This window comes from Streptomyces sp. MAR4 CNX-425, assembly GCF_048656465.1.
In the GTDB taxonomy this organism is placed as follows: Bacteria; Actinomycetota; Actinomycetes; order Streptomycetales; family Streptomycetaceae; genus Streptomyces.
The window spans coordinates 286,855-343,210 of sequence record NZ_JBMDLF010000009.1 but is presented as its reverse complement, the minus strand read 5'-3'; the positions used below and the strand labels follow the sequence as shown (position 1 = coordinate 343,210).

Annotated in this window: 49 protein-coding genes, 3 pseudogenes and 1 riboswitch (2 of these 53 running past the window's edge); of the genes and pseudogenes, 12 read left to right on the top strand and 40 right to left on the bottom strand. The window is 75.2% G+C overall.

Features of this window, described 5'->3' with window-relative positions; genetic code table 11:
* On the top strand, positions 1-23 hold the 3' portion of the coding sequence (locus tag ACHZ99_RS25120; protein WP_420306991.1) for a BTAD domain-containing putative transcriptional regulator. It extends 3,652 nt beyond the left edge of the window; 23 of the gene's 3,675 nt are visible here — the last part of the coding sequence; the start codon falls outside the window, past its left edge; the stop codon is at positions 21-23.
* A 38-nt stretch (positions 24-61) separates the two neighbouring features.
* On the top strand, positions 62-565 hold the full coding sequence (locus ACHZ99_RS25115) for an SUKH-3 domain-containing protein (RefSeq protein ID WP_420306990.1): 504 nt from the start codon (positions 62-64) through the stop codon (positions 563-565).
* Positions 566-611: 46 nt separating this feature from the next.
* Here the strand turns inward: ACHZ99_RS25115 and ACHZ99_RS25110 are convergent, their stop codons facing one another.
* Positions 612-1,556 (bottom strand): hypothetical protein, encoded by a 945-nt coding sequence (locus tag ACHZ99_RS25110; RefSeq protein WP_420306989.1) that lies wholly within the window; start codon positions 1,554-1,556, stop codon positions 612-614.
* Between the two features lie 342 nt (positions 1,557-1,898).
* Positions 1,899-3,329, bottom strand: coding sequence for a gamma-aminobutyraldehyde dehydrogenase (locus ACHZ99_RS25105; protein ID WP_420306988.1), 1,431 nt, complete (start codon positions 3,327-3,329; stop codon positions 1,899-1,901).
* 301 nt (positions 3,330-3,630) lie between these two features.
* Between ACHZ99_RS25105 and ACHZ99_RS25100 the strand changes: the two are divergent.
* From ACHZ99_RS25100 to ACHZ99_RS25085, 4 genes and pseudogenes are all read left to right on the top strand, one after another.
* Positions 3,631-4,365 (top strand): annotated as a pseudogene (locus ACHZ99_RS25100) (ABC transporter ATP-binding protein); the annotation flags it as partial.
* Positions 4,366-4,526: 161 nt separating this feature from the next.
* Positions 4,527-5,762, top strand: a complete 1,236-nt coding sequence (locus tag ACHZ99_RS25095; RefSeq protein WP_420306987.1) for a hypothetical protein — start codon at positions 4,527-4,529, stop codon at positions 5,760-5,762.
* Positions 5,763-5,904: 142 nt separating this feature from the next.
* On the top strand, positions 5,905-7,098 hold the full coding sequence (locus tag ACHZ99_RS25090) for a serine hydrolase domain-containing protein (protein ID WP_420306986.1): 1,194 nt from the start codon (positions 5,905-5,907) through the stop codon (positions 7,096-7,098).
* A gap of 9 nt (positions 7,099-7,107) precedes the next feature.
* On the top strand, positions 7,108-8,241 hold the full coding sequence (locus ACHZ99_RS25085; protein WP_420306985.1) for an LOG family protein: 1,134 nt from the start codon (positions 7,108-7,110) through the stop codon (positions 8,239-8,241).
* Positions 8,242-8,323: 82 nt separating this feature from the next.
* On the opposite strand, the gene ACHZ99_RS25080 is transcribed toward ACHZ99_RS25085, so the two are convergent.
* Both ACHZ99_RS25080 and ACHZ99_RS25075 read right to left on the bottom strand, forming a co-directional pair.
* Positions 8,324-9,535, bottom strand: a complete 1,212-nt coding sequence (locus ACHZ99_RS25080) for a sensor histidine kinase (protein ID WP_420306984.1) — start codon at positions 9,533-9,535, stop codon at positions 8,324-8,326.
* Complete coding sequence (locus tag ACHZ99_RS25075) at positions 9,532-10,188, bottom strand: response regulator transcription factor (protein WP_420306983.1); 657 nt, start codon at positions 10,186-10,188, stop codon at positions 9,532-9,534. Before ACHZ99_RS25075 ends, ACHZ99_RS25080 begins: the two co-directional genes overlap by 4 nt.
* A 188-nt stretch (positions 10,189-10,376) precedes the next feature.
* Between ACHZ99_RS25075 and ACHZ99_RS25070 the strand changes: the two genes are divergently transcribed.
* The 4 genes from ACHZ99_RS25070 (at position 10,377) to ACHZ99_RS25055 (ending at position 14,102) form a co-directional block, all read left to right on the top strand.
* Entirely contained in the window at positions 10,377-10,925 is a 549-nt protein-coding gene (locus ACHZ99_RS25070; RefSeq protein ID WP_420306982.1) for a hypothetical protein, read from the top strand.
* Positions 10,925-12,148 carry a peptidoglycan-binding protein gene (locus tag ACHZ99_RS25065; RefSeq protein WP_420306981.1) on the top strand — a complete coding sequence of 408 codons (1,224 nt, stop codon included), beginning with the start codon at positions 10,925-10,927 and terminating at the stop codon, positions 12,146-12,148. Before ACHZ99_RS25070 ends, ACHZ99_RS25065 begins: the two co-directional genes overlap by 1 nt.
* A complete protein-coding gene (locus tag ACHZ99_RS25060; RefSeq protein ID WP_420306980.1) occupies positions 12,145-12,834 on the top strand; it encodes an ABC transporter ATP-binding protein in 690 nt (229 codons plus the stop codon). Before ACHZ99_RS25065 ends, ACHZ99_RS25060 begins: the two co-directional genes overlap by 4 nt.
* Positions 12,835-12,911: 77 nt before the next feature.
* Positions 12,912-14,102 (top strand): ABC transporter permease, encoded by a 1,191-nt coding sequence (locus ACHZ99_RS25055; RefSeq protein WP_420307012.1) that lies wholly within the window; start codon positions 12,912-12,914, stop codon positions 14,100-14,102.
* A gap of 206 nt (positions 14,103-14,308) precedes the next feature.
* On the opposite strand, the gene ACHZ99_RS25050 is transcribed toward ACHZ99_RS25055, so the two are convergent.
* The 10 genes from ACHZ99_RS25050 to rpsB form a co-directional block, all read right to left on the bottom strand.
* A complete protein-coding gene (locus tag ACHZ99_RS25050; RefSeq protein WP_420306979.1) occupies positions 14,309-15,328 on the bottom strand; it encodes an ABC transporter ATP-binding protein in 1,020 nt (339 codons plus the stop codon).
* Positions 15,328-16,932, bottom strand: a complete 1,605-nt coding sequence (locus tag ACHZ99_RS25045) for an ABC transporter permease (protein WP_420307011.1) — start codon at positions 16,930-16,932, stop codon at positions 15,328-15,330. The genes ACHZ99_RS25050 and ACHZ99_RS25045 overlap by 1 nt, the downstream gene beginning before the upstream one ends.
* Positions 16,933-17,018: 86 nt before the next feature.
* A complete protein-coding gene (locus ACHZ99_RS25040) occupies positions 17,019-18,077 on the bottom strand; it encodes a thiamine ABC transporter substrate-binding protein (protein WP_420306978.1) in 1,059 nt (352 codons plus the stop codon).
* A 38-nt stretch (positions 18,078-18,115) separates the two neighbouring features.
* Positions 18,116-18,226: riboswitch (TPP riboswitch) on the bottom strand.
* 14 nt (positions 18,227-18,240) lie between these two features.
* On the bottom strand, positions 18,241-19,365 hold the full coding sequence (rlmN, locus tag ACHZ99_RS25035; protein WP_420306977.1) for a 23S rRNA (adenine(2503)-C(2))-methyltransferase RlmN: 1,125 nt from the start codon (positions 19,363-19,365) through the stop codon (positions 18,241-18,243).
* 82 nt (positions 19,366-19,447) lie between these two features.
* Positions 19,448-19,786, bottom strand: coding sequence for a hypothetical protein (locus tag ACHZ99_RS25030; protein WP_420306976.1), 339 nt, complete (start codon positions 19,784-19,786; stop codon positions 19,448-19,450).
* Positions 19,787-19,891: 105 nt separating this feature from the next.
* Entirely contained in the window at positions 19,892-20,833 is a 942-nt protein-coding gene (locus ACHZ99_RS25025; RefSeq protein ID WP_420306975.1) for a phosphatidate cytidylyltransferase, read from the bottom strand.
* A 71-nt stretch (positions 20,834-20,904) separates the two neighbouring features.
* Positions 20,905-21,462 carry a ribosome recycling factor gene (gene frr, locus ACHZ99_RS25020; RefSeq protein ID WP_420306974.1) on the bottom strand — a complete coding sequence of 186 codons (558 nt, stop codon included), beginning with the start codon at positions 21,460-21,462 and terminating at the stop codon, positions 20,905-20,907.
* A 98-nt stretch (positions 21,463-21,560) separates the two neighbouring features.
* Complete coding sequence (gene pyrH, locus ACHZ99_RS25015) at positions 21,561-22,328, bottom strand: UMP kinase (RefSeq protein WP_420306973.1); 768 nt, start codon at positions 22,326-22,328, stop codon at positions 21,561-21,563.
* Between the two features lie 252 nt (positions 22,329-22,580).
* Entirely contained in the window at positions 22,581-23,414 is an 834-nt protein-coding gene (tsf, locus tag ACHZ99_RS25010; RefSeq protein ID WP_420306972.1) for a translation elongation factor Ts, read from the bottom strand.
* A 46-nt stretch (positions 23,415-23,460) separates the two neighbouring features.
* Positions 23,461-24,480: a 30S ribosomal protein S2 gene (gene rpsB / locus ACHZ99_RS25005; RefSeq protein WP_420306971.1), complete on the bottom strand. Its 1,020-nt coding sequence runs from the start codon at positions 24,478-24,480 to the stop codon at positions 23,461-23,463.
* Between the two features lie 362 nt (positions 24,481-24,842).
* Here rpsB and ACHZ99_RS25000 point away from each other — a divergent pair, with 362 nt between their 5' ends.
* Positions 24,843-25,589: a murein hydrolase activator EnvC family protein gene (locus ACHZ99_RS25000; protein WP_420306970.1), complete on the top strand. Its 747-nt coding sequence runs from the start codon at positions 24,843-24,845 to the stop codon at positions 25,587-25,589.
* A 24-nt stretch (positions 25,590-25,613) separates the two neighbouring features.
* Here the strand turns inward: ACHZ99_RS25000 and ACHZ99_RS24995 are convergent, their stop codons facing one another.
* The 22 genes and pseudogenes from ACHZ99_RS24995 to ACHZ99_RS24890 all read right to left on the bottom strand — a co-directional run bounded on the left by ACHZ99_RS24995 (position 25,614) and on the right by ACHZ99_RS24890 (position 49,454).
* On the bottom strand, positions 25,614-26,168 hold the full coding sequence (locus tag ACHZ99_RS24995; RefSeq protein WP_420307010.1) for a TetR/AcrR family transcriptional regulator: 555 nt from the start codon (positions 26,166-26,168) through the stop codon (positions 25,614-25,616).
* 51 nt (positions 26,169-26,219) lie between these two features.
* Positions 26,220-27,029: an RNA polymerase sigma factor WhiG gene (whiG, locus tag ACHZ99_RS24990; protein WP_420306969.1), complete on the bottom strand. Its 810-nt coding sequence runs from the start codon at positions 27,027-27,029 to the stop codon at positions 26,220-26,222.
* 319 nt (positions 27,030-27,348) lie between these two features.
* Complete coding sequence (dprA, locus tag ACHZ99_RS24985; protein WP_420306968.1) at positions 27,349-28,761, bottom strand: DNA-processing protein DprA; 1,413 nt, start codon at positions 28,759-28,761, stop codon at positions 27,349-27,351.
* Positions 28,758-30,380 carry a YifB family Mg chelatase-like AAA ATPase gene (locus ACHZ99_RS24980; protein WP_420306967.1) on the bottom strand — a complete coding sequence of 541 codons (1,623 nt, stop codon included), beginning with the start codon at positions 30,378-30,380 and terminating at the stop codon, positions 28,758-28,760. The genes dprA and ACHZ99_RS24980 overlap by 4 nt, the downstream gene beginning before the upstream one ends.
* Positions 30,380-30,742 carry a YraN family protein gene (locus ACHZ99_RS24975; RefSeq protein ID WP_420306966.1) on the bottom strand — a complete coding sequence of 121 codons (363 nt, stop codon included), beginning with the start codon at positions 30,740-30,742 and terminating at the stop codon, positions 30,380-30,382. Before ACHZ99_RS24975 ends, ACHZ99_RS24980 begins: the two co-directional genes overlap by 1 nt.
* A 116-nt stretch (positions 30,743-30,858) precedes the next feature.
* Positions 30,859-31,176 (bottom strand): DUF2469 domain-containing protein, encoded by a 318-nt coding sequence (locus ACHZ99_RS24970; RefSeq protein WP_018839619.1) that lies wholly within the window; start codon positions 31,174-31,176, stop codon positions 30,859-30,861.
* On the bottom strand, positions 31,173-31,931 hold the full coding sequence (gene lepB / locus ACHZ99_RS24965; protein WP_420306965.1) for a signal peptidase I: 759 nt from the start codon (positions 31,929-31,931) through the stop codon (positions 31,173-31,175). Before lepB (ACHZ99_RS24965) ends, ACHZ99_RS24970 begins: the two co-directional genes overlap by 4 nt.
* Before the next feature lie 307 nt (positions 31,932-32,238).
* Entirely contained in the window at positions 32,239-33,372 is a 1,134-nt protein-coding gene (gene lepB / locus ACHZ99_RS24960; protein ID WP_420306964.1) for a signal peptidase I, read from the bottom strand.
* 263 nt (positions 33,373-33,635) lie between these two features.
* Positions 33,636-34,607: pseudogene (lepB, locus tag ACHZ99_RS24955) on the bottom strand (signal peptidase I); the annotation flags it as partial.
* On the bottom strand, positions 34,597-35,319 hold the full coding sequence (gene lepB, locus ACHZ99_RS24950) for a signal peptidase I (protein ID WP_420306963.1): 723 nt from the start codon (positions 35,317-35,319) through the stop codon (positions 34,597-34,599). The pseudogene lepB (ACHZ99_RS24955) and the gene lepB (ACHZ99_RS24950), both read right to left, overlap by 11 nt.
* Positions 35,320-35,365: 46 nt before the next feature.
* Positions 35,366-35,713 carry a 50S ribosomal protein L19 gene (gene rplS / locus ACHZ99_RS24945; protein ID WP_420306962.1) on the bottom strand — a complete coding sequence of 116 codons (348 nt, stop codon included), beginning with the start codon at positions 35,711-35,713 and terminating at the stop codon, positions 35,366-35,368.
* A gap of 135 nt (positions 35,714-35,848) precedes the next feature.
* Positions 35,849-36,658 carry a tRNA (guanosine(37)-N1)-methyltransferase TrmD gene (gene trmD, locus ACHZ99_RS24940; protein ID WP_420306961.1) on the bottom strand — a complete coding sequence of 270 codons (810 nt, stop codon included), beginning with the start codon at positions 36,656-36,658 and terminating at the stop codon, positions 35,849-35,851.
* On the bottom strand, positions 36,655-37,185 hold the full coding sequence (rimM, locus tag ACHZ99_RS24935) for a ribosome maturation factor RimM (RefSeq protein WP_420306960.1): 531 nt from the start codon (positions 37,183-37,185) through the stop codon (positions 36,655-36,657). Before rimM ends, trmD begins: the two co-directional genes overlap by 4 nt.
* Positions 37,186-37,366: 181 nt before the next feature.
* Positions 37,367-37,606, bottom strand: a complete 240-nt coding sequence (locus tag ACHZ99_RS24930; RefSeq protein WP_027771538.1) for an RNA-binding protein — start codon at positions 37,604-37,606, stop codon at positions 37,367-37,369.
* A 2-nt stretch (positions 37,607-37,608) separates the two neighbouring features.
* Complete coding sequence (rpsP, locus tag ACHZ99_RS24925; protein ID WP_420306959.1) at positions 37,609-38,103, bottom strand: 30S ribosomal protein S16; 495 nt, start codon at positions 38,101-38,103, stop codon at positions 37,609-37,611.
* Between the two features lie 344 nt (positions 38,104-38,447).
* Positions 38,448-39,038, bottom strand: coding sequence for a hypothetical protein (locus tag ACHZ99_RS24920; RefSeq protein ID WP_420306958.1), 591 nt, complete (start codon positions 39,036-39,038; stop codon positions 38,448-38,450).
* Positions 39,039-39,305: 267 nt separating this feature from the next.
* On the bottom strand, positions 39,306-40,733 hold the full coding sequence (proS, locus tag ACHZ99_RS24915) for a proline--tRNA ligase (protein ID WP_420306957.1): 1,428 nt from the start codon (positions 40,731-40,733) through the stop codon (positions 39,306-39,308).
* 76 nt (positions 40,734-40,809) lie between these two features.
* Complete coding sequence (ffh, locus tag ACHZ99_RS24910) at positions 40,810-42,366, bottom strand: signal recognition particle protein (protein WP_420306956.1); 1,557 nt, start codon at positions 42,364-42,366, stop codon at positions 40,810-40,812.
* 124 nt (positions 42,367-42,490) lie between these two features.
* Positions 42,491-45,730: a [protein-PII] uridylyltransferase gene (locus ACHZ99_RS24905; RefSeq protein WP_420306955.1), complete on the bottom strand. Its 3,240-nt coding sequence runs from the start codon at positions 45,728-45,730 to the stop codon at positions 42,491-42,493.
* A 304-nt stretch (positions 45,731-46,034) separates the two neighbouring features.
* Positions 46,035-46,373 carry a P-II family nitrogen regulator gene (locus ACHZ99_RS24900; protein WP_027771544.1) on the bottom strand — a complete coding sequence of 113 codons (339 nt, stop codon included), beginning with the start codon at positions 46,371-46,373 and terminating at the stop codon, positions 46,035-46,037.
* The gene (locus ACHZ99_RS24895; RefSeq protein WP_420306954.1) at positions 46,370-47,686 is read right to left on the bottom strand and encodes an ammonium transporter; all 1,317 of its coding nucleotides are present in this window, start codon (positions 47,684-47,686) and stop codon (positions 46,370-46,372) included. Before ACHZ99_RS24895 ends, ACHZ99_RS24900 begins: the two co-directional genes overlap by 4 nt.
* Positions 47,687-47,945: 259 nt before the next feature.
* Positions 47,946-49,454, bottom strand: a complete 1,509-nt coding sequence (locus ACHZ99_RS24890; protein WP_420306953.1) for a hypothetical protein — start codon at positions 49,452-49,454, stop codon at positions 47,946-47,948.
* A 400-nt stretch (positions 49,455-49,854) separates the two neighbouring features.
* Between ACHZ99_RS24890 and ACHZ99_RS24885 the strand changes: the two genes are divergently transcribed.
* Positions 49,855-50,544, top strand: coding sequence for a bifunctional DNA primase/polymerase (locus ACHZ99_RS24885; protein WP_420306952.1), 690 nt, complete (start codon positions 49,855-49,857; stop codon positions 50,542-50,544).
* A gap of 106 nt (positions 50,545-50,650) precedes the next feature.
* On the opposite strand, the gene ftsY is transcribed toward ACHZ99_RS24885, so the two are convergent.
* From ftsY to ACHZ99_RS24865, 4 genes and pseudogenes are all read right to left on the bottom strand, one after another.
* Positions 50,651-51,871 carry a signal recognition particle-docking protein FtsY gene (gene ftsY / locus ACHZ99_RS24880; protein ID WP_420306951.1) on the bottom strand — a complete coding sequence of 407 codons (1,221 nt, stop codon included), beginning with the start codon at positions 51,869-51,871 and terminating at the stop codon, positions 50,651-50,653.
* A gap of 82 nt (positions 51,872-51,953) precedes the next feature.
* The gene (gene smc, locus ACHZ99_RS24875) at positions 51,954-55,526 is read right to left on the bottom strand and encodes a chromosome segregation protein SMC (protein ID WP_420306950.1); all 3,573 of its coding nucleotides are present in this window, start codon (positions 55,524-55,526) and stop codon (positions 51,954-51,956) included.
* 244 nt (positions 55,527-55,770) lie between these two features.
* Positions 55,771-55,971 carry a hypothetical protein gene (locus ACHZ99_RS24870; RefSeq protein ID WP_420306949.1) on the bottom strand — a complete coding sequence of 67 codons (201 nt, stop codon included), beginning with the start codon at positions 55,969-55,971 and terminating at the stop codon, positions 55,771-55,773.
* Between the two features lie 290 nt (positions 55,972-56,261).
* Positions 56,262-56,356: pseudogene (locus tag ACHZ99_RS24865) on the bottom strand (acylphosphatase) (its annotated part continues 184 nt past the right edge of the window); the annotation flags it as partial.

Below are 56,356 nucleotides of genomic sequence, written 5' to 3'. Positions count from 1 at the left end.
ACCTGCTGCCCGACGACGGGTGACGGGGGACAATGGCCGTACCCGCCCCGAACCGAGGATCATGGCCGACGACCACGCGGAGCGCGGCGCCGCCGGCCGGCGCCGCCGGCTCACCCCCGCGGCCCGCGCGTCGCTGCGCGCGGCGGGCTGGTACCCCGGGCGGCGGGTGGAGATCGGCGACGTCGTCGCCCGGCTGGAGTCGCTGGCGGTGCCGGTGCCCTCCGCGGCCCGCGCCTTCCTCGCCGAGTACGGCGACCTCCGCCTCGTCCACGAGCCGTCCGCGGAGATCAACGGCCGTCTCGTGCGCAGCTTCACCGATACCGGTCACGCCCGGAGGACCACCGGGCACGGCGCGCTCTTCCGCGCCGCCGTCGCCGAGGCGGCGGGCGCGGCGGTGTGCCCGGTGGCGCGCACGAGCTTCCACGTCACGATCCACGTGGCGGAGGACGGCCGCTTCTACGGCGACCGGGACGCGGCCGTCTACTTCTTCGGCGCGGACGCCGCGGCGTTCCTCAACCTGGCGGTGACGGGGCGGAAGCCGCCGCTGTTCGCGGGGTTCGAGTAGCTCCACCGGACACCGGACACCGGCCGCCGGGCGGCGGTCGGCGGTGTCAGCCGCCCATCGTCCAGTCCAGGCACCGGCGCTGGAAGGCCGCCTCCTCGCCGAGCCGTACGAGCTGCTCCATCCCGTACGCGCGCACCGGCCGCGCCATCCGCACCGGCGGGTGCGCCGCGCCGGCCTCTGCCGCGGCGCCGGCGCTCCCGTCCCGTACGGCGAGGACCCCGTGGCGCAGCAGCGCGCGGAAGAGCGCGGGCAGGGCGTCGGCGGGCAGCCGCTCGTCGGCGCAGACCTCCGTCGCGTCCGGGAGGCGAAACGTTCCTGGAAAGACGCTGCACCGGGCCCAGAGCAGCTGCTCCGGGGGCGTGAGCAGGCGGTGCGTCCAGCGCAGCGAGGCCCGCAGGGAGCGCTGCCGGGCCGGCCAGCGGGGTTCCTCGACGGCCAGGTCGAGGCAGCCGCCGGGGCGGGAGAACCGTTCCAGCAGCCGGTCGGGGCGGAGCCGGGCGAGGTGGGCGGCGGCGATCCTGGCGGCCAGCGGCAGGCCCTCCAGCAGGGCGCAGACGGCGTGCAGCGCCTCGCGGTCGGCGGCGTCGGCGAGGGCGTCCGCGGGGGCCAGGCTCTCCAGCAGCGCCGCGCAGTCGGCGGGCGCCAGCGGCGCCAGCCGCAGGGTCGCCCCCCGCGGTCCCGCCGCCCACGGCCCGGGCCCCGGCCGCCGCCGCGGCCCGCCGGCCGCGCCCGGCGAGGGCGCGCCCGCACCACCCGCACCGCCCCCACCGCCCGCACCGCCGCCCGGCGGCACCCGGCTCGTCGCCACCACCCGCAGCCCGGTCCGCTGCCGCAGCAGGTCCTCCAGCCCGTCCGCCACCGCGCCGGCGACGTGCTCGCAGGTGTCCACCAGCAGCACCGCCGCGCGCCGCCCGCCGTCGGGCAGCCGGCGTGCCGCCTCCGCCAGCCGCCGGTGCACCGCCGCCGCCTCCCGCACCGGCGCCATGTCCACGCGCAGCACCTCCGGCGCGGAGCGCCGCGGCCAGGCGGCCGATCGCCTCGGCCGCGAGCGCGCTCTTGCCGACCCCGCCGGGGCCGGTCACCGTCACCAGCCGCGTGTCACGTAACAGTTCGCCGAGGCGTGCGGTGTCCGCCCGGCGTCCGATCAGCGTCATGTGGCCGTGTCCATCGTCCAGGCTGTCCGTAGCGGAAACGCGTGTGCGCCAGTTCTTCTGTGCGAGATCAGCCTGCCCCGGCCGGGCGGCCGCGGACATCGGTAGCCCGCGCGGATGGGTATACGTATCCGCGCGGGCGGGCTCCCCGGACTACCTAGGTAGCGAGCGGGCGGCCGGGCTCAGAGCGCGGTCATCACGTGCTTGACGCGGGTGTAGTCGTCGAAGCCGTACGACGAGAGGTCCTTGCCGTAGCCGGACTTCTTGAAGCCGCCGTGCGGCATCTCGGCGACCAGCGGGATGTGGGTGTTGATCCACACGCAGCCGAAGTCCAGCGCCTTCGACAGCCGCATGGCGCGGCCGTGGTCCTTCGTCCACACCGAGGAGGCCAGCGCGTACTGCACGCCGTTGGCGAACGCGAGCGCCTGCTCCTCGTCGGTGAAGGACTGCACGGTGATGACCGGGCCGAAGACCTCGTTCTGGATGATCTCGTCGTCCTGCTTCAGCCCGGACACGACGGTCGCGGCGTAGTAGTAGCCCTTGTCGCCGACCCGCCGGCCGCCGGCCTCGACGCGCGCGTGCGCGGGGAGCCGGTCGACGAACCCGGCGACCCGCTCCAGCTGCGCGGCGTTGTTCAGCGGGCCGTAGAGCGCGTCCGCCTCGCCCGGCCCGGTCCTGGTGTCGGCCGCGGCCTTGGCGAGGGTGGCGACGAACTCGTCGTGCACGGACTCGTGGACGAGGACGCGGGTGGCGGCGGTGCAGTCCTGGCCGGCGTTGAAGTAGCCGGCGACGGAGATGTCCTCGACGGCCTTGGGGATGTCGGCGTCGTCGAAGACGATGACCGGCGCCTTGCCGCCCAGCTCCAGGTGCACCCGCTTGAGGTCCTTGGCCGCGCTGCCGGCGACCTCGGTGCCGGCCCGGACCGAGCCGGTGATGGAGGCCATGGCGGGGACCGGGTGCTCGACCATGAGCCGGCCGGTGTCGCGGTCGCCGCAGACGACGTTGAAGACGCCCTTGGGCAGGATGCCGCCCATGATCTCGGCGAGCAGCACGGTGGCGGCGGGGGTGGTGTCGGAGGGCTTGAGCACCACGGTGTTGCCCGCGGCGAGCGCGGGGGCGAACTTCCAGATCGCCATCATCACCGGGTAGTTCCAGGGCGTGACCTGGGCGCAGACGCCGATCGGCTCGCGCCGGACGTACGAGGTGAGGCCGTCCATGTACTCGCCGGCGGACTTGCCCTCCAGCATGCGGGCCGCGCCGGCGAAGAACCGGATCTGGTCCAGCATCATCGGCAGCTCTTCCTCGCGGGTGAGCTCCAGCGGCTTGCCGGTGTCCCTGCACTCGGTCTCCAGCAGCTCGTCCGCCCGGGCCTCCAGGGCGTCGGCGATCTTCAGCAGCGCCAGCTGCCGGGCCCCGGGGGTGGCGTCCCGCCAGCCGGGGAACGCGGCCTCCGCGGCCCGTACGGCGGCGTCGACGTCGGCGGCGCCGGACAGCGGCGCGGTCGCGTAGACCTCCTCGGTAGCCGGGTCGATCACGTCCATGGTCCGGCCATCGGCGGCGTCCCGGAACTCTCCGTTGATGTAGTTGCGCAGACGGCGCGGTTCGCTGGTCACTGCGACCCTCCAGTTGTCGGTCCGCTGATGTGGCCCACCCTAACGGCGGGAGATTTGCCCGTCACGGAGCACCTGGACAGGAAGACTTCCGTCACCGCGCCCCTACCCTCGTTCTGCTCACGGCAGCCTCCCCCCACGCGCGCCCGCCACGCCGATCATGCCACCGGGGACCCCGCGCGGCCCTGCCACGCCGGGGGCGCGCGTTGGCGCGCATGCGGGACGCCGAGCGCGCCTCCCCCGCCGGGCGCGGGCCCCACAGGTACGGTCGGTAGTGGACTGATCACACCTGTGAGGAGCGGTCGTGAGCGATGTGCTGGTTCTGGTGGCGCGTTCCCTGCACTACGCGCACGGGGGCACCCCCGCGCTCGCCGGCGTCTCCCTCGGCGTCGCCCCGGGCGAGATCCTCGCCGTCACCGGCCCGCGCGGCAGCGGCAAGACGACGCTGCTGAAGTGCCTCTCCGGGCAGCTGCTGCCGCACCAGGGCGAGGTGTGGTTCAACGGCGGCCCCGTCCACACCCTGTCCGCCGGCGCCCGCGAGCGGCTGCGCCGGGACCGCTTCGGCTGGATCGGCACCCGCCCGGAGCTGGTCCCGGAGCTGACCGCCTGGGAGAACGCGGCGCTGCCGCTGCTGCTGGCCGGCGAGACGCACCGCGCGGCGCGCCGCACGGCGCTGGAGTGGCTGGAGCGCCTCGACGCCGCCGCCGTCGCGCGCTGCCGCCCGGCGGCGCTGCCGCAGGAGCAGCGCCAGCGCGTCGCCATCGCCCGGGCGCTCGTGGCCGGCCCGGACGTGGTCTTCGCCGACGAGCCGGCGGCGCCGCTGCGGCGCGCGGAGGGCGCGCAGGCGCTGCGGACGCTGGTGGCGGCGGCCCGCTCGCACGGGATGAGCGTCGTGCTGACCGGGGCGGCGGAGGACGCGGCGGTCACGGGGTCGGCCGACCGGACGTTCGCGCTGGTCGACGGGCGCCGGGTGGGCGAGGAGCGGCCGGGCGCGGCGGAGGCGCGGGCGTACGGGGACGGGGGCGGGGGCGGAGGCGGCGCGGAGACCCCGGTTCCGGTGGGCGGGCCGCCCACGGAGGCGGCGCCGGGGACCGCGGAGAGCGGGGCCGGGGCGGCCGCCGGGGCCGGCGAGGCCACGGAACCGGCGGGACCTGCGGGACCTGCCGGGACGGCGGGGGACACGGAGGACTCGGAGGACTCGTGCTCAGTCTCCGCCTAGCCCGCGGCTCCCACCCCCTCGTCCTGCTGCGCCGGCTGCTCGTCGCCTGCGCCTCGGCCGGCGTCGGCTTCCTGCTGCTCGCCGCGCTGGGCCACGCCTCGCCGGAGCAGCTCGCGTGGTGCGCGGTGCCGCTGGCGGCCACCGTCCACTTCGCGGTCGCGGTGGCCCGTACGGACCCGCACGCCAGGCCGTCGCCGGGGCTGTCCTCGGCCGGGTTCGGGCCGGCCGCGGCGCCGGTGGTCGCGGCGGTGACCACCGCGGTGTCGTGCCTGCTGGGCAGCGCCGTGGCGCTGCTGTTCTTCCTGCACCTGCGCGGCGACCTGTCGGGGCTGCCGTTCGACGGCGCGGCCGCAGCGCTGCTGGGCGCCGGCGGCCCCTTCCCCGCGGTCGGCGCGCTCACGCTGCTGGCCTGCGTGCCGGTGCTGGCCGCGGCGGCGAGCGCGGCGAGCCTGCGCCCGCGGCGTACGCCGGCGCCGGGCGACGGGCGCGCAGCCGCGGCGGCGGCGCGGCTGCGGGCCCGCCGGGAGGCGGCCGCCGGGGACGGCCCGGCGGTGGCCGCCCCGGGGGTGCCGGGCGCCGCCGGGGAGGACCCGCCGGTCCCGGCCGACCTGCCGTGGGGCACCGCGCTGGCGACGACGGGCCTGGCCCTCGGCGCGTACGCGGGCGGCTTCGCCGACGCCGGTGACGGGGCGGCGCTGAAGCTGCCGCTGCCCGGCGGCTCCGGCGACGCGGCGCCCGCGGTCGTGGCGAGCTGGGCGCTGATCGCCGCCGGGCTGGTTCTCGCCGGCCCCGGCCTCGTGCACCTGTGCGGCCGGCTGCTGTGCGCGCTGCGCCCGGGTGCGCTGCGGCTGCTCGCCGGGCGGGTGCTCCAGCAGGAGGCCCGCCGCGTGGGCCGCCCGCTGGGCGCGCTGTGCGCGGTGGCCACGGGCGGGGTGCTGTGCACGCTGGTGTGGCCGGACGGCGACGACGCCCGGTCGCTGGGTCCGCTGACGGTGCTGGGCGCGGCGCTGGTGGTGGGCTGCGCGGTGGCGACGGTGTGGATGGCGGCGCTGGAGTCCCGGCGCGCCCGGGCCCGTACGACGACGGCGCTGTTGCGCCTGGGCGCGTCCCCCCGCCTGCTGCGCCGCGCGGCCCTGCTGCGTACGGCGGCCCTGCTGGCGGTCTTCGCCCCGCTGGCGGCGGCGCTAGGCGAACTGGCGTCGCTGCCGCTGCGGTAGGCGCGCGGCCGGGCCCGGCCATCGCCCGCCCCACCGCGCCTTACTCCCCCGGCCGGGGGAGAGCCCGTCCCCCGGGCGAGCGCCCCGCGGTTCGCTCACCGGCGTGACGACCCCGCCGGTGTCCGCTGCCTAGCCTCCCGGCATGACGACGTACGGAGACCTCCCCGCCCGGCGGATCCTCGCCGCCCTGCTCGGGCTGCTGGTGCTGGTGCCCGTGACCGCGTGCGGGACGAGCCAGGACGGCGACCGCGACCACGGCACCACCGGCGGCACCGCCACCGCAACCACCGCCGCCGCCGCGAAGGACCACCCCGCCGCCCGGTCCGTGGCGGCGTACCTCGACGACGTCTGGCCGGAGGGCGCCCCCGGCACCGTCGTCGCCGCCCGCGGCGACGCCCTCGTCACCTGCGCCGGCCGCGGCCTCGCCGACCGCGCGGCGGGCACCCGCGCCCGCTGCGGCACCGTCTACGACATCGCGTCGATGACCAAGCAGTTCACCGCCGCGGCGATCGTCAAGCTCCAGTCCGAGGGCCGGCTGCGCACCTCCGACCGCATCGGCCGGTACTTCGACCACGTCCCCGCCGACAAGCGCGGCATCACCCTGCACCACCTCCTCACCCACACCGCCGGTCTCCCCGAGGCCGTCGGCGACGACTACGACCCCCTCTCCCGCGACGAGCTGGCCGCCGCCGCCCTCGCCGCGCCCCTGCGGTCCCGCCCCGGCGACACGTACGCCTACTCCAACACCGGCTACAGCCTCCTCGCCGCCGTCGTGGAGAAGGCGTCGGGCACCGGCTACGAGGCGTACCTCGCCGGCCGCCTCTTCCGCCCCGCCGGCATGACCCGCACCGGCTACGTCCTGCCCGACTGGGACCCCCGCCGCATCGCCGTCGAGTACGACCGCCGGGGCCGCCCGCAGGGCACCCCGCTGGACCACCCCTGGGCCGCCGACGGCCCGTACTGGAACCTCCGGGGCAACGGCGGCATGCTCTCCACCGCCCGCGACCTGCTGCGCTGGCACCGCGCCCTGCTCTCCCACCGCGTCCTGGACGAGCGGGCGACGTCCCTGCTGTTCCGCCGCTACGTCCGCGAGGGCGCCGGGGCGCAGTCGTACTACGGCTACGGCTGGAGCCTGCTCGACCTCGGCGGCGCCCGCGTCGCCACCCACGACGGCGGCAACGGCTGGTCCGCCGGCCGCGTCACCCGCTTCCTGGACGACGGGACGCTGGTCTTCTGGGTCAGCAGCGCCGCCGCCCGCGCCGGCCGGTGGGACCTGGCGGCGATGGACCGGGAGTTGACGACGGGCGTCGCCGAACGGGTGCGCGCCCGCCCGTAGGGTGGGCGCATGCCGCACTCCCCGTTCGAGATCGAGTCCCTCGCCGAGTTCGACGCCCGCGTCGCCTCCGGCTCCATCAGCGGGTTCCGCGTGCAGTCCGTCGACCTGACGGACCGTACGCACCTGCTGCTCACCGCCGACGTGCACGGCGCGGTGTTCCTCGGCTGCCCGATGGCCGAGGACGCGGCGCGGCGCGTGCAGCGCGACGGCGCGCTGGTGTTCCCCGTGGTGCCGGACCTGCCGTTCGACCCGTACCGCGGCGCGCTGTACACCCCGGACGAGCTGTTCGCGGGCCTGGCGCGGGGGTACGGGGAGACGCCGGACGCCCGTTCGTACGACTGGTTCCGGCGCACCCGCGCCGAGCACGACATATTCGCCGCGGTGATACGGGGCATGCACGACGAGTCGATGTCCAACGCGCTGGACGAGCGGCTGCGCGCCGGCCGCCCGGTGGTCGGCGTCATGGGCGGGCACGCGCTGCGGCGCGGCGGCGAGGACTACGCGGGCGCGGCCCGGCTGGGCCGGGCGCTGGTGCGCGCCGGGTTCGACGTGGCCACCGGCGGCGGGCCGGGCGCGATGGAGGCGGCCAACCTGGGCGCGTACGGGGCGGAGTTCGACGACGCGACGCTCGACGAGGCGGTGCTGATGCTGGGCAAGGCGCCGTCGTTCACCCCTCCCCCAGAGCCTTCGGCCTGGGTGGTACCCCCAGTGACGGAGTGGGCGGAGGCGGCCTTCGCGGTACGGGAGCGGTGGCCGGGCGGCGGCGACTCGATCGGCATCCCCACCTGGTTCTACGGCCACGAGCCGCCGAACGCCTTCGCGGGGCACATCGCGAAGTACTTCGCGAACGCGCTGCGCGAGGACGGGCTGCTGGCGCGCAGCACCGCGGGCGTGGTGTTCCTGCCGGGCGCGGCGGGCACGGTGCAGGAGGTCTTCGACGCGGCGACGCCCAACTACTACGAGTCGCGCGGCGAGCCGCGGCCGATGGTGCTGGTGGGCCGGGACCACTGGTCGGCGAAGCTGCCGGCGTGGCCGCTGCTGTCGGCGCTGGCGGCGGGCCGGTCGATGGCGCCGCGGATCGCGCTGGTCGACTCGGTGGCCGAGGCGCCGGAGGCGCTGCTGCGGCTCGGGGCGGCGGGTTAGGACAGCCGGGCAGCGGGACCGGGCAGCAGGACCCGGGCGGCGGGCCGGGGCGTCGGGCCGGGCGGCGGTGCCGGGCGGGGGGTCAGGGCGCGGTCTCCGGCGGCAGCGTCACGGTCACCGTGAGCCCGCCGCCGGGGCGGGGCCGGGCGGCCGCGTCGCCGCCGTGGGCGCGGGCGACGGCCCGGACGATCGACAGCCCCAGCCCGGCGCCGCCGCCGGTGACGACGCGGTCGGCGCCGAGGCGGCGGAAGGGCTCGAAGAGGGCGGGGACCTCGTACGGGGGCACGGCGGGCCCGGTGTTGGCGACCGTGAGTTCCGCCCGGCCGCCGGGCCCGGTGGCGCAGCCGACCGTGACGTGCCCGCCGGTGCCGGAGTTGTGCCGGACGCCGTTCTCGACAAGGTTGTGCACGAGCCGTTCCAGCAGCAGCGCGTCCCCGGCGGTCCACGCCTCCGCCGTGGCCGCCGTCACCTCGATCCCGGCCCTGGCCGCCGCGGGCGCGGCCTGGGCGACGACGTGCGTGACGACGTCGGCGAGGTCGACGGGGTGCCGTTCGGTGACCTCGTTCTCGGAGGTGGCCAGGAGCAGCAGCCCGTTGATGAGCCGCTCGTGCCGGGAGTTGATCTGCAGCAGGTCCTCGCCCAGCCGGGTGACGTCGGCGGAGGCGGCGGGCCGGTGCATGGCGGTCTCGACGAGGGCGCGGCCGATGGTCAGCGGGGTGCGCAGTTCGTGGGAGGCGTTGGCGACGAAGCGGCGCTGGCCGTCGAAGGAGCGGTCGAGCCGTTCGACCATGGTGTCGAAGGTGTCGGCGAGTTCCTTGACCTCGTCGTCGGGGCCGGCTAGCGCGATGCGTTCGTGCAGTCCGCGGCCGGCGGCGGGGGCGTCGGCGATGCGGCGGGCGGTGTCGGTGACCCGGTGCAGCGGGGCGAGGACGCGGCCGGCGACGAGCCAGCCGGCGCCGGCCGCGACGGCGCCGACGGCGAGCAGGGCGACGCCGCCCTGGGTGAGGAGGGAGGTGCCGGCGGCGTCGCGCAGGACGTCCTCGCGGCTGTCGGTGAACCGTTCGTGGGCGGGGCCGGGCGTCCCGGCCGGGGCGCCGGTGGGCGCGGCGGACGGTTCGGGTTCGGCGGAGCTGCTGGTGAACGTGCCGCCGGTGCGGAGGCGGGCGTCGAAGAGGACGTAGGTGAGTCCGAGGAGCACCGCCCCGGCGGCCAGGAACACGGCCCCGTAGACGAGGGTGAGGCGGGCGCGCAGGGTGAAGCGCCGCGGGCGGCGGGCGGTGCGCGGGCGGCTCACGGGATCCGGTATCCGACGCCGGTGACGGTCTCGACGACGGGCGGTGCGCCGAGTTTGCGCCGCAGTTTGAGCACGGCCAGGCGGACGGCGCCGGTGAACGGGTCGGCGTGCTCGTCCCACGCCTTCTCCAGGAGGTGTTCGGCGGAGACCGGGGCGCCGTCGGCGCGGAGGAGTTCGGCGAGGACGGCGAACTCCTTGCGGGACAGGGGCACGTAGCGGCCGTCGCGGACGACCTCGTGCCGGGCCGGGTCCAGGGCGATACCGGCGCGGCGCAGCACGGGCGGCGCGGCGGGCCGGGCGCGGCGGCCGAGGGCCTGGACCCGGGCGGCGAGTTCGGGGAAGGCGAAGGGCTTGGTGAGGTAGTCGTCGGCGCCGAGCGTGAGGCCGGTGACGCGGTCGGCGACGTCGGCGGCGGCGGTGAGCATCAGCACGCGCGCGGGCGAGCCGGCGGCGACGAGCCGGCGGCAGACGTCGTCGCCGTGGACGGCGGGCAGGTCGCGGTCGAGGACGACGACGTCGTAGTCGTGGACGGCGGCGCGCTCCAGCGCGGCGGCCCCGTCGTACGCGACGTCGACGGCGTGCGCCTCGCCGCGCAGCCACGCGCCGGCGGCGGCGGCGAGCACCGGTTCGTCCTCGGCGACGAGCACCCTCATGTCACGGCCCCCTCCGGTCGGGTTCACCGGGCCCATGGTGCCGAACGGCGTGTTTCCTCCCCGTGAGTAAGTGCCGTGCGGCGGCGGGGGCGGGGACGGCGGAAACGGTGGGGAAACGCGCCGCCGGGTTGCCTGGGCCGTACGGCGCCCGCGTCCGGCCGGCGCCGCCGAGACGAGCGGAGACGACGATGCGACGACGTACGCGCACCGCGCTCGCGGCCCTGCCGCTGGCGCTCGCCCTGGCCCTGACCGGCTGCGGCTCCGGCGACGGCGACGACGGCGAGGTGGCGTCGGCGGGCGGCGGGAAGAAGGACGGCGGGGGCGGGGAACCGGTCGCGGAGGACCTCGACGAGCAGATGCTTCAGTTCGCGCGGTGCCTGCGGAAGAACGGTGTGGACGTCGAGGACCCGGAGCCCGGGCAGGGCGTGGCCCTGAACATGGACGGCGTCGACGAGGCGGTGGCGGAGCGGGCCATGGAGGCGTGCCGGAAGTACGACCCGGCGACGTCCTCGAAGGACGACCCGATCAGCAAGGAGCTGGAGGAGAAGCTGCGCAGGTATGCGCGGTGCATGCGGAACAACGGGGTGGCGGACTTCCCCGATCCGGTGCCGGGCGGCGGGTTGCAGGTCGACGGGGCGATCGAGCGGGACCCGGACTACGACGGGGCGGAGCGGGCGTGCGAGGAGCTGCTGCCGGCGGGCGAGGGCGAGAGCTCCACGAACGAGAGGGAGGGCTGATGACCGCGAGGCCCGCCCCCGCCCGGCAGGAGCCGGACCCCGCGGAGCCCCGCCCGGAGCCGGACCCCGGCGGCCCGCATCCGGGGCCGGTGCCCGCGGGCCCCGCGGCGGACCCCGCCGCCGGGGCCGCTGCCCCGCCGCGCCGCGGGCGGCACCGCCGCAGGCGGCGGCGGATCGCCGCCGGGGCGGTGTTCCTCGCCGCGACCGGCGGCGCCGCGGCGGCCGGCCTCGGGGTCGGCGGGGCCGGCGGCCCGGCGGACGAGGCGGGCGGCGAACTGCCCCCGGCGACCGCCGAGGTGACGCGCGACACGCTGGTCGACACCCGCAGCGCCGACGCCGAGCTGGGCCGCGGCCCGGCCACCGGCGCCGCGGCCCGCACCGGCGGCACGCTGACGCGGCTGCCGCGCTCGGGGGCGCGGGTCGGCCGCGGCGAGGCGCTGTACGAGGTGGACGCGGAGCCGGTGACGCTGCTGTACGGGGACGTGCCCGCGTACCGCGCGCTGGCGCCCGGCGCCGAGGGCGCGGACGTGGCGCAGCTGGAGGAGAACCTGAGCGCGCTCGGCTACGCCGGCTTCACCGTGGACGACACGTACTCCGACGCCACGGCCGCCGCCGTCCGCGACTGGCAGGGGGACCTGGAGGTCGGGGAGACGGGCCGGGTGGAGCCGGGGCGGGTGGTGTTCGCGCCGGGCGCGGCCGTCGTGGAGAGCGTGGCGGCACAGCGCGGCGACCTCGTCGCGCCGGGCACCGAGGTCCTCACGTACACCGGTACGTCCCCGGCCGTCACCGCCGAACTGGACGTCGCGGACCGGCGGCTGGCGCGCCGGGGCGCGGAGGTGGGCGTGGAGCTGCCGGACGGGCGGACGGTGCGCGGCACCGTCGCCGACGTGTCGGTGACGACGCGGGCGGGCGAGGGCGAGGAGGAGGCGGAGACCGTCGTGGAGGTCGTCGTCCGGCTGGCGGGCGCGCGGGCGCGGAAGGCGGCGGCCGCGTACGGCGAGGCGGGCGTGCACGTCCACTTCACCGCCGGGCGCCGCGAGGAGGTGCTGACGGTGCCGGTCGCGGCGCTGCTGGCGCTGGCGGAGGGCGGCTTCGGGGTGGAGGTCGTCGAGGACGGCGCGGCGCGGTACGTGCCGGTGGAGACGGGGCTGTTCGCGAACGGCCGGGTCGAGGTCTCGGGCCCGGGCCTCGCGGCGGGCACGAAGGTGGGCATGCCGCGGTGATCGAGCTGACGAACGTGACGAAGACCTACGCCGGCGGCGTCACCGCGCTGGCCGGGGTGTCCCTGCGGGTGGCGGCGGGCGAACTCGTCGCCGTCACCGGCCCGTCGGGGTCGGGGAAGTCGACGATGCTGCACGTGCTCGGCACCCTGGACCGGCCGACGTCGGGCGGGGTGCGGATCGCCGGGTACGACGCGGGGGCGCTGTCGGACGCCGGGCTGTCGGCGCTGCGCGCGCACCGGATCGGCTTCGTCTTCCAGCGCTTCCACCTCGCCGACGGCACGTCGGCGCTCGACAACGTCGCCGACGGCCTCCTCTACACGGGCCTGCGCCCGGCGGAGCGCCGGCGGCGGGCGGCGCGGGTGCTGCACCGGGTGGGTCTCGGCCACCGATTGGAGCACCGGCCGCACGAGCTGTCGGGCGGCGAGCGGCAGCGCGTCGCGGTGGCCCGTGCGGTGGCGGGGGACCCGCCGCTGCTGCTGGCGGACGAGCCGACGGGGGCGCTGGACACCGCGTCGGGGGCGCGGGTGGTGGAGCTGCTGCGGGAGCTGAACGAGGCGGGGACGACGGTGGTGGTGATCACGCACGAGCGGGAGCTGGCGGCGGCGCTGCCGCGGCAGGTACGGCTGCGGGACGGCCGGGTGGAGCGGGACGTACGGGTGGAGCGGGACGGGGTGGTGACGGCGTGAGGGCCGCGAAGGGCGCGCGGGGCGCGGAAGCCGCGGCGGGCGCGGGCGCGAAGGGCGCGGCGGCGGACGGGGGCGGGATGCCGCCGTCCCGGCTGTGGCCGGGGGATGTGGTGCGCGGCGGTGCGGTGGGGTTGCGTACGCGGCCGCTGCGGGCGGTGCTGTCGGCGCTGGGGATCGCGATCGGGATCGCGGCGATGGTGGCGGTGGTGGGGATCTCGTCGAGTTCGCGGGCGGATCTGGACCGTACGCTCGCGTCCCTGGGCACGAACCTGCTGACGGTGTCGCCGGGCCGGACGATGAGCGGCGCGGAGGCGACGCTGCCGGCGCGGGCGGAAGACATGGTGGCGAGGATCGGTCCGGTGTCGTCGGTGTCGGCGATCGGCGAGGTCGCGGACGCGGACGTCTACCGCACGGACCGGATCCCGGAGGCGGAGACGGGCGGGCTGGCCACGTACGCCGTACGCACCGACCTGCGCGCGGCGACGGGCGCGCGGCTGCGCGACGGCTCGTGGCTGAACGCGGCGACGGCGCGGTACCCGGCGGTGGTGCTGGGCGCGACGGCCGCGGAGCGGCTGGGCGTGGGGCGGGCGTCGCCCGAGGTGCGGGTGCTGGTGGGCGGCGAGTGGTTCACGGTGGTGGGGATCCTGGAGCCGGCGCCGCTGGCGCCGGAGCTGGACCTGGCGGCGCTGGTGGGCTGGCCGGCGGCGCAGGACCGGCTGGGCTTCGACGGCCGCGCGACGACGGTCTACACGCGGTCGCCGGACGCGGATGTGGCGGCGGTCCGCGCGGTGCTGGGCGCGACGGCGAACCCGGCGGCGCCGAACGAGGTGGAGGTCTCGCGCCCGTCGGACGCGCTGGCGGCGAAGCGGGCGGCGGGCGAGGCGTTCACGCGGCTGCTGCTGGGGGTGGGCGCGGTGGCGCTGCTGGTCGGCGGCGTTGGGGTGGCGAACACTATGGTCATCTCGGTGCTGGAGCGCCGCGCGGAGATCGGCCTGCGCCGCGCGCTGGGCGCCACGCGGGGGCACGTCCGCACGCAGTTCCTGACGGAGTCGCTGCTGCTGTCGGCGCTGGGCGGGGCGGCGGGCACGCTGCTGGGCGCGGCGGTGTCGGCGGCGTACGCGGCGGCGCAGGGCTGGCCGCCGGTGCTCCCGGCGTGGGCCCTGGCGGGCGCCCTGGTGGCCCCCCTGACGCTGGGCACCCTGGCCGGTCTCTACCCGGCCCACCACGCCAGCCGCCTGCCCCCGACGACGGCGCTGGCGGCGCCGTAGGGGCTGCCCGTGAAGGGCTCGGGCCGAGGGCGGAGGGATCCGAGGCGGATTCCCCGGGGGCGGGGGCGCAGCCTCGCCGAGGTCCAGGGGCGCAGCCCGGGGGAGGCCGGGGTGCAGCCCCGCGCAGGTCCGGGCACAGCCCCGCGGGGGGGCTCGGGGGCGGAGCCCCGAGTTTCGGGAAGGGGCGGGGTCGGGGAACACACCCCTCACCCGCCCAGCACCACCACCTCCGACGCCTCGAATCCCGCCCCCACCCGCTCGCCGACCTCCGGCGCCCCCCGCAGCGGCACCGCCGCCTCCAGCTCCGGCCCCCGCTCCGGGCGCAGCAGCAGCACCACGTCCTCCCCGCGGAACGTCCGCCCCACCACCTCGCAGCCCAGCCCCGACCCCGCCGGGCCCACCCGCACCCCCGCGGGCCGTACCAGCAGTGACCGCTCCCCCGAGGCCGCCGCGGCGGCGACGCCCACCTTCCCCCACGGCGTGTCCGCCACCGACCCGTGCACCGTCGCCGGCACCACGTTCGCGAACCCCAGGAACCGGGCCACGAACTCGTCCGCCGGCCGCTCCCACACCTCCACCGGCGTGCCGCTCTGCGCGACGCGCCCCTCCCGCATCACGACCACGCGGTCCGCCAGCGCGAACGCCTCCCCCTGGTCGTGCGTCACCGCCAGCACCGTCGTGCCCAGCCGCCCGAACAGCTGCCGCAGCTCCACCACCAGCCGTTCCCGCAGCGACCGGTCCAGCTGCCCCAGCGGCTCGTCCAGCATCAGCAGCTGCGGCGACGGGGCCAGCGCCCGCGCCAGCGCCACCCGCTGCTGCTCCCCGCCGGACAGCGCCCCCACCGCCCGCCGTTCCGCCCCGGGCAGCCCGACGAGCGTCAGCAGCGACGCGACGCGCTCTCGGGCCGCCGCCCGCGAGGTGCCGTGCATGCGCAGCCCGAACGCCACGTTGCCGCCGACGTCCCGGTGCGGGAAGAGCTGCTGGTCCTGGAACATCAGCCCCACGCCCCGCCGGTGCGCCGGCACCCCGGCCAGGTCGCGGCCGCCGAGCAGCACCCGCCCGGCCGCGACGGGTTGCAGCCCGGCCACGGCCCGCAGCAGCGTGGACTTGCCGCTGCCGCTGGGCCCGAGCACGCAGACGATTTCGTGTTCCGCGACGTCGAGGCGGATCGCGTCGACCGCCGCCCGGTCGCCGTAGCGCACGGTCACGTCGTCGAGTGCGAGCATCAGAACTCTCCCGCCTGGTTCTTGCGGACGCGCTCCAGCAGCAGCAGCGCCGCCGCGCACACGCCCATGAGGATGGTGCTCAGGGCCATCGCCTGCCCGTAGTTGGTCTCGCCGGCGCGGCCGAGGAGCCGGGCGACGGCGACGGGCAGCGTGGGCCGGTCGGGTCCGGCGATGAAGACGGTCGCGCCGAACTCGCCGAGGGACACGGCGAAGGCGAAGCCGGCGGCGACGAGCACGGCCCGCCACACGAGCGGCAGGTCGACCTCCCGCCAGGCGCGCAGCGGGGAGGCGCCGAGGACGGCGGCGGCCTCCCGGAGCCGGTCGTCGACGGCGCGGAGCACGGGCAGCATGGTCCGTACGACGAAGGGGACGCCGACGAGCGCCTGCGCGAGCGGCACGAGGATCCAGGAGGAGCGCAGGTCGAGCGGCGGGCTGTCGAGGGCGATGAGGAAGCCGAAGCCGACGGTGACGGCGGAGGTGCCGAGCGGCAGCATCAGCAGCGCGTCGAAGCCGCGGACGAGGGGCCCGGCGCGGCGGGTGACGGCGGCGGCGGCGAGGCCGCCGACGACGACGGCGATGACGGTGGCGACGGCGGCGTAGGCGAGGGAGTTGCCGACGGCTTCGAGCGGGGGGACGGCGAAGGTGCCGTCGCTTTCCTGGAGGGCGCGGTAGAAGCCGGGGCCGTGGCCGCCGGGGGTGGCGAAGGAGCGTTCGACGAGGACGGCGAGGGGGGCGAGGAGGAGGACGGCGACGAGGGCGAGGACGCCGCCGAGGAGGGCGCGTTCGCCGGGGGTGCGGGGGCGGCGGGCGGTGGTCTCGGGGGCGACGAGGCGGAGCGCGGTCTCCCGGCGGCGTACGGTCCAGGCGTGCAGGGCGAGGACGGCGGCGACGGCGGCGAACTGGAGGAGGGTCAGGACGGCGGCGGTCGGCAGGTCGAGGAAGTCCGCGGTCTGGCGGTAGATCTCCACTTCGAGGGTGGCGTAGTAGGGGCCGCCGAGGATCTGGATGATCCCGAAGGAGGTGAAGGTGAAGAGGAAGACCATGAGGGCGGCGGCGGCGACGGCGGGGCCGAGCGCGGGCAGGGTGACGTGCCGGAACGCGGCGAGGCGGCCGGCGCCCAGGACGCGGGCGGCTTCCTCCTGCCGGGGGTCGAGCTGGGACCACAGGCCGCCGACGGTCCGTACGACGATCGCGAAGTTGAAGAAGACGTGGGCGAGGAGGATGGCCCAGACGGTGGTGTCGAGGCGTACACCCCACCAGCCGTCGAGGACGCCGCCGCGGCCGACGAGGGCGAGGAACGCGGAGCCGACGACGACGGTGGGCATGACGAACGGCACCGTGACCAGGGCGCGCAGCAGGGCCTTGCCGGGGAAGTCGAAGCGGGCGAAGACGTACGCGGCGGGCAGCGCGAGGACGAGGGTGAGCGCGGTGGAGGCGGCGGCCTGCCAGAGCGTGAACCACAGGACGCCGGGGATGCCGGGGTCGCCGAGGACGTCGGGGACGCGGCCGAGCTGCCAGCGGCCGTTCTCGCGCAGGCCGCGGGCGACGATGGCGGCGACGGGGTAGGCGAAGAAGACGGCGAAGAAGGCGGCGGGGACGGCCATGAGCGCGAGCCGCCCGGCCGCCCCGCGCCGCCCGGCGCGGCCCGCGCCGGGCCGCCGCCCGGCGGGGCCGGGGCCGGCGGCGCGGGTTACCTCACGACCAGCGAGGTCCACGTCTTGATCCACTGCTCCCGGTTGTCGTCGATGACGGCCGGGTCGAGGGTGTGCGGGTCGGCGATCTCCTCGCCGTAGCGGGTGAACACCTCGGGGAGTTCGGTGTTCTCGCGGGCGGGGTGGACGAACATCTGCAGCGGCATGTCCCGCTGGAACCGCTCGCCGATGAGGAAGTCGATGAGGGCCTTGCCGCCTTCGGTGTTGCCGGCGTTGGTGAGCAGCCCGGCGAACTCGATCTGGCGGAAGCAGGTGCCGGTGGCGACGCCGGTGCTGGCCTCCTTCGGCATGGACTCCATGTCGAGGACGGGCGGGCTGGAGGCGTACGAGACGACGAGCGGCTTGTCGCCCTTGCCGGCGCCGGAGAACCGCTCGTAGTACGCCTGCTCCCAGCCGTCGACGACCTCGACGCCGTTGTCGCGCAGGTCGCTCCAGTAGTCCTCCCAGCCCTCCTTTCCGTACTCGTCGGCGGTGGCGAGGAGGAAGGCCAGGCCCGGGGAGGAGGTGGCGGCGTTCTCGGTGACCAGGAGGTCCTGGTAGCGGGGGTCGGCGAGGTCGTCGAGGGTCTGCGGCGGGTCGAGGTTCTCCTTCTCGAAGTACGCGCGGTCGTAGTTGACGCACACGTCGCCGTAGTCGACGGGGGTGACGCGGTGCTCGCCGGCGTCGAGCTGGAGCTTCTCCGGGATGCGGTCGAGGCCCTTCGCCTCGTACGGGGTGAAGATCCCGTTGTCGAGGCCGCGGGAGAGGAGGGTGTTGTCGATGCCGAAGAAGACGTCGCCCTGGGGGTTGTCCTTGGACAGGACGGCCTGGTTGACGGCGGACCCGGCGTCCTTGCCCTTGAGGATGTCGACCTGGTACCCGGACTGTTTCTCGAACGCCTTCAGCACGTCGTCGGAGGCGGCGAAGGAGTCGTGGGTGACGAGGGTGACGCTCTTGTCGTCCGAGCCGGACCCGGATCCGTCGCCGGAGTCCGAGCCGCAGGCGGCCAGGCCCAGGGCGAGGGACGCGGCCAGGGCGGTGGTGACGGTGCGCTTCATCGGGCTGCTTTCATGGCGGGCGGGCAGCCCGGGCAGCAGCGGAGGGTCGACCGAACTTCCTACCCAGAATGACCTGGGCGAGGTTCGAGGGTCTGCGGCCTGGACGGTGCCGCACTCTCAGCGCTGCGAGCGCTCCCCTGTCGGTATGTACATCTGAACGGTATCAGGCGGGTGTGCCGGCCGGGGCCGCGGAGGCGGCGAGCTGCCCGCAGGCCCCCTCGATCTCCTGCCCGCGGGTGTCCCGCACGGTCACGGGCACGCCGTGGGCCTGGAGCGCGGCGACGAACGCGCGCTCGTCCTCGGGGCGGGACGCGGTCCACTTCGAGCCGGGGGTGGGGTTGAGGGGGATGAGGTTGACGTGGGCGCGGCGGCCCTTGAGGAGGCGGCCGAGGAGGTCGGCGCGCCACGCCTGGTCGTTGACGTCCTTGATCAGCGCGTACTCGATGGAGACGCGGCGGCCGGAGCGGGCGGCGTACTCCCAGGCGGCGTCGAGGACCTCGCGGACCTGCCAGCGGGTGTTGACGGGCACGAGGGTGTCGCGCAGCTCGTCGTCGGGGGCGTGCAGGGAGACGGCGAGGCGGCACTTCAGCCCCTCGTCGGCGAGGCGGTGCATGGCGGGCACGAGGCCGACGGTGGAGACGGTGATGCCGCGCTGGGAGAGGCCGAGGCCGTCGGGCTCGGGGTCGGTGAGGCGGCGTACGGCGCCGAGGACGCGGTTGTAGTTCGCCAGCGGCTCGCCCATGCCCATGAAGACGATGTTGGACAGCCGGGCGGGGCCCCCGGGGACCTCGCCGTCGCGCAGGGCGCGCATACCGTCGACGATCTGGTGGACGATCTCGGCGGTGGACAGGTTGCGGGTGAGCCCGGCCTGGCCGGTGGCGCAGAAGGGGCAGTTCATGCCGCAGCCGGCCTGGGAGGAGATGCACATGGTGACGCGGTCGGGGTAGCGCATGAGCACCGACTCGACCAGCGTCCCGTCGAAGAGCCGCCACAGGGTCTTGCGGGTGGTGTCGCCGTCGCAGCTCACGTGCCGTACGACGGTCATCAGCTCGGGCAGCAGGCCCTCGGCGAGCTTCGCCCGGGACCCGGCCGGCACGTCGGTCCAGCCGGCCGGGTCGGTGGCGTAGCGGGCGAAGTAGTGCCTCGACAGCTGCGCGGCACGGAACGGCCTCTCCCCCAGCGCGGCGACGGCGTCGCGGCGCTCGGCGGGGGTGAGGTCGGCTAGGTGCCGCGGCGGCTTCTTGGCACCACGGGGGACGGCGAAGGTGAGCTTTCCTGGCTTGGGCATAGCCGTACCAGTGTCGCAGACGAATGCGCCGGGACCCGCATCATCCCCGGTCGCCGCCGGCGGCCATCGAGGCGCCGGCCTCCTACCGCAGGGGCGCGACGCCGCCCGTGGGCGCGCCGTCGCTGTCGCCCGTGGGCGCGACGCCCCAGTCGTTCTCGGCGGGCGCGACACCCCACTCGCTCTCAGCGGGCGCGACACCCCACTCGCTCTCCGCAGGCGCGACCCTGTCGTCGCCCTGCCAGTCCAGGAGCGGCGCCACGCCCGAGGTGGGCGCGCCGGCATTGTCGCCCATCGGCGCGAGACCGCTCGTGGGCGAGCCGTCGGTGTCGCCCGCCACCGCCGTGGCGGTGCCCAGCGCCGCGCCGCCGATGGCCAGCAGCGCCACCGCCGTGGCTCGCGCCACCGTACGTTTGATCCTCATGAAACTCCCCCTTCGGGTCGCGGACATCCCCGTAACCGTGGCCCGCCGCGCCCCCGCGGCACCACGTGTTTCGGCCGCCGCCGAAACTCCCGGGAAGGGCGGCCGTCAGCCCGCGCCGACGAAGACGACCATCAGCAGCCACACCACCGGCGCCGTCGGCAGCAGCGAGTCGAGCCGGTCCATGATGCCGCCGTGGCCGGGCAGGAGCGTGCCCATGTCCTTGATGCCGAGGTCCCGTTTGATCATCGACTCGGCCAGGTCGCCGAGGGTGGCGCTGGCGGCCGCCGCGGCGCCGATCAGCAGGCCCTGCCACCAGCGGCCGTCGTCGACGAGGAACTCCATGCACAGCGCCCCCGCCGCCATCGCGAAGGCCAGCGCGCCGGCCAGGCCCTCGCGGGTCTTGCCGGGGCTGATGCGCGGGGCGAGCTTGTGGCGGCCGAGCTTGTAGCCGACGGCGTACGCGCCGGTGTCGCTGATCACCGTGAGGATCAGGAAGGTCAGCACCCGCTGCGGGCCGTCGTCGTCCGCGGCGAGCATCAGCGCGACGAAGGTGGCGAGGAAGGGCACGTAGAACGCGGCGAAGACGCCGGCGGTGACGTCGCGGAGGTAGTCCTCCGCGGGGCCTCTCAGCCGCCATACGGGCACGGCCAGCGCGGTGAGCGCGAGCGCCGCGCCCGCTCCCTCGGCGCCGCGCGCGTACCCGGCGACGACGGTGGCGACGCCGCCGAGCACCAGCGGCACCAGGGGTGTGCGGATGCCGCGGCACTCCGTCAGCCGCGACGTCAGCTCCCAGAGCCCGACCGCCACGGCGGCGGCGATGACGCCGACGAACAGCACCTTCACGACGAACAGCGAAGCCAGCACGATGGCGCCGAGGCCGAGCCCGACGCCTATGGCGGCACCGAGGTCCCGGCCGCCGCGGCGCCGTCGGGGTGCGGGCGGCGGCGCGGAGGAGGAGCCGTCCGGGGCGGGCGGCTCGTGCGGCTCCCCTGAGGGGCCTGGGGAGGGGTCGTCGGCGGGGGTGTCGTCGCCGGACACGGTGGGCATGCGCGGAGTCTGCGCCCTTTCCGCCCCGCCGTACACGGGACCCGCCGGGGCCCCCCTGGAGGAGTCGTTCATCAGACCTCGAGCAGCTCTGCTTCCTTGTGCTTGAGCAGCTCGTCGACCTGGGCCACGTACTTGTGGGTGGTGTCGTCGAGCTCCTTCTCGCCGCGGCGGCCCTCGTCCTCGCCGATCTCCCCGTCCTTGACGGCCTTGTCGATGGTCTCCTTGGCCTTGCGGCGCACGGAGCGGATGGCGATCCGCGCGTCCTCGCCCTTGGCCTTGGCGACCTTGATGAACTCCTTGCGGCGCTCCTCGGTGAGCTGCGGGAAGACCACCCGGATGATGTTGCCGTCGTTGGAGGGGTTGACGCCGAGGTCGGAGTCCCGGATCGCCTGCTCGATGTTGCGCAGGGCGCTCTTGTCGAACGGTGTGACCACCGCCATCCGCGGCTCCGGCACCGAGAACGACGCCAGCTGGTTGATGGGGGTCTGCGTCCCGTAGTAATCCGCCGTGATCTTGTTGAACATCGCCGGATGGGCCCGCCCGGTGCGGATCGCGGCGAAGTCGTCCTTGGCGACCACGACGGCCTTCTCCATCTTCTCCTCGGCTTCGAGGAGGGTCTCTTCGATCACCACTGGCTCCTGGTCTCTTCTGTGGGCGGCAGGGAGGCGCCCCACCCCGCCCGTACCATGCCTGCACGGTGTCCGACCGGCAGGCCGTTGTCCATCCCTCAGACCCGGCTGCCGTGTGCGCTCACGAGCGTACCGATCTTCTCACCCCGCACCGCCCGGGCGATGTTGCCCTCCTTCAGCAGCTCGAAGACGAGGATCGGCAGTTCGTTGTCGCGGCAGAGGGTGACGGCCGTGGCGTCGGCGACCTTGAGGTCACGGGTGATGACCTCGCCGTATCCGAGTGCGTCGAACTTCACCGCGTCCGGGTTCTTCTTGGGGTCGGCGTCGTAGACCCCGTCGACGCCGTTCTTGCCCATCAGCAGGGCCTCGGCGTGGATCTCCAGGGCGCGCTGCGCTGCCGTGGTGTCCGTCGAGAAGTAGGGCATGCCCATGCCGGCGCCGAAGATGACGACGCGGCCCTTCTGCATGTGCCGGATGGCGCGCAGCGGGATGTACGGCTCGGCGACCTGGCCCATGGTGATCGCGGTCTGCACCCGGGAGCCGATGCCTTCCTTCTCCAGGAAGTCCTGGAGGGCGAGGCAGTTCATCACGGTGCCGAGCATGCCCATGTAGTCGGAGCGGGCCCGGTCCATGCCGCGCTGCTGCAGTTCGGCGCCGCGGAAGAAGTTGCCGCCGCCGATCACCACCGCGATCTCGTATCCGTCGCGTACGACGGCGGCGACCTCGCGGGCGATCGCGTGCACGACGTCCGGATCGACGCCGAGATCACCGCCGCCGGAGAACGCCTCGCCGGACAGCTTCAGCAGGAAGCGCGCACCGGCCCTTTTCGTGTGGTGGCCGTGGTCCGCGTCGGCGTCCTCGTTCATGAAGTCTCCTCGTGCGCATGCGAAGGAGGCCATCGCCGTGGGGTTCTGTTCCACCCGTACCCGGCCATGGCCTCCTCGTCACTTCCGCGGCCCGGCGGCGGTCATCCGTACCGGCCCGCTCCAACTCAACCCGACCCTAGCGGGGCCGGCGGCCGTTCGCCGTGCACCGTGCGCGCCGGGCGCCCGGCGCGCGCCGCCCGGTCGCGCGGGCGTGCGCGCCGGACGGTCCGGTGCACCGGTGCGCGGCTGTGCTCAGGAGCCGACGCGGATGCGCGAGAAGCGGGTCACCTGCACGCCCGCCTCGCCGAGCACCTTCTGCACCGACTTCTTGTTGTCCTTGGCGAACGGCTGGTCCAGCAGCACGTTCTCCTTGAAGAAGCCGTTCACCCGGCCCTCGACGATCTTCGGCAGGGCGGCCTCCGGCTTGCCCTCCTCGCGGGAGGTGGCCTCGGCGACGCGGCGCTCGTTCTCCACCGTGTCGGCCGGGACGTCCTCGCGGGACAGCCAGCGCGGCGCGAAGGCGGCGATGTGCTGCGCCACCTCCTTGGCCGTCTGCGGGTCGGCCTTGTCCAGCTCGACGAGCACGCCGACCTGCGGCGGCAGGTCGGGCGAGGTGCGGTGCATGTACGTGCCGACGTAGGCGCCCTCGAAGCGCGCGAAGCGGTCGAGGACGATCTTCTCGCCGAGGGAGGCGTTGGCCTCGTCCACGTACGCCTGGACGGTCTTGCCGTCGATCTCGGAGGCGAGCAGCGCCTCCAGGTCGGCGGGCCTGGTGGCCGCGACGTGCTCGGCGAGCGCGTTCGCGACGGCGAGGAACTTGTCGCCCTTGGCGACGAAGTCGGTCTCGCACTTCAGCTCCAGCAGGACGCCGGAGGAGTTGTCGTCGGCGATCACGGAGACGACGGCGCCGTTCTCGGCGGAGCGGCCCTCACGCTTGGCGACGCCCTTCTGGCCCTTGACGCGGAGCAGCTCCACGGCCTTGTCGACGTCGCCCTCGGCCTCTTCCAGCGCCTTCTTACAGTCCATCATGCCGGCGCCGGTGAGCTCCCGGAGCTTCTTGACGTCGGCGGCGGTGAAGTTCGCCATGATTCGGTGGTTTTCTCTTCTCGAAGGGGGACTGGGTTCGGACGGATCAGGCCTGCTCGGCGTCGCCGGACGGCTGCGCGTCCTCGGCGGCCTCGGCGGCGGCCGGGGCGGCGGCCTCGGGGGCCTCCGGGGCCGGCTCGGCGGCGACAGGGGTCTCGTCGGCCTGCTCGGCGTCGGCGACCTGGGCGGTCTCCGCGGAGGACTGCACCTCGGCCTCGGCGGCCTGCTCGTCCTTCTTCTCGACCGGGGCGTCCTGCCCGGCCTGGGCTTCCTTCTCCGCCTTCTCCGCCTTCTCACCGCCGAGCAGGTCGCGCTCCCACTCGGCGAGCGGCTCGGCGTCGGTCTTGGCGGCCTTCTCGTCACCGGTGGCGGCGCCGGAGCGGGCGATCAGGCCCTCGGCGACCGCGTCGGCGATGACGCGGGTGAGCAGCGTCACGGAGCGGATCGCGTCGTCGTTGCCGGGGATCTTGTAGTCGACCTCGTCGGGGTCGCAGTTGGTGTCGAGGATCGCGACGACCGGGATGCGCAGCTTGCGCGCCTCGCCGACGGCGATGTGCTCCTTCTTCGTGTCCACGATCCAGACGGCGCTCGGCACCTTCTGCATGTCGCGGATGCCGCCGAGGGTCTTCTCCAGCTTGGCCTTCTCGCGGGAGAGGACGAGCAGCTCCTTCTTGGTCAGGCCGGAGGCGGCCACGTCCTCGAAGTCGATGGCCTCAAGCTCCTTGAGGCGCTGCAGCCGCTTGTGGACCGTGGAGAAGTTGGTGAGCATGCCGCCCAGCCAGCGCTGGTTCACGTACGGCATGCCGACCCGGGTGGCCTGCTCGGCGATGGCCTCCTGGGCCTGCTTCTTCGTGCCCACGAACATGATGGTGCCGCCGTGCGCGACGGTCTCCTTCACGAACTCGTAGGCGCGGTCGATGTACGACAGCGACTGCAGGAGGTCGATGATGTAGATGCCGTTGCGCTCGGTGAAGATGAAGCGCTTCATCTTCGGGTTCCAACGGCGGGTCTGGTGCCCGAAGTGGACGCCGCTCTCCAGCAGCTCCCGCATCGTGACGACGGCCATAGCCGTACTCCTCGTGTGTCTCGGTTGTGCGCGGCGGCCGGGCGGCCGCCGCTCCTGACGCCCCTGCGCGTCGCGCCTCCGGCGGGAGCCGGGGGACCGAGTGACGCGGCCACCTTCAGGCAGGTGGCGGGGCGTGCGAAGTCGACCCGGAGAGCCGGGTCGCCACCAGAAGTGTAATGGACGGCGTCACCCGCCTGCGCCACGGAGCCCGCCCGCCGGCGGGCTCCGCGGGTCCCCGGGCTCCCGGGCTCGCAAGATCCCGCCCCCGCGCCCGAAGCCCCAGTTGTCCACAACCGGCCGGTAATCCACAGTTTCCGCCCCTGATCCCCCACCCCACCTCCCACCCCGCCAAGCTGTCCTCCATGAACGGACGACGCGCCCCCCGCACGGCCGGCACACCCGGCGCAACCGCGGACGGCGCGGCGCCCGGGCCGGCGGCCGCCGCCGGCACCGGCCCGGGGCGGACGGGGGACGCACCGGGCCGGGTGCTGCGGCGCCTGCTCGTCGCCGGGCTCGCCACGGCCCTGATCACGGGCGCCTGGCACACGCCCCCGTTCACGACGACCAGCACGCAGGAGGTGGAGGAGGCGGGTGGGGAGGGGGCGGGGGGCGGGGCGGAGAACGGGGTGGCCGGGGTGGGGGACGTGGCGTGGCCGGTGGACGGGGGTGCGCGGGGGCGGCCGGTGGTGGTGCGGGGCTTCGAGCCGCCCGCTTCGCCGTACGGGCCGGGGCACCGCGGGGTCGATCTGCGCGCCGGTGCGGGGCGGCCGGTGCGGGCGGCGGCCGCGGGCCGGGTGTCGTTCGCGGGGCGGGTGGCGGGGCGCGGGGTGCTGGCCGTCGATCATCCGGGGACGGGCCGGCCGCCGCTGCGGACGACGTACGAGCCGGTGCTGCCCGCGGTGCGGAAGGGGGCGAGGGTGGTGGCCGGGCAGGTGGTGGGGCATGTGGCGGGCGGCCCGTACCACTGTGCGACGGTCTGTCTCCACTGGGGACTGCGCCGCGGCCCGGCCTATCTCGATCCGCTGTCGCTGCTGCCGCCCCGGCTGCTCACGGCCGGTCATCCCCGGCTGCTGCCGGTGTTCGGGAGGCCGCCGCCGGCCGGCGGCTGACGGCGCGGGGCGCCGTCGGCGGGGTCAGCGGGCCGCGCCGTGGAGTGCGACGGCGACGGCCGTGTCGGCGACGGTCCCGGGGGCGTCCACGCCGAGCTCGATGCGCCGGACGGCCGCGTCGACGACACCTTGCAGCAGGGTGGCGGCGAGGCGGGGCTCGTCGTGGCCGAGGTCCGCGAGGGCCTCGACGACCATGGTGATCAGTCCGCCGTGCGCGGCGCGGATCTTCTCGCGGGCGCCGGCGTCCAGCTCGCCCGCGGAGATCGCGACGACGGCGCGGTGGCGGCGGTCGCCGACGAGCGCGAGCTGCGTGCGCACGTATGCCTCGACCTTTGCCGCGGGGGTGTCGGCGCGGTCCATGGCCGCTTCCACGTCGGCGGCCCAGCGCGGGAAGTCGACGGCGCAGAGTTCCTCGACGACGGCGGCCCGGCTGCGGAAGTACTCGTAGACCGACGAGCGCGCGAGGCCGGTGCGCTCGGCGAGGGCGGCGAAGGTCAGCGCTTCGGTGCCGCCTTCGCCGAGGAGTTCGCGCGCGGCGTCGAGCAGCGCGCGGTGCTGCATGGTCCGGTGCTCGGCCACGGAGGCCGCTCGAATCTTCGGCACGGTCCAACTTTAGACGGTGGTGGCGCTTCAGCCGCTGGAGTCGGCCAGCTTGGCGCGCAGCTGCAGGACGGACTTGGTGTGGATCTGGCTCACCCTGCTCTCGGTGACGCCGAGCACCTGGCCGATCTCGGCGAGGGTGAGGCCCTCGTAGTAGTAGAGGGTGACCACGGTCTTCTCCCGGTCGGGCAGGGTGTTCACGGCGCGGGCGAGCAGTCTGCGCAGCTCGCGGTCCTCGGCGACCTCGACGGGGTTGTCGGCGGCGGTGTCTTCGAGGGTGTCCATGAGGCTGAGCCGGTCGCCGTTGTCGGAGCTGACGTGCAGCAGCTCTTCGAGGGCGACGACGTTGGCGAGGGAAAGCTGGCTGAAAACGCCGTGCAGGTCCTCCAGCCGGATGCCCATCTCCGCGGCCACCTCGGCTTCCGAGGGGGTGCGGCGGAGGGCGGCTTCGAGGGTGGCGTAGGCGCGTTCGACGGCCCGGGCCTTCTGCCGTACGGAGCGGGGGATCCAGTCCAGCGCCCGCAGTTCGTCGATCATCGCGCCGCGGATGCGGGTGATGGCGTATGTCTCGAACTTGATGGCGCGCTCGGGGTCGAACTTCTCGATGGCGTCGATGAGTCCGAAGACTCCGGAGGAGACGAAGTCGGCCTGTTCCACGTTGGGCGGCAGGCCGACGCTGACGCGCCCGGCCACGTATTTCACGAGGGGGGAGTAGTGCAGGATCAGCTGCTCGCGCAGCCGGCCGTCACGCGTCTCCTTGTACGACCGCCACAGCTCGTCCACCGAGGAGGGTGCTGTGCGTGGTGCGGCACGGTCGGACCCGGAGATGTGCTGGGGCATGCGTCGTCGCCTTGAACCGTTCTGGTGGGGGACGGGGTTCGGTGGGCTGAGGGGGAAGGTGGGCGGCGGGGGGAGGAAGGGGAGCGGGGAGGGTGCGGTGGTGGGGGAAGTGAGGGAACGTTCCGCGAGCGTAGCGTGACCGTACGGTCGCATTCTGCGACTGACGGCTCTTCATGAGTACGCAGATTCGTTCCGCGCACCGCACCTGCGGGTTATGGGGAGGTCACGGCGGGGGGACGGCCGCCGTGGTGCCGGGTGGGGGTGGGTTTGCATCTCCTCCACCCTTTCACCCGAACGTCCCAGGTCAAGGAACGGCTCGTCACCTGATGGGGTGCTCGCTCGGGCGCCGGGCCAGCCGCCAGCCGGTGCCGTCGCGGGCGACGAAGCCGAGGGACTGCAGCTCATGAAGCCTGCCCAAGGCTTCGTCGCGCTCCGTGCCCGCCTCGTGTGCGATCTGTTCGGGCGGGGCGGTGCCTCTTCCGGGGACTGCTTCGAGCACGCGTGCGGTGGCGGCCGGGAGCAGATCGCGTGGTACGACGGGGCCGCGCCGGACCGGTGCGAGGTCGGCGCCGATGTTTCCGACGAGTTCGGCGACCTCGGCGGCCTCGGTGACCAGTTCCGCTCCGCCGCGCAGCAGCTCGTGCACTCCCGCGGAGAGTCCTGAGGTGACCGGGCCCGGGATTCCCATGGTCGGGCGGCCGAGCCGCTGCGCCCAGCGGGCGGTGACGAGGGAGCCGCTGCGGCGCTCGGCTTCGACGACGACGGTGCCGCGGGTGAGGGCGGCCATGACGCGGTTGCGCAGGAGGAACCGCGAGCGGGTGGGGTGGTCACCGGGGGCGAGTTCGGCGACGACCAGTCCCTGGTCGGCGACGCGGCCGAGGAGTTCGGTGTGGCCGGGCGGGTAGACGCGGTCGACTCCGCAGGCCAGGACGCCGACGGTGGCGCCGGTGGCGGCGAGTGCGCCGCGGTGGGCGGCGGCGTCGACGCCGTAGGCGGCGCCGGAGACGACGGCCCATCCGGCGTGGGCGAGGCCGGCGGCGAGGGTGGCGGCGACGTGTGCGCCGTATTCGGTGCAGGCGCGGGCGCCGACGACGGCGACGGACCGCAGGGCGCACAGCCGCAGGTCGACGCGGCCGCGGACCCACAGGCCGAGGGGCCGGGCGGCGGCGAGGTCGTCGAGCTGGCGGGGCCATTCGGTGTCGCCGGGGCAGACGAACCGCGCTCCGGCGGCTTCGGCGGCGGCGAGGTCCTGCCGGGCGTCGGGTCCGCCGAGGCGGCGCCGGTACCGGGCGAGCCGGGGTTCGGCCGCGGGTGCGGGCGGCGGGGCGTCGCCGGTGATCCAGCGCAGCAGTGCCACGGCTCCGTGGGTGCGCAGCCACCGTCCGGCGTCCTCGTCGCCGGGTTCCACCAGGCGGGTCAGCGCCACCCTCGCCAGCCGCTCCGCGTCGTCCCCGGAGGGGCCGGCGGGGGCGACGGGGGCGGCGGGGGCGGCGGGGGGTGCTGCGGGCGCCCGGGCGCTCCCCGGGCGGCCGGTGGCCGGTCGGGTCGGCTCGGCGATCTCGGCCGGCTGTGCGTTCCGGTCGTCGTCGACCGGCGTGTCCTGGGCGTCGGGTGGCGGCTCCGCCGGGGTTCCGTCCGGCCGTTCCGCCGGGGGAACGGCCGGCGTCCGCGCCGGTACGTCGCCCGGCAGGGCGCTCCGCGGCTTCCATGTGGGCTTCGGGGTGGTGTTCATTGGGCGGGCTCCACGGGTGCCGGGATGCGGGCGCCGCGGGGCACCCCGGTGCGCAGTTCCAGGGCGGCGGCCACGTCCTCGGGCCCCGGCAGGTCGTTTCCCGCGAGGTCGGCGATGGTCCAGGCGACGCGGAGGACGCGGTCGAGGCCGCGGGCGGTGAGCAGGCCGCGTTCCAGGTCGCGTTCGGCGGGGGCGAGGACGCCGGGGGCGGGGTGCCAGCGGCGGCGCAGCTCGTGGCCGGGGACTTCGCCGTTGGTGCGCCAGGCGGTGCCCTCGTAGCGGGTGGCGGCGCGGGCGCGGGCGGCGCGTACGCGGGCGGCCGCGGCGGCGGTGGGTTCGGCGGGTTCGGCGGCGGCGGAGAGTTCCGCGCGGCTGACGGCGTCGACGGCGACGCGGAGGTCGACGCGGTCGAGGAGGGGGCCGGTGAGTCTGCTCTGGTAGCGGCGGATGGCCGTGGGCGGGCATTCGCAGCCGCCTTCCTGGCGGGTGAAGCGGCCGCAGGGGCAGGGGTTGGCCGCGAGGACCATGAGGAAGCGGGCGGGGAACTGCACGACGCCCGCGCTGCGGGCGACCACGACGTGCCCGGACTCCAGGGGTTGTCGGAGGGCGTCGAGGATCCGCCCACTGAACTCCGGCGCTTCGTCGAGGAAGAGCACCCCGCGGTGGGCGAGGGAGACCGCTCCGGGTTTCGGCAGGGCGTTGCCGCCGCCGACGAGGGCGGGCAGCGTCGCGGAGTGGTGCGGGGCGGCGTAGGGGGCTTCGCCGACGAGTGGCGGGCCGGCGGGGAGGGTGCCGGCCACGGAGTGGATCGCGGTCACTTCGAGCGATTCGGTCTCCGTCAGCGGCGGCAGCAGTCCGGGCAGCCGTTCGGCGAGCATCGTCTTGCCTGCTCCGGGCGGGCCTGTGAGGTAGAGGTGGTGGCCGCCGGCGGCGGCGACTTCGAGGGCGAAGCGGGCCCGGTGCTGCCCGGCGACGTCGGCGAGGTCGGGCCGGTACGCCCCGGGGCCGACGGCGGCCGGGGTGCACCAGCCGGCGCCGGGGACGGCGAGGCGGGTCGCGGTGGTCGGCGGGCCGGTGTCGGGGTCGGCGGGCTCGTCCGGGGGTGGCTCGTCGTTGAGGACGGCGATGAGCTGCCGCAGGCTGCGGACGCCGAGGACGGAGACGTCGGGCACGAGGGTGGCCTCGCCGGCGGCGGCTTCGGGGACGACGACCTGGCGGCAGCCGGCGTCGGCGGCCGCGAGGACGGCGGGCAGGACGCCGGGCACGGGCCGGACGCGGCCGTCGAGGCTCAGCTCGCCGACCATGACGAGCCCGGCGAGTGCGTCGGGGGCGATGCGTCCGGCGGCGCCGAGGGTGGCGCAGGCGATGCCGAGGTCGAAGCCGCTGCCGGATTTGGGTACGGCGGCGGGGCTGAGGCCGACGGTGAGTTTTTTCTGCGGCCAGTCGACGCCGGAGTTGACGACGGCGGCGCGGACCCGGTCGCGGCTTTCGGTGAGGCTCTTGTCCGGGAGGCCGACGAGGGTGAAGGTGGCGACGCCGGGCTCCAGGTCGGCCTGGACCTCGACGACGACGCCTTCGACGCCGAGGAGGGCGACCGCGCACGTGCGGGCGAATCCCATCAGGCGGCCCCCCGTACGTGCTCGACGACGGGGGCGCCGCGCTCGGGGAGCACGACGCCGACGACGTCGATCCGGATGCCGCCCGGCGGTGCGCCGCCGTGCCGCAGCGCCCACGCTTCGGCGAGCCGGCGCAGCCGGTCGGCCTTGGCCGGGGGCACGCCGGCCATCGGGTGTTCCCAGCCGCCTTCCCGTCGGGTCTTGACCTCGCAGACGACGAGGGCTTCGCCGTCGAGCGCGACGATGTCGATCTCGCCGTGGCCGCATCGCCAGTTCCGCGCGAGGACGGTCATCCCCGCCTCGGCGAGACGTCGCTCCGCGATCCGTTCCCCGTACTGTCCGAGCGCCTGCCGCTGCTTCGGCATCCGGCACCACCTCCCGCGTCCGACTGTGTCGTGCCGCGGGAAACCTTGTGGATCTTGGTGGATTACCGGCCGGTTGTGGACAACCCCCTCACCCGTCGGGGTGAGAGCCGGGGGGCTCAGCCGAGGTCGTCGGAGGGAAGCTCCAGGTCGGACTTGCTCAGCTCCTCGATGTTCACGTCCTTGAACGTGAGCACCCGCACCTGCTTGACGAAGCGGGCCGGCCGGTACATGTCCCAGACCCAGGCGTCCGCCATGGACACCTCGAAGAAGACCTCGCCCTGGACCGAGTGGACCTGCATCTCGTAGTCGTTGGTGAGGTAGAAACGCCGCTCGGTCTCGATCACGTATTTGAACAAGCCGACGACGTCGCGGTACTCCCGGTAGAGCTTCAGCTCCATCTCGGTCTCGTACTTCTCGAGGTCCTCGGCGCTCATGGCACGTTCCCCTTCCGCCTGTGCGTGACCCCATTGTGCGTCGCCCGGGCGCGACGGGCCCGGGCATAGCCGGAAACCGGCCCGTAGGCCGCGCCGCCCAGGATCAGCGCCGCCCCGGCGACGACCGCGAGCAGCAGCATCGGCAGCGGCCCGGGCTCGGAGATCCCGCCGGGGAGCGACGCGAAGCCGTCCGGGCGGTCCAGCATGCCCGCGCTGCCGAGCGGCCACGCCGTCGCGTCGACCCGGCCCTTGACGGCGTCGCGGGGTATGGCGCCGCCGCCGGACTCGGCCAGGTGGTTGCGGGAGTCGACGGAGTCGCCCCGGTGGTCGCCGAGCAGGAAGATCCTGCCCTCCGGCACGACGGTCGCGGGGAAGTCCTCCTGGGCGGCGCGCTCACCGTCCGTGACGTACGGCTCCGCCACCGGGGTGCCGCCGACCGTCAGCCGCCCCTTGCCGTCGCAGCAGCGGACCGTGTCCCCGCCGACCGCGACGACCCTCTTGACCATGGGCAGGTCGCTCCACGCCGCGTTCTCGAAGACGACCACGTCGCCGCGGCGCACCTCGTCGCCGGAGATCCGTTCGGCCAGCACCCGGTCGCCGGATTCGACGGTGGGCGCCATGGAGGGGGTCGGCACGGTGTACGGCTGGTACACCACGGCGCCCCAGGCGAAGCCGCCGAGGAACAGCACGCACCCGACGGCCACGGCAAGGCCCGACAGCACGTTCCCCCTGCGACCGGCTCCGCTGCTGCTCATGGCCGCACACTACCCAGAGGTCCGGCGGCCAGTCAGCCCGCCCGGTAACCCTTCCCGGCCCGCGCGGCCCGCTGCCGCCGGCGGCGCCGCGCTGGCCGGTGAAGGCGCAGGTCAGGCCGGGTGGCGCGGGCGGACGGGGCGTCGCCGCCCCGCGGCCACGTCACCCGGACGGCCCCGTGGCCCCGTAGCCCGGCAACGCCAGCCCGGCAAGGCGAGCCCGGTAACGCCGCCGCCGGTCGCCCGGTGGCCCCGCGGCCCGCGGACCCCCGGCAGCGGGCCGCCCGCCGCCCGAGGGCTCCCGCCGCGGTCAGTCGTTCAGGTCCGCCTTGCGGATCAGCCGGCGCCGCCGCCACAGCACCAGCGGCACCGCCCCCGCCAGCCCCAGCGCGGCCGGTGCGGCGCCCGCGGCGGCGTTCAGCCCGGGCTGGTCGAAGGTGCCCGGCACCGGCAGCGTGCCCCAGCGGTCGATCGGCCAGGCCCGGGCGATGGCCCGGCCGACGACCAGGTCCTCGTCGACGAAGCCCTGGTCCGGCGACTTCTCGTGGTACCGCGAGTCGAGGGAGTCCTGCCGGTGGTCGCCCATCACCCACAGCTTGCCCTCCGGGACCTTGACCGGCCCGAAGTCGTTGTCCTCGCAGGGGGTGTCGCCGGGGAAGATGTACGACGTCTCGTCGAGCGCCTTGCCGTTGACCTTCACCGGGCCGACGCCCTTGCACTCCACGGTGTCGCCGCCGACCGCGATGACGCGCTTGATGAGGTCCTGCTCCTCCGCCGAGGGCATCAGGCCGATGAAGCTCAGGCCCTTCTGGATGCCTTCGAGTACGGGCCCGGAGTCCGACGGCGGCGCCTCGTTCAGCCAGCCGCCCGGGTCGTGGAAGACGACGACCTCGCCGCGCTCCGGCTCGGCGCCGAACCACGGCGTGAGCTTGTCCACCAGCACGCGGTCGCCGACCTGGAGCGTGTTCTGCATGGAGTTGGAGGGGATGGAGAACGCCTGGACCAGGAACGTCTTGATGATCAGCGCGAGCACCAGCGCGACGAGGATGAGGATCGGCAGCTCTTTCCAGAAGGAGCGCTGCTTCTTCTGGCCGGCCCCGGCCCTGCCGGCGTCGGCGGCGCCGTCACCCCCGTCCGGCCCGTCCGTGCCGTCCGGACCGCCCGTGCCGCCGCCCGCGCCGCCGTCGCTCACCGGTCCCGCTTCCGCCGCCGCAGGACCGCCGGAACCGCCGGGAGCACCCGGGCCGCCGCCCGCCGCACCCGGCGGCGGGACGTCGCCCTTGGCGAGGGAGGTGGGGTGGGCGCCGTCTGCGGGGGCGTCCGCCGGGGAGTCCGCCGGCGGCCCCGGAGGGCCGCCGGGAGGACCGTCGGCCGGCTGTTGCGCACGCTCCTGACCGGGCCTGTCTTCGGGACCCTCGTGACCGGACCGGGCGCTGACTGCCACGTCCCCCACATCCACTCCTCACCTTGCCGCTGCCTGCCCCGGGTCAGGTGCAGGCCCACCACTCCCATAACGAGCGAAAGTTCCGCAGGAGTCGGGAGGCGGTCCATTCGGCGCACTTCTTTTGAGGACACCATATTCGCCCGCTCGTCGGATTCCGGAACCGAGGCATAGGTATCCGGAGAGTCAAACTTGTCCCAATGGCCGAGGGGCCAGGCGATGGCCATGGCTCTGCCGACGACGTCCTCCTCCGCGATCGTGCCGTGGTACGGACTGTCCAGGTGGTAGCGCGAGTCGGCGGAGTTGGAGCGGTGGTCGCCCATGACGAAGATCCGGCCGTCCGGCACGGTCACGTCGAAGGTGCGCTGCGACGGCTTGTCCCCCGGGTGCAGGTACGGCTCCACCAGGGCCCTGCCGTTGACCGTGACCCGCCCCGCGTCGTCGCAGCAGACGACCCGGTCGCCGCCGACCGCCACGACCCGCTTGATGAGGTCCTTCTCGTGCTCCGAGGGCAGCAGGCCGATGAACGTCAGCACGTCCTTGGCCTGGGCGATGACCACCGGGTCGTCGAGCCGGTCCTCCTCCCGGTTGCTGAGCCAGCCGCCGGGGTCCTTGAAGACCACGATGTCGCCGCGCTCCGGCTTCGCCCCGAACCAGGGGGTGAGCTTGTCCACCACGACCCGGTCGCCGATCCGGATCGTCTGCTCCATCGACCCGGAGGGGATGACGAACGCCTGGAGCAGGAAGGTCTTGACCCCCAGCGCGATCAGCAGGGCCGCGCCGAGGATGATCGGGATCTCCCTTATCCGCGAGCGTCTTCTGCGCCGGCGCGCCCGCTGGGCCGCCTTCCGGCGCTCCGCCCGCCCGCCGGTCCGCGGGCCCGGCTCGCCGTCGTCCGGCTGCCGGCGGTCCCGGCTCCGGCCGGGCGGGCCGTCCTGCGGGGGCTCCTCGCGGGGCCGGTGCGGGCCGGCGGGGCCGTCCGGGCCGCCGGGCGGGTACGGGTCGCGGGGGGCGCCCCGGGCGCCGGGGGCGTACGGGCCGGGGGGTCCTCCTCCGGGGGCGTACGGATCGGGACGGGCGTACGGATCAGGGTCGCGGGGTCCGCCGCCGGGCCCGTACGGATCACGGGATCCGCCGCCGGGCCCGTACGGATCAGGGGGTCCGCCGCCGCGGCCCCGGCCCGGGCCGTGCCCGTCCCCCGGGCCGCCGCCGGTGTGCCACCCGTGGCTACCCCCCATATGTCGGCCGCCCGAGGGAACCCACGCGGTCCGGCGGCCACCCCCGCCAGTCCGCCCTGCCGATCACCTTGTCCACCGACACCGTGCCGCCGCCGGGCGACCCGAGGTGGTCGCGGGAGTCGCGGGAGTCGCTGCGGTGGTCGCCCATGACCCACAGCCGGTCCGGCGGCACGATCACGTCGAACTCGACCAGCGACGGGGCGTCGCCCGGATACAGGTAGGCCCGCTCGTCGAGCGGCTCTCCGTTCACCGTCACCCTCCCCCGTGCGTCGCAGCAGGCCACCCGGTCGCCGCCGACGCCGATCACGCGTTTCACGTAGTCGGTGCCGTCGGACTCCGCGAGGCCGGTGGCCGCTCCGGCCTCGCGCAGCAGGTCCGGCACCGGGCCCCCGCCGCCGGCGGCGGCGGCGAAGGTTCCGGTGCCGTCGAAGACCACAACGTCTCCGCGCTTCGGTTCGTCCCCGAACGCGTAAGCGAGCTTGTTGACCAATACCCGGTCACCGGGCTGGAGAACCGGCTCCATGGAACTGCTCGGCACCAGGAAGGGCTGGACGACGAAGGCGCTGATGAGCAGACCGACGACGGTGCATCCGGCCGCGAGGGCGAGGCCCCAGCGCAGCGGACGGACAAAAGAGGAGCGCGATGTCCCCTCCCGCCCGGACTCCGGGGAGGAGGAGTCGTCGCGCTCCTCGGGCCGCCGCTCAGTGTCCATCGCAGCGAAGCCTAATATGGCCGTTCGTCCGCGTGGACCGGGCGTGTCAGCTCTCGCGCTTCTCCTTGATCTTCGCGGCCTTGCCGCGGAGTTCGCGCAGGTAGTACAGCTTGGCGCGGCGGACCTGGCCGCGGGTCACGAGCTCGATCTTCTCGACGATCGGGGTGTGCACCGGGAAGGTGCGCTCGACGCCGACGCCGAAGCTCACCTTGCGGACGGTGAAGGTCTCGCGGATCCCGGCGCCCTGCCGACGGATGACGACACCCTTGAACTGCTGGACACGGGAGCGGTTGCCCTCGATGACGCGCACGTGCACGTTGACCGTGTCGCCGGGCCGGAAGGCCGGGATGTCGCTGCGCAGGGAGGCTGCGTCGACGCTTTCGAGAAGGTTCATGGCCGTCTGCTTTCTTCGTCGATGCCACAGGTCATCGACAAGAGTCCGAGGTGGGACAGAGGGTGCTGCAGCGTCGTACGGACGTCATGTCCCCCTGTGGCAGGGGCGCCGCGTCGGACGGCAGGCAGCAGCCGCCTATTCTTCCACGTCGCCGCCCGTACGCCAAAATCGTCCGGCGCCGTCCTCGGTCCAGCCGAGTGCGGCGAGGAGCGCCCGGTCGTCCTTGTCGTACGTCCCGGGGGCGGCCCGTTCGATCAGGTCGGGGCGGATCTCGGCGGTGCGGCGCAGCGCCTGGTCGCGGCGCCAGCGGGCGATGCGGGCGTGGTCGCCGCTGAGCAGCACGTCGGGTACGGGCCGGCCGCGCCAGTCGGGGGGCTTGGTGTAGACGGGGCCCTCCAGGAGGTCGGCCATGGCGCCGGGGGCGAAGGAGTCGTCGCGGTGGGAGGCGGCGTTGCCGAGGACGCCGGGGAGCAGCCGTACGACGGCCTCGGCGATGACGAGGACGGGGGCCTCGCCGCCGGCGAGGACGTAGTCGCCGATGGACACCTCGTGCAGGCGGTGGCGGCCGGCGTACTCCTCGATCAGGCGGCGGTCGATGCCCTCGTAGCGGGCGGGGGCGAAGACCAGCCAGGGCTCGGCGGCCAGCTCCGCGGCGAGCTCCTGGGTGAAGGGCCGGCCGCTGGGGGTGGGGACGACGAGCACCGGGTCGCCGGGTCCGGAGCCGGCGACGGCGTCCAGGGCGGCGCCCCAGGGGCCGGGCTTCATGACCATGCCGGGGCCGCCGCCGTAGGGGGTGTCGTCGACGGTGCTGTGCCGGTCGGTGGCCCACTGGCGCAGGTCGTGGACGCGTACGTCGAGCAGGCCGCGCTCGATGGCCTTGCCGAGGAGCGAGAGCCGCAGCGGCTCCAGGTACGCGGGGAAGATCGAGACGACGTCGATCCTCACGCGGATCCCCCGCCCCCGGTCGCGTCCAGCAGCCCGGGCGGCGGCTCGACGACGACGCGCTGCGCGTCGAGGTCGACCTCGGGCACGATCTCGGCGACGAACGGGATCAGTACCTCGCCGCCGTCCGGCCGCGCCACGACCAGCAGGTCCTGGTACGGCAGGTGCGCCACCTCCGTGACGCGCCCCACCGCGGTGCCGTCGCGGAGCACGACGTCGAGGTCGGCGAGCTGGTGGTCGTAGAACTCCTCGGGGTCCTCGGGGGCCCGGCCGGGGTCCACGTCGGCGACGAGGAGGGTGTTGCGCAGGGCCTCGGCGGCGGTGCGGTCGGCGACGCCCTCGAAGCGCAGCAGGAGCCGCCCGCTGTGCACCCGCCCGGCGGCGACGGTCAGCGGCCCGGCGGACGCCGGGTCGGTGGTCAGGACGGCGCCGGGGGCGAGGCGCCGTTCGGGCTCGTCGGTGCGTACCTCGACGGTGACCTCGCCCTTGATCCCGTGGGCGCGGCCGATCCGCGCGACTACCAGCTGCACGGGTGCCTTCCTCTTCGTACGACGGGGCCGCCGCCGGCCGCTGCGCCCCGGGCCGCCGCCGCGGGTGTGCGGGGCGGGCGGGGGCGGCCGGGTGTCCGCGTACGGCGACGGGCCGGGGCGCCTGGCGGCCTCCCCGGCCCGTGCCGGTGACGACTGTTCCGCTGTGCCCCGCGGCGGCGGGTCAGCGGACCTGGTCCACGTCGACGAGGTCGACGCGGATGCCCCGGCCGCCGAGCGCGCCGACGACGGTGCGCAGGGAGCGCGCCGTGCGGCCGTTGCGGCCGATGACCTTGCCGAGGTCCTCGGGGTGCACCCGGACCTCCAGCACCCGCCCGCGGCGCAGGTTGCGGGAGCTGACCTCGACCTCGTCGGGGTTGTCGACGATGCCCTTCACCAGGTGCTCAAGGGCTTCTTCGAGCATCGTCAGGCCCCGGCGGCCTCGGCCGGGGCCTCGGCGGGCTCGGCGTCGGCCTTCTTCTCGGCCTTGTCAGTCTTGTCTGCCTTGTCCGCCTTCTCGGCCTTGTCGGACTTTCCGGCCTTCTTCGCCTTGGGGGTCACCGCGTTGCCCTTGGGCTCGTCGGCGGCGTCCTTGGCGGCGGCCTCGAAGAGGGCCCGCTTGTCGGCCTTCGGCTCCGGGACCTTCATCGGCTCGGGGGCCGGCAGGCCCTTGAACTTCTGCCAGTCGCCGGTGACCTTGAGGATGGCCAGCACCGGCTCGGTCGGCTGCGCGCCGACGCCCAGCCAGTACTGCGCCCGCTCCGAGTCGACCTCGATGCGCGAGGGGTTCTGGACCGGGTGGTACAGCCCGATCTCCTCGATGGCCCGGCCGTCACGGCGGGTGCGCGAGTCGGCGACGACGATGCGGTAGTGCGGCGACCGGATCTTGCCCAGCCGCTTCAGCTTGATCTTGACTGCCACGGGAGTGGTGTCTCCTGAAGTTGACGTGATTGGGCGGACCGAGGTGCTGCGTGGGGTTGCAGTGCCCTGGCGCCCGATGGACGCGCCAGCCGGAGGAGAGAGGGGTCCTGTGCGGCTGTCGAGTTCAGCTCACCATTGTGCCACACGGCTCCGACGGCTCCGCGGCCGCCCACGTGCGCCGTGACGCGCTGTGACGCGCCGTCGCGCGCTCCCGCACGCCGTCGTACGCCGCTGTCCGCCCTGCCGCGTCGTCGCACGCCTCATACCGCCCGCGGGTGCCCGCGAGGGCACGCCGGCCGGGCGGTACGGCGAGGGGGGTGGGGCGATCGGGAGCGCGGCCGGGGTCAGGCCGCCGCGGCGGTCTCCGGGATGCGGAACGGCTTGCCGCAGCCGCCGCACACGATCGGGGCCTGGGCCAGGACCGAGGGCACGACGCGGACGTTCCGTCCGCAGTCGCACACGGCCTTCACCCGCACACCGCCGCCCGACGACCCGTGCCGGGCCGCGGGACCGCGGAAGCTGCGCGGGCTGTCGGCGGCGGTGGCCGCGTCGTGCGCGCGCAGCGCCTTGCGGAGGCGCTCGCCGGCCGCGCGGTAGCGCTTCTTGGCGGCCGGGGTGAGGGTGACCAGGGAAAAACCGCTGGAGGGGTGGGGCTCGTCAGGGTGGTCGAGGCCCAGCTCCTCCGCGATGGCGAGGAAACGTCTGTTGTGGTAGCGGCCGGCCCGGGAGGTGTCCCTGACCCCGCGGGCCGCGGCAATGCCGTGAACGGCTTCGTGCAGGAGTCGCTCGAAGGACAGCTCCGCCCCGCAGGCGGACGAGGACTCCCCGATCAGTGATTCCGGGGCGGCGAGGTCCGGCAGCTCGGGGTGGTACCGCTGAATCTCGGCCCACGCGGCTGCCAGCTCCGCGGCAAGTACAAGTGGTGTCGTGCTCACGTCGGGACTAACGAGCGGAGTGCCTCCGGTGTTCCGATTCCCGGCATCCCAAATAATTTGCATCTACCCGTCAGTTCACAATGATGCGGTGGGGATGGGGGCGCCTGCGCTGATCTGTGGATGTGTGCCACTTAAATGATCAGGTCCCAACAAAGCCGTACGTGACCGCTTGCGCACCGGCATGCGACGTTCGCACCGTGCGTCCCGGCGGCCTCCCGGCCGCGCCCGGACCGCCCTCCCCCGGGGCGGCCCGAGCCCCCCGGACGATCAGTAGGCCCGGGCGACGACGGCGAGCGTACCGGGCTCGTCGTCCGCCCCCGGCACCGCCCCGTCCGCCGTCACCAGACAGCGCACCGACACGGCCCGCTCCGCCAGCTTCGCCTCGCCCTCCGGGCCGAGGTCCGCCCACGGGATACGGGCCCAGCCGCCGGACACCGCGACCTCGGCCGCCTCGGCGACCGTGCGCACGTCCGTCGTCCGGTCCTCGCGCATTCGACGTGACTCGCGCAGCAACCGTTCCTGATCCTCCTCAAGAATCTTCGGCAGCAGGGCGGCCTCCGCGTCGAGCAGGGCGGCCAGCGCCACCGGCTCTCTGGTGCCGGGCACCCGCCGGACCAGCGTCGCCGTGCCGTCGGCCAGGTCGCGCGGGCCGATCTCGACCCGTACGGGCACGCCCTTGAGCTCCCAGTCCACGGCCCGCCGGCCGAACGGCACGTCGACGCGGTCGTCGACCCGGACCCGTACGCCCGCGGCGGCCAGCCGGTCGGCGGCCTCGCGCACCCCGGCGAGCACGTCCTCGCCGTCCTTCACCGCCAGCACCACCGCCTGCACGGGCGCGAGCCGCGGCGGGACGCGCAGCCCGGCGTCGTCGCCGTGGACCATGACCATGCCGCCGACCATGCGGGTCGTGGAGCCCCAGGAGGTCTGCCACACGTGCTCGCGGGTGCCGTCCGCGGCGAGGTACCGGGTGCCGAAGGCCCGGGCGAAGTTCTGGCCCAGCTCGTGGCTGGTGCCCATCTGCAGCGCTTTGCCATCGCGCATCATCGCTTCGAGGGTCAGGGTGTTGAGCGCGCCGGCGAACCGCTCGGCGGCGGTCTTGCGGCCCGGGAGCACGTCGACCGCGAGCACGTTCACCATGAAGTCGGCGTACACGTCGCGCTGGATACGGGCCGCGTAGGCGCGCGCCTCCTCGTAGGTGGCGTGCGCGGTGTGCCCCTCCTGCCAGAGGAACTCCGTCGTGCGCAGGAACATGCGCGGCCGCAGCTCCCAGCGCACGACGTTGGCCCACTGGTTGATGAGCAGCGGCAGGTCGCGGTAGCTCTGCACCCACTTGGCGAAGTAGTCGTTGACGATGGTCTCGGAGGTGGGCCGGACCACGACCGGCTCCTGGAGCTCCTTGCCGCCGCCGTGGGTGACGACGGCCAGCTCGGGCGCGAAGCCCTCGACGTGCTCGGCCTCCCGGGCCAGGTAGGACTGCGGGATGAAGAGCGGGAAGTACGCGTTCTGCGCGCCCGCCGCCTTGATCCGGTCGTCCATCTCGCGCTGCGTGCGCTCCCACAGCCCGTACCCGTACGGTCGGATGACCATCGTGCCGCGCACCGGGCCGTTCTCGGCCAGCTCGGCCTTGGTGATCAGGTCCTGGTACCAGCGCGGGAAGTCGTCCGCCTGGGGGGTGAGTACGGGTGCCTTTGCCATGGCGGAGATCGTAGGGCGGGCCACGGGCGGAAGGTACCGGTTTACGGGCCGCCCGCCGCCCGCCCGGCGGGCGCCGTCAGAGCAGCTTCTTGAACTCGTCCGGCAGCTCGAAGTCCTGCGGGGACTCGTCCGCGCCGCCGCCGAACGGGCTGCCCGCGCCGGCCGCCCGGCGCTCGGCCGCGGCCTGCTCGTCGGCCTTGCGCTTCATCGGATTGCCGCTGCGCTGGCGCCCCTTGGCCTTCTTCTGCTGCTTGCCCTTGCGCTTGCCGCCGGCGCCACCGCCCGCGCCCGGCATCCCGGGCATGCCCGGCATCCCCGGGACGCCGCCGCCCTGGGCCATCTTCGACATCATCTTGCGCGCCTCGAAGAACCGCTCCACCAGGTTCTTCACCGCGCTGACCTCGACGCCCGAGCCGCGCGCGATACGGGCCCGGCGGGAGCCGTTGATGATCATCGGGTCGTGCCGCTCCCCCGGCGTCATCGACTTGATGATCGCGGCGGTACGGTCCACGTCCCGCTCGTCGAGGTTGTTGATCTGCTCCTTCATCTGGCCCATGCCGGGCATCATGCCGAGCAGCTTGGAGATGGAGCCCATCTTGCGGACCTGCTCCATCTGGGCCAGGAAGTCGTCGAGGGTGAACTCCTTCGGGCCCTTCGCCAGCTTGGCCGCCATCTTCTCGGCCTCTTGCTGGCTGAAGGTCTGCTCCGCCTTCTCGATCAGCGACAGCATGTCGCCCATGCCGAGGATGCGGGACGCCATGCGGTCCGGGTGGAACGCGTCGAAGTCGTCCAGCTTCTCGCCGTTCGAGGCGAACATGATCTGCTTGCCGGTGACCTGCGCGATCGACAGCGCGGCGCCGCCGCGCGCGTCGCCGTCGAGCTTGGAGAGCACGACGCCGTCGAAGCCGACGCCGTCGCGGAACGCCTCCGCGGTGCTGACGGCGTCCTGGCCGATCATCGCGTCGACGACGAAGAGGATCTCGTCGGGGCCGACCGCGTCCCGGATGTCGGCGGCCTGCTGCATCATCTCGGCGTCGACGCCGAGCCGTCCGGCGGTGTCGACGATGACGACGTCGTACTGCTTGTCGCGGGCGTGGGTGATCGAGTCCTTCGCGACCCGCACCGGGTCGCCGACGCCGTTGCCCGGCTCGGGCGCGAAGACGGCGACGGACGCGCGCTCGCCGACGACCTGCAACTGGTTGACGGCGTTGGGGCGCTGGAGGTCGGCGGCGACGAGCATGGGCGTGTGGCCCTGGCCCGCCAGCCACGTGCCGAGCTTGCCCGCGAGGGTCGTCTTGCCCGCGCCCTGGAGCCCGGCGAGCATGATCACGGTCGGCGGGTTCTTGGCGAACCGGAGCCTGCGGGTCTCGCCGCCGAGGATGCCGACGAGCTCCTCGTTGACGATCTTGATGACCTGCTGGGCGGGGTTGAGCGCCTGGGAGACCTCCGCGCCCAGCGCGCGCTCCTTGACCTGCTTGATGAAGGCCCGCACCACGGGCAGCGCGACGTCCGCCTCCAGAAGGGCGACGCGGATCTCCCGCGCGGTGGCGTCGATATCCGCCTCGGACAGCCGGCCTTTCCCGCGGAGGGTCTTGAACGTACTCGCCAGGCGGTCGGAAAGAGTGTCGAACACGGCGCTCGTCGGTCCTCAGGTCGGGGGCGGAGGCAATCGCGCCCTCTAGGGTATCCGGCGCGCGGGACAAACAACCTCGCCAGGGGCAAAGCCCGGGCAGGACGGTGGGCGGCGCACGCCCGGCTCAGCCGCTCAGCGCCGCCTCCACCGCCCGCGCCACCGCGCCGGCCGCCGGATCCGCGAGCGGGCGGCCGGCGGCGTCGGTGACGTAGAAGGCGTCGACGGCGTTGGCGCCCAGGGTGCTGACGTACGCGCCGCGCACCTGCACGCCGGCCGCCTCCAGCGCGCGGCCGATGCGGTGGAGCAGACCGGGGGCGTCCTGGGCGCGGACCTCGATGACGGTGGCCAGCTCGGAGCTGCCGGCGGCGACGGTGACGCGGGGCGGCGGGGCGGGGGTGCCGCGGCGCCGCGGGCGGTACGCCCGCTCCCGCTCGGCGAGGCGGGCGGGGACGTCGAGGGTGCCGTCGAGGACGCGCAGGAGGTCGGCGCGGAGGCGGTCGGGGGCGGGGAGGGAGCCGAACTCGGCGGCGACGCGCCAGGTGAGGAGGAGGACGTGGGGGGCTGATTCGGGGGCGGCAGGGTCGGCAGGGTCGGCAGGGGCGGTCGGGGCAGCGGCGGACGCCGGGGGCGGGGTGCCTTGCGGGGTCTCCGGCGCGGGCGGGGCGGCGTCGGCCACGCCCGGGGGCAGCCGCAGGGGGCGCAGCTCCGCGGTGCGTACGGTCAGCCGGTGCAGCGCCAGTACGCCCGCGAGCGCCGGCAGGACGCCCGGCCGGTCGGGGACGGCCACGAGCAGCTCCACGCCCAGCGGCAGCGGACCGGCCTGCTCCGTACCGCCCGCGCCCCCGTCCGCCGTCCCGCCCGCGTCCGGCTCCGGCGGCTCCTCGGCCCTCGCCCGCACCGCCAGCGCCGGTCCACGCGTACGCCACGCCTCGACCGCCAGCCGCTCCTCCTCCGCCCCCGGGACCCGTACGGCCCGCTCCCCCACCGGCCCGCCGGCCCGCCCCCCGGCCAGCGCGCCGTCCACCCGCCGGGCCAGGTCGGCGACCAGCGCCGCCCGCCAGGTGCTCCACGCCGCCGGCCCGGTGGCCAGCGCGTCGGCCTCGGTGAGCGCGTGCAGCAGCTCCAGCGTGCCGCGCCCGCCGACGGCGTCGGCCACGAGCCGTACGGTCGCCGGGTCGTCCAGGTCGCGGCGGGTGGCGGTCTCCACGAGCAGCAGGTGGTGGCGGACGAGAGCCGCGACGACGTCGACGTCGGCGGCGGGGAAACCGATGCGGCGGGCCGTGTCGCGCGCGATGGTCTCGCCGGTGACGCTGTGCCCGCCGGGGCCGTCCGGCCAGCCCTTGCCGATGTCGTGCAGCAGCGCGGCGACCAGCAGCAGGTCCGGCCGGCCGACGCGGCGGGTCAGCGCCGCGGCGCGTACCGCCGTCTCGACGAGGTGCCGGTCGACGGTCCAGCGGTGCACGGGGTTGCGCTGCGGGCGGCAGCGCACCCGCTCCCAGTCGGGCAGCAGCCGGGTGACGAGCCCCGCCGCCTCCAGGCTCTCCCACACCGGCACCGTGGCCGCGCCGGCGCCGAGCAGCGTCACCAGTTGCTCGCGCGCCTCGTCCGGCCACGGCACGGGCAGCGGCGGCGCCTGCGCGGCCAGCAGCCGCACGGCGTGCAGCGACAACGGCAGCCCCGCCTGCGCGGCGGCCGCCGCGGCGCGCAGCGGCAGCACGGGGTCGCGGGCGGGGCGGGCGGTACGGGCGAGGACGACCTCGCCGTCCTGCTCGACAACGCCGTCCGCGAGCGGGGTGCGGGCGGCCGGGCCGCGCCGGGCGGAGCGGGGGGCGCCGCCGAGGAGCCCGCGCAGGCGGGCGGGGCCGCGCCGGCCGCCGCGGGCGCGCAGGACGCGGTCGACCTCGCGCCAGGTGACGTCGGTGGCGTACGCAATGGTGCGGGCGGCCTCGTAGACCTCACGCAGGAGGGTGTCGGAGTCGAGGAGGCCGAGCGCTTCGGCGACCTGGTCCTGCTCCTGGAGGGCGAGGCGGTCGGTGGCGCGGCCGGTGGTCAGGTGCAGCGCGTCGCGGGTGTCGAGGAGCCGGGCGCGGGCGCGGTCCAGGCCCGCGCGGGGGGCGTCGGCGAGCCAGGAGGCGGCGACGGCGCGCAGGGCGGTGGCGTCGCGGAGGCCGCCGCGGGCCTCCTTGAGGTCCGGCTCCAGGAGGAACTGCAGCTCGCCGTGGCGCTCGGCGCGCTCCCGGCCGAGTTCGCGCAGCTCGGGGAGGCGGCGGGCGGCGCGGTTGCGCCAGTCGGCGAGGACCGCGGTGCGCAGCGCGGCGGTGAGCGCGGCGTCGCCGGCGAGGTGGCGGGCGTCGAGGAGGCCGAGGGTGACCTTGAGGTCCTCGCCGGCGGTCCTGAGCGCCTCGGCGGGGGTGCGGACGGAGTGGTCGAGGGCGAGGCCCATGTCCCAGACGGGGTACCAGAGGCGGTCGGCGAGGGCGGCGAGCGCGGCGGGGCGGAGAGTGCCGTCGTGGAGGAGGAGCAGGTCGAGGTCGCTACGGGGGGACAGCTCGCCGCGGCCGTAGCCACCGACGGCGAGAAGCGCGACACCGCGGACGCCGCGGCCGTCACGGGCGCCGTGGACGTCGCCGGGGGCGCCGCCGTCACCAGGGACGCGGCCGTCACCGGGGGCGACGCGGGTGGGACGGACGTCTCCGGGGCGGTGGGGCCGCAGGTCGCCACGGACGGTGAGGGCGTCCCCGGAGGCGCGGAGGTCGCCGGGGACGCGGGGGTCGCGGCCGTCGCCAGGGACCCGGCCGTCGCCAGGGACGCGGCCGTCAACGGAGACGCGGCCGTCACCGGGGACGCGGACGTCGCCGGGGTCGCGGACGTCGCCGGACGGGCCGGGGGCGGGGGTTCCGTCGGCGTCACCGGCTGCGGCGGCCCCGTCGCCGGACTCGGCGCGCCCGCGGCGCCCGCGGTCGCCGTCCCGACGCCGTGCGGGTCCGCCGGGCCCGTCGCCGCCCGTCGCCCCGTGGAACAGCCCGGCCAGCCACCGGTCGGTGGCCCGCGCCAGCGCGGCCCGCCGGGCGGCGCCGCCCTCGGTGCCGAGCAGCCGCACGCGGGCCGCGGCGTAGGTCTCCCCGGCCTGCGCGGCGCCGGGTTCGCCGGACTCCGGCGCGACGGACGGCGCGTACGCCCCGGGTGGTGCGCCATCGACACCGGCGTCGCCCCGTGCGGCCGCCCGTGCCCCCGCAGCGCGCTCACCCGGCTCCGTACCGCCCCCGCCCGGGCCTCCCGGCGCCGGGTCCGCGGCCCCCGGTGCCGTGCCCCCGTCGAGCGCGTCCGCCGCGGGCTCACCCGCCGCGCCGTCCACCCGCGCCACGGCCCGACCGCCGGGCGCGACCCGCGCGCGCTCCCCCGGCGCTCCGGGGACCGGCCCCGCCGCCCCGCCGGCGCCACCGCCGGCGTGCGCGCCTCCCGGGGGCGCCCCCCGTGACGCCCCCGGGGCGCCCGGCCGGGGTCCGGCCTGCGCCGCTTCCCCGCCCGCGCGTACGGGCTCGCCCGGTCGTCCGCCCGGCTGTTCTCGTCCGGTCTCCGTCACCCACGTACTCCCGCCAGTTGGTCCGCCCGCGCCCCGGCCCGCCGCGGGCGGGCCGGGCGCGGGCCGGGGGTCGCCGACCGCGAGGTCAGAGCGCGTCGGGGCCGCGCTCGCCCGTCCGTACGCGCACCGCCGTGTCCACCGGCACGCTCCACACCTTGCCGTCGCCGATCTTGCCGGTCCGCGCGGCCTTCACCACGACCTCCACCAGCTGCTCGGCGTCGTCGTCCTCCACCAGCACCTCGATCCGCACCTTCGGTACGAGGTCCACGGTGTACTCCGCGCCCCGGTACACCTCGGTGTGCCCGCGCTGCCTGCCGTACCCGCTGGCCTCCGTGACCGTCAGCCCCTGCACCCCGAAGGCCTGGAGCGCCTCCTTCACCTCGTCCAGCCGGTGCGGCTTGATCACTGCCGTGATGAGCTTCACGCGTCCACCCTCTTCTCCGCGGCCGCCGGCGCGGCCGCCCTCTCCGTACCCGCGGCACCCGGCACCGGCGCCGCCGACGCCGCCGAGCCGACCCCGCTGAAGTCGTACGCGCTCTCCGCGTGCTGCGACCGGTCGACGCCCGCGAGTTCCTCCTCCTCGCCGACCCGGAAGCCCACCAGCCGGTCGATGCCCTTGGCAAGGAGCCAGGTGACGGCGAACGTGTACACGAGCACCACGCCCGCGCCCGCCGCCTGCCGGCCGAGCTGCTCCAGACCGCCGCCGTAGAACAGGCCGACGTCGTCGATGGCGAAGAAGCCGATCGCCAGGGTGCCGACGATCCCGCCGACCAGGTGGACGCCGACGACGTCGAGCGAGTCGTCGTAGCCCAGCTTGTACTTCAGGCCCACGGCCCAGGCGCAGACGACGCCCGCGCCGACCCCGACGGCCAGGGCGCCCACGGCGTTCACGGACGCCCCGGAGGGGGTGATGGCCACCAGCCCGGCGATGGCGCCGGAGGCGGCGCCGAGCATGGTGACGGAGCCGTGGCGCACCTTCTCGTAGATCAGCCAGCCGACGACCGCGGCGCCCGTGGCGACCTGGGTGTTGAAGAGCATCGTCGCGGCGACGCCGTCGGCGGCCAGCTCGGAGCCGGCGTTGAAGCCGAACCAGCCGAACCACAGCAGCGCGGCGCCCAGCAGCACGAAGGGCAGGTTGTGCGGCCGCATCGGGTCCTTCTTGAAGCCGATGCGCTTGCCCACCACCAGGACGGCGGCCAGCGCCGCGATCCCGGCGTTGATGTGCACGGCGGTGCCGCCGGCGAAGTCGATGGCCTTGATGTCGCCGTTCAGGCCGATGAAGCCGTCCGGGCCCCAGACCCAGTGGGCGACGGGGAAGTAGACGACCGTGACCCACAGGGCGACGAAGAGGGTCCAGGCGGTGAACTTCACCCGGTCCGCGAGGGCGCCGCTGATCAGGGCCGGGGTGATGATGGCGAACATCAGCTGGAAGGCCGCGAAGGCCAGCACCGGGATGCCCTCGTCGCCGCCCGTCAGGGTGTCGGGGGTGATCTCCGCCATCCCCACGTGGTCGAGGTTGCCGAGGACACCTCCGCCGATGTCGTCGCCGAAGGTGAGGCTGTAGCCGTAGAGCACCCACAGGACGCTGACGACGCCGAGCGAGATGAAGCTCATCATCAGCATGTTCAGGGTGCTTTTGACCCGGACCATGCCCCCGTAGAAGAAGGCAAGACCGGGCGTCATCAACATGACCAGCGCCGCGCTGATCAGGACGAATGCGGTATCAGCGCCATTCAACGTCGCGTCTCCTTAAGCGTGTCGGCCCGTGCGGGGCCCGGGTGGGCCGACGGGTGGGGGCCGGAATGCGCAAGAGGTTCGCGTAACGGGGTTTCCGCCACCGCCCCCGGGTGTTTCGGGGGCGTGACGAAGACCTCGGGGGTGTTACGGGGCGGTGAACTGCGCGTGGGCGCGGGGCGGCACGGTTATTCTCGGGGCCGCATCACGGGGGCGGCCCGTCCGGGGGACGGGCCGGGTGGCCTGGAAGCCGCGGGCGCGGTCAGCCGGCGGCTTCCAGGGTCTCCGGCAGCTCGCGGGCGAGCCGGTCGGCGAGGTCGGCGACCTCGCCCACGGCGCCGTAGCTGCGGACGGCGTTGTCGACGGTCTTCCGCAGCCGGGTGTTGACCCGTTCGGAGCGCACCTGCCGGGCGACCGTCAGGGCCTCGCCGGCGCACGAGGCGCACCGCTCGGGCTGCTCTTCCAGCAGGTGAACGGTGGCGAGGCCGACGAGGTTCAGCGCGTACGAGCGGCGGCGCTCGGCGTCGGCGGCGAACAGTTCGACGGCGCGCGTCATGACGGGCCGGGCGAGGGCGGCGTAGGTGGGGCTGCGGCCGGCGACGTAGGCGAGGTCGCGGTAGGAGTGGGCGTTCTCGCTGTGCAGTTCGGCCTCGGAGAAGAAGCGGATCCAGTCGGGCTCGGCGCGGCCGTGGTCGATGTCGGTGAAGTAGTCCTCGGCCGTGCGGACGGCGCGGTGGCAGCGGTCGGGGCGGCCGAGGTTGGCGTACGCGCGGGCCTCCATCGCATACAGCATCGACTGGGTACGGGCCGTGGCGCTGTCGCGGCTGCCGTACTGCGCGAGGTGGATCAGCTCCAGGGCGTCGTCGGCGCGGCCGAGGTGGATCATCTGGCGGGCCATGCTGGACAGGACGTACGCGCCGAGGGGCGGGTCGCCGGCCTCCTTGGCGGCGTGCAGGGCGAGGACGAAGTACTTCTGGGCGGTGGGCTGGAGGCCCACGTCGTAGCTCATCCAGCCGGCGAGCTGGGCGAGTTCGGCGGTGATACGGAACAGCCGCCCGGCGACGGCGGGCGGGGGCCGCTCCTGGAGCAGGTCGGTGATCTCGTGCAGCTGGCCGACGACGGCCTTGCGGCGCAGGCCGCCGCCGCACTGGGCGTCCCACTGGCGGAACTTGGCGGTGGTGGTCTCCAGCAGGTCCAGCTCGGGGCCGGAGAGCCGGAGGGGGGCGGGCGCGGCGGAGGCGGCGGGGGGCGCCGGCGGCGCGGCGGGCGCAGGGGCGGCGGGGGGCTGCGCCCAGCGCTGCATGGGCTCGACGAGCACGGGGCCCGCGGCGACGTTCAGCGAGGTGCCGAGGAAGCCGCGGCGGGCCAGCATGAGGTCGCCGCGGGTGAACTCGCCGATCTGCTCGACGGTCTCCGCGGCGGTCCAGGGCAGGTCGACGCCGGAGACGGCGGGGCGGGGGCGGGCGGCGTGCAGGCCGAGCTGGTCGACGCCCAGGGCGCAGCCGAAGCGCTCGGAGAACAGCTCGGAGAGGATCCGCGGGATCGGCTCGCGCGGCTGCTCGCCGTCGAGCCAGCGGCGGACGCGGGAGGTGTCGGTGCTGATGTGGTGCGCGCCGAGCCGGCGGGCGCGGCGGTTGACCTGGCGGGCCAGCTCGCCCTTCGACCAGCCGCTGCGCATGAACCAGGAGGTCAGCTCCTCGTTGGGGCTCTTGCCCGCGCCGCCGGCACCGGTCCGGCTGCCGCCCGTGCCGTCCAACTCCAACGCCCCCATCCCGCCTCGGCCGTCGTGGTGCCCCGGATTATCCCCGGAACCCGAGCCCCCCAAGCCCGTCGGGAATCCCTGCCGTTGGCATATCCACATGTCGCATGCCGCCGCCGCTGGCACCGAAAGTAATCCTACGATCACCGTTCCGCGAGCGTGATTCAGGAAACGCCACCATTCGCCACCCCTACGAGTGAACACCGCGTCTCGGACGCGCGGTTGACTTGACGAGGGACGACACCGCAAGAGGCGGAGTGGTGTTCGGCCGGGCGCGCGCCGCGGGCCACGCTACCCCCGGGCGCGCCATCACACCCCGGACACTCCTCCCCGACAACACAGTGTTACCAGCAAACTGCTGTGAGTGAGACGGGTGCGGTAACCCATCGCACCGCGAGCAGTTGGAGGGGGCATGGGCTTCACGATCGGCGGCATCCGCGGCCGACGCGACATCGGGTCCGTCCGGCGCGCCCGTACGTCCGCCGGACATCCGGCGACGGCCGTGGCGGAGTACACCGGGCTGTGGGGCTGGGACGTGCTGCCCGGCGCGCCCCTCGTGCGCGCCCCCGGCGGCGGGCGCGTCTGCTCCTGCGCCGCGGGCGCCGTCTGCCCCGCCCCCGGCGAGCATCCGCTGCCCGACGCCCGCCCGGTCCCCGCCGGCACCCCGCTGGACGAGGTGACGGACGCCTGGGCGGACCCGCCCGGGGCCGCGGTGCTGCTCCCGGTGGGCCGGGCGTTCGACGCCCTGGAGGTCAGCGCCGCCGCCGGGCGGCGGGCGCTGCCCCGGCTGGAGCGGATGGGGCTGCCGCTCGGCCCCGTCAGCGTCGCCCCGGACGGCCGGGCGCACTTCTTCGTCGCCCCCGGCGCCGCCGCCGAGCTGCCCCGGCTGCTGTACCGCATGGGCTGGGACGGCGCCCGGCTCGACCTGCGCGGCCTCGGGCGGGGCGACCATCTGCTCGCCCCGCCCTGCGACCTGCGCGGTCTCGGTCCGGTGCGCTGGCTGCGGCCGCCGACGCTGGACACGGCGGGCGGCCCGCCGCCGGCGCGGCTGCTGCTGGGCACGCTCGCCTACGCGCAGAGCTGCTGGCTCCGCTCCGGCTGACACCAACGGCGGGCCGGGGCAATGCCGCGGCGGAGCGCCGCCCGCGGGAGCAACGCCGCGGCGCCGGGGCCCGCCCCGGCGCCGCGCGGACCGGCCCGCGTCCGGCTCAGTCGCCGACCAGCGCGTCCACGAACGCCTCCGGCTCGAACGGCGCCAGGTCGTCCGCGCCCTCGCCCAGGCCCACGAGCTTGACCGGCACGCCCAGCTCCCGCTGCACCGCGATCACGATGCCGCCCTTGGCGGTCCCGTCCAGCTTCGTCAGCACCAGCCCGGTGATGTCCACGACCTCCGCGAAGACCCGCGCCTGCACCAGCCCGTTCTGCCCCGTGGTCGCGTCCAGCACCAGCAGCACCTCGCCGACCGGCCCGTGCTTCTCCACCACCCGCTTGACCTTGCCCAGCTCGTCCATGAGCCCGGTCTTGGTGTGCAGCCGCCCGGCGGTGTCGATGAGCGCCACGTCGGCGCCCTCGTCGATCGCCTCCTTCACCGCGTCGTACGCGACCGACGCCGGGTCGCCGCCCTCCGGCCCGCGTACGGTACGGGCGCCGACCCGCTCGCCCCACGTCTGGAGCTGGTCGGCGGCGGCGGCCCGGAAGGTGTCGGCGGCGCCGAGCACCACGGACTTGCCGTCCGCGACGAGCACCCGCGCCAGCTTGCCGGTGGTGGTGGTCTTGCCGGTGCCGTTCACGCCGACGACCAGCACGATCCCCGGCACCTCCGCCCCCTCGGGGCCGACGGACTCGGCGGTGTGGACCGTACGGTCGGCGTCCGTGCCGACCAGCGTCAGCAGCTCCTCGCGCAGCAGCGTGCGCAGCTCCTCGGGGGTGCGCGTGCCGAGCACCTTGACGCGCTCGCGCAGCCGCTCCACCAGCTCCTGCGTGGGCTGCACGCCGACGTCGGCGGTCAGCAGCGTGTCCTCGATCTCCTCCCAGGTGTCGTCGTCGAGGTGTTCGCGGGAGAGCAGGCCGAGCAGCCCCTTGCCGAGGGAGTTCTGCGAGCGGGCCAGCCGGGCGCGCAGCCGTACGAGCCGGCCCGCCGACGGGGCGGGGACCTCCGGCTCCGGCGGCGCCACCGGCTCCGGCGGCTCGGCGACGGCGGTGCCGGCCGGGGCGCCCTCGTCGGGCAGGCCCACCTCCTCGATGGTCCGGCGCCGCTCGTCGCTGGGCTCCCCCGCCTCGTCGCCGACCTGTGGCTCGGCGGGGGTCCGGGCGCCGGGCGACGGCGGCGGCGGGGTGACCTGCTTCCGGCGGCGGGAGCCGACGACCAGGCCGCCCGCGGCGAGGACTGCGACGACGGCAATGGCGATGACGATGAGGATGATGTCCATAACGCCCCCAGTATCGCCCGCCCGCGCGGTGTGCGCGGCACCCCCGCCCGCTTCGGGCCCGTAACGGAGCGGACCGGCCGGTTCAGCTGAGCCGCTGGCTGATCACCTTGGAGACGCCGTCGCCCTGCATGGAGACGCCGTAGAGGACGTCGGCGACCTCCATCGTGCGCTTCTGGTGCGTGATCACGATGAGCTGCGAGGTGCGCTGCAACTCCTGCATCAGCCGCACCAGACGCTGGAGGTTGGTGTCGTCGAGGGCGGCCTCGACCTCGTCCATGACGTAGAACGGGCTCGGCCGGGCCATGAAGATCGCCACCAGCATCGCCACCGCCGTCAGCGACCGCTCGCCGCCGGACAGCAGCGACAGCCGCTTGACCTTCTTGCCCGGCGGGCGCGCCTCCACCTCCACGCCGGTGTGGAGCATGTCGTCCGGGTCGGTGAGGACCAGCCGGCCCTCGCCGCCGGGGAAGAGGCGGGAGAAGACGCCCTCGAACTCGCGGGCGGTGTCGTGGAAGGCCTCGGTGAAGACCTGCTCGACGCGCTCGTCGACCTCCTTGACCACCTGGAGCAGGTCGGCGCGGGTGCGCTTGAGGTCGTCGAGCTGCTCGGTGAGGAACTTGTGCCGCTCCTCCAGCGCCGCGAACTCCTCCAGCGCCAGCGGGTTGACCTTGCCCAGCTTGGTGTACGCGCGCTCCGCGGCCTTCAGCCGCTTCTCCTGCTCGGCGCGCACGTACGGCCGCGGCTGGTTGCGCGGGTGCTCCGGGTCCTCGGGCAGCTCCTCGCCCTCCGCGGGCAGCGACGGCGGCACCGGCTGGTCCGGCCCGTACTCCGCCACCAGGTCGGCGGGCTCGACGCCCAGCTCCTCCAGCGCCCGGCCCTCCAGCTGCTCGATGCGCAGCCGCTTCTCCGCGCCCAGCACCTCGCCGCGGTGGACGGAGTCGGTCAGCTTGTCCAGCTCGTCGGCCAGCTCGCGGGAGAGCCGGCGCTGCCGCCCCAGGTCCTGTTCGCGCGCGGCGCGGGCCTGCTCGGCGGCGGCGCGCTCCTCCTCGGCGCGGGCGAGGGAGACCTCGACGTGCGCGAGGAGCTGCCGGGCGCCGGCGGCGACCGCGGTGGCGACGGCCGCCTCGTGGCGCAGCCGGGCGCGGCGCCGCTCGGCGCGGGTGCGCGCCTCGCGCTCGGCGCGGGCGGCGCGGTCGAGCCCGTCGGCGCGGCCGGCCAGTCCCTTGACGCGCTCCTCGTGGGTACGGACCTGGAGCCGGGCCTCCATCTCGGTCTGCCGGGCGTTGGCGCCGTCGGCGGCGAGCCGGTCCCGCAGGGAGGTGTCCGAGCCGTCGTCGCCGTCGTCGGCGGCGCCGGCCTCCTCCTCGGCGGTCTCCAGCTGCGCCGCCAGCTCCTCGGCCTCGGCGTGCGCGCGGGCGAGGGCCTCCTCGGCGCGGGCGGCCGCGGCGGTGCTGCGGTCGGCCTCGCCGGCGGCGGCGCGGGCCTGGCCGGCGAGGCGGCCCAGCTCGCCGGCGACGCGGGACTTCTCGCGGTCCGCGGCGCTGCGCCGGCCGCCCAGTTCCTCGACGAGCGCGGCGCACTCGGCGCGGCGGGCGGCGGCGGCCTCCTGCCGCTCGGCCAGCCGCGCGCAGCGGCCGTCCAGCTCGGTCAGCTCGGCCGCCGCCTCGTCGACGGACGCCTGCACCTCCAGCAGGCTGGGGGCGCCGGCGGAGCCGCCGTGGGCGAAGTGGCCGCCGAAGACGTCGCCCTCGCCGGTGACGGCGGTCAGCTCCGGCCGGGCGGCGACCAGCTCCTCGGCCTCCTCCAGGGTGGCGACGTGGACGGTACGGGCCAGCAGCCGGCGGACGGCGGGCAGCAGCGGGTCGGGGCCGGTGACGAGCGCGGCGAGGTGGCGGGCGCCCGGCGGGAGCGCGCCGTCGGGCTGCGGCTCGTACGGGGCGTCGCCGATCAGCAGCGCGGCCCGCCCGGCGTCGTGCTTGCGCAGCAGCCGCAGCGCGTCGGCCGCGGCGGCGGGGCCGGTCACGGCGAGGGCGTCGGCGGCGGCGCCGAGGGCGGCGGCGACGGCGACCTCGTACCCGGGGGCGACGGTGAGCAGTTCCGCGGCGGGGCCGAGCACGCCGGTGAGCTTGTCGCGGGCCTGGAGCAGGGTGCCGGTGCCGTCCTTGCGGCGCAGCCCGAGGGCGAGGGCGTCGCGGCGGGCGGTGGTGGCGGCGCGGGCGCGCTCGGCCTCGGCGGCGGCGTCGCGGGCGGCGGTCAGCTCGGCCTCGGCGGCGGTCAGCGCGCTCTTCGCCGCCTCCTGCTCGTCGGCCAGCCGGCCGTCGTCCGCGGACAGCCCGTCGACCTCGGCCCGCAGCGTCTCGTACGCCTCCTGGGCGGCCGCGGCCCGCTCCCGGGCCTCGTCGCGCGCGGTGGCGAGCCGGTCGATCTCGGCCTGCGCGGAGGCGGCGCGGCCGCGGGCGGCGGTGGCCTTGCCGCTGAGCCGGGCGAGCCGTTCGCGGCGGTCGGCGACGGCGCGGGCGGCGTCCTTCAGCCGCCGCTCCTCGGCGGCGAGTTCCCGCTCCAGCTCGGCGCGGTGGGCGACGGTGTCCTCCAGCGCCAGCTGCGCGGCCTCCAGGGCGGCTTCGAGCTCGGCCTCCTGCTCGCGGATGCGCTGCGCCTCGCGCTCCAGGTCCTCGGGGTCGCGCCCGCGGCGCTCCTCCTCGGGGGCGGCGGTGGCGTGCTTGGCGCGGGCGTCGGCGAGGCTGACGGTGCCGCGGACGCGCTCGGCGAGCTGGCCGAGCTCGTGCCAGGCGCCCTGCGCCGCGGTGAGCCGGGGGGTGAGGGCGCGTACCTCCTCCTCCAGGGCGGCCTCGCGGGTGCGGGCGGCGGCCAGCTCCGCCTCGGCGGCCTCTTTGCGCTCCTTCAGCGCCGCCTCGTCGGCGATCTCGGCGGCGAGCGCGGCGCGCAGGGTGACGAGGTCGTCGGCGAGCAGCCGGAGCCGGGCGTCGCGCAGGTCGGCCTGGATGACGGCGGCGCGGCGGGCGACGGCGGCCTGCCGGCCGAGCGGCTTGAGCTGGCGGCGCAGTTCGTCGCTGAGGTCCTGGACGCGGGCGAGGTTGGCCTGCATCGCGTCCAGCTTGCGCAGCGCCTTCTCCTTGCGCTTGCGGTGCTTGAGGACGCCGGCGGCCTCCTCGATGAAGGCGCGGCGGCCGGAGGGGTCGGCGTGCAGGACGGAGTCGAGCTGGCCCTGGCCGACGATGACGTGCATCTCGCGGCCGATGCCGGAGTCGGAGAGGAGTTCCTGGATGTCGAGGAGGCGGCAGGTGTCGCCGTTGAGCTGGTATTCGCTGCCGCCGCCTTTGAACATCGTCCGGGTGATGGTGACTTCGGAGTAGTCGATGGGCAGCGCGCCGTCGGAGTTGTCGATCGTGAGCGAGACCTCGGCGCGGCCGAGCGGCGGGCGGCCGGTGGTGCCGGCGAAGATGACGTCCTCCATCTTGCCGCCCCGCAGGGACTTCGCCCCCTGCTCCCCCATCACCCAGGACAGCGCGTCCACCACGTTGGACTTTCCGGAGCCGTTCGGGCCGACGACGCAGGTGATACCCGGCCCGAAGCGGAGGGTGGTGGCGGAGGCGAAGGATTTGAACCCCCGGAGCGTGAGGCCCTTCAAGTGCACTGGCGAGCTCTCCTCCGGCGACGAAACATGTGCCGGAGACTCTATCGCGCAAGCCGGTTTCACTGGGTAACCGCCGGGGCACATCAATTACTGAGCATCACCCCGGTGCGCCGGCTTCGGGGACGGGTTCCCTGCTCGGGGATCCGTGAGACCGGTGGAGAAACGACGAAGGGACGCCGTTAAGCGTCCCTTGACAGTTATCTCAAGCGGTTGAGGTGCAGACCTGACGGATGGTGCGGGAATGTCAGGTGAGCGCAGGCTCCGCCTGGGATACGTCGAGCAGTGACTCGCTGTTGTGAGCAGCGGCGGCGGCGAGCATGTCGTTCTCGGCCTGGACGCGGACGAGTTCCGACTCCAGGTCCTGGACACGCTGCTGCAGCCGTCGCATCTCGGCGAGGAGTCGCGGGTCAGAGCCGCCGACGTAACCGAGAAGCGCCTTTGCCATGATGAAAGGTCCTCCACACTGAGTGACCGACCGAGCGGTGTGGGTCGTGAGGGATTCGCACCCGCGTGTCTGCCCATGGCACAAACAGCTAGGGTGCGCGGGGCTTCAAGCGTCTCACCAAATAGTTTGACGGTCAACACGATCACACCCCGCATCGGGTGCGGCCACGGCGAAACGCCGGCCGCGGGGGTGGCGGGACCCGTCCGGGGTGAGAGCTTCGCACGCAAGGAAGCCCTTGGCAACCCGCTGGTCGCCACCGCCGGACCAGCCCTTATGGCGGAGTGTGCTCTGCGGATCGCGAATGAGTGATATCCGCCCCGCGGCTCGTCCCATATCTCCGTCACCCCGGAGACCCGGCCGGGCGTGTCGCCGGAGCGCAGCCACT

What these genes read in the sequence shown, in the direction of transcription:
- ftsY (WP_420306951.1), bottom strand. Translation starts at nt 51,871, where the DNA reads ATGGACATCATCCTCATCGTCATCGCCATTGCCGTCGTCGCAGTCCTC.
- ACHZ99_RS25040 (WP_420306978.1), bottom strand. Translation starts at nt 18,077, where the DNA reads ATGAAGCGCACCGTCACCACCGCCCTGGCCGCGTCCCTCGCCCTGGGC.
- ACHZ99_RS25065 (WP_420306981.1), top strand. Translation starts at nt 10,925, where the DNA reads ATGACCGCGAGGCCCGCCCCCGCCCGGCAGGAGCCGGACCCCGCGGAG.
- ACHZ99_RS25050 (WP_420306979.1), bottom strand. Translation starts at nt 15,328, where the DNA reads ATGCTCGCACTCGACGACGTGACCGTGCGCTACGGCGACCGGGCGGCG.
- whiG (WP_420306969.1), bottom strand. Translation starts at nt 27,029, where the DNA reads ATGCCCCAGCACATCTCCGGGTCCGACCGTGCCGCACCACGCACAGCA.
- ACHZ99_RS25025 (WP_420306975.1), bottom strand. Translation starts at nt 20,833, where the DNA reads ATGCCCACCGTGTCCGGCGACGACACCCCCGCCGACGACCCCTCCCCA.
- lepB (WP_420306963.1), bottom strand. Translation starts at nt 35,319, where the DNA reads ATGGACACTGAGCGGCGGCCCGAGGAGCGCGACGACTCCTCCTCCCCG.
- ACHZ99_RS24870 (WP_420306949.1), bottom strand. Translation starts at nt 55,971, where the DNA reads ATGGCAAAGGCGCTTCTCGGTTACGTCGGCGGCTCTGACCCGCGACTC.
- rlmN (WP_420306977.1), bottom strand. Translation starts at nt 19,365, where the DNA reads ATGCCCAAGCCAGGAAAGCTCACCTTCGCCGTCCCCCGTGGTGCCAAG.
- ACHZ99_RS24885 (WP_420306952.1), top strand. Translation starts at nt 49,855, where the DNA reads ATGGGCTTCACGATCGGCGGCATCCGCGGCCGACGCGACATCGGGTCC.
- rpsB (WP_420306971.1), bottom strand. Translation starts at nt 24,480, where the DNA reads ATGGCCGTCGTCACGATGCGGGAGCTGCTGGAGAGCGGCGTCCACTTC.
- rplS (WP_420306962.1), bottom strand. Translation starts at nt 35,713, where the DNA reads ATGAACCTTCTCGAAAGCGTCGACGCAGCCTCCCTGCGCAGCGACATC.
- ACHZ99_RS24975 (WP_420306966.1), bottom strand. Translation starts at nt 30,742, where the DNA reads ATGCCGAAGCAGCGGCAGGCGCTCGGACAGTACGGGGAACGGATCGCG.
- dprA (WP_420306968.1), bottom strand. Translation starts at nt 28,761, where the DNA reads ATGAACACCACCCCGAAGCCCACATGGAAGCCGCGGAGCGCCCTGCCG.
- pyrH (WP_420306973.1), bottom strand. Translation starts at nt 22,328, where the DNA reads ATGAACGAGGACGCCGACGCGGACCACGGCCACCACACGAAAAGGGCC.
- lepB (WP_420306965.1), bottom strand. Translation starts at nt 31,931, where the DNA reads ATGAGCAGCAGCGGAGCCGGTCGCAGGGGGAACGTGCTGTCGGGCCTT.
- ACHZ99_RS25030 (WP_420306976.1), bottom strand. Translation starts at nt 19,786, where the DNA reads ATGAGGATCAAACGTACGGTGGCGCGAGCCACGGCGGTGGCGCTGCTG.
- ACHZ99_RS25090 (WP_420306986.1), top strand. Translation starts at nt 5,905, where the DNA reads ATGACGACGTACGGAGACCTCCCCGCCCGGCGGATCCTCGCCGCCCTG.
- ACHZ99_RS25075 (WP_420306983.1), bottom strand. Translation starts at nt 10,188, where the DNA reads ATGAGGGTGCTCGTCGCCGAGGACGAACCGGTGCTCGCCGCCGCCGCC.
- ACHZ99_RS24930 (WP_027771538.1), bottom strand. Translation starts at nt 37,606, where the DNA reads ATGCTCGAAGAAGCCCTTGAGCACCTGGTGAAGGGCATCGTCGACAAC.
- ACHZ99_RS25085 (WP_420306985.1), top strand. Translation starts at nt 7,108, where the DNA reads ATGCCGCACTCCCCGTTCGAGATCGAGTCCCTCGCCGAGTTCGACGCC.
- ACHZ99_RS25070 (WP_420306982.1), top strand. Translation starts at nt 10,377, where the DNA reads ATGCGACGACGTACGCGCACCGCGCTCGCGGCCCTGCCGCTGGCGCTC.
- ACHZ99_RS24970 (WP_018839619.1), bottom strand. Translation starts at nt 31,176, where the DNA reads ATGAGCGCCGAGGACCTCGAGAAGTACGAGACCGAGATGGAGCTGAAG.
- tsf (WP_420306972.1), bottom strand. Translation starts at nt 23,414, where the DNA reads ATGGCGAACTTCACCGCCGCCGACGTCAAGAAGCTCCGGGAGCTCACC.
- proS (WP_420306957.1), bottom strand. Translation starts at nt 40,733, where the DNA reads ATGGCAAAGGCACCCGTACTCACCCCCCAGGCGGACGACTTCCCGCGC.
- ACHZ99_RS25000 (WP_420306970.1), top strand. Translation starts at nt 24,843, where the DNA reads ATGAACGGACGACGCGCCCCCCGCACGGCCGGCACACCCGGCGCAACC.
- ACHZ99_RS24980 (WP_420306967.1), bottom strand. Translation starts at nt 30,380, where the DNA reads ATGGGATTCGCCCGCACGTGCGCGGTCGCCCTCCTCGGCGTCGAAGGC.
- ACHZ99_RS25045 (WP_420307011.1), bottom strand. Translation starts at nt 16,932, where the DNA reads ATGGCCGTCCCCGCCGCCTTCTTCGCCGTCTTCTTCGCCTACCCCGTC.
- ACHZ99_RS25115 (WP_420306990.1), top strand. Translation starts at nt 62, where the DNA reads ATGGCCGACGACCACGCGGAGCGCGGCGCCGCCGGCCGGCGCCGCCGG.
- ACHZ99_RS24890 (WP_420306953.1), bottom strand. Translation starts at nt 49,454, where the DNA reads ATGGGGGCGTTGGAGTTGGACGGCACGGGCGGCAGCCGGACCGGTGCC.
- ACHZ99_RS25055 (WP_420307012.1), top strand. Translation starts at nt 12,912, where the DNA reads ATGCCGCCGTCCCGGCTGTGGCCGGGGGATGTGGTGCGCGGCGGTGCG.